The organism is Humibacter sp. (assembly GCF_051954055.1).
Lineage (GTDB): Bacteria > Actinomycetota > Actinomycetes > Actinomycetales > Microbacteriaceae > Humibacter.
The window spans coordinates 1-57671 of the sequence record NZ_JBQCIE010000023.1 but is presented as its reverse complement, the minus strand read 5'-3'; the positions used below and the strand labels follow the sequence as shown (position 1 = coordinate 57671).

General features: G+C 65.6%; 51 protein-coding genes (1 of these 51 running past the window's edge). 25 read left to right on the top strand and 26 right to left on the bottom strand.

The window, feature by feature from the left end; translation table 11 throughout:
• Nucleotides 1–613, top strand: the 3' end of a protein-coding gene (locus ACTHNC_RS02895; protein WP_440293091.1) for an O-antigen ligase family protein. The gene continues 722 nt to the left of window position 1, outside the view; only the last 613 of its 1335 coding nucleotides appear in the window; the start codon falls outside the window, past its left edge; its stop codon occupies nucleotides 611–613.
• 77 nt (nucleotides 614–690) lie between these two features.
• Nucleotides 691–2019, top strand: a complete 1329-nt coding sequence (locus ACTHNC_RS02890) for an O-antigen ligase family protein (protein WP_440293090.1) — start codon at nucleotides 691–693, stop codon at nucleotides 2017–2019.
• A 31-nt stretch (nucleotides 2020–2050) separates the two neighbouring features.
• Here the strand turns inward: ACTHNC_RS02890 and ACTHNC_RS02885 are convergent, their stop codons facing one another.
• Nucleotides 2051–2197, bottom strand: a complete 147-nt coding sequence (locus ACTHNC_RS02885; RefSeq protein WP_440293089.1) for a hypothetical protein — start codon at nucleotides 2195–2197, stop codon at nucleotides 2051–2053.
• A 290-nt stretch (nucleotides 2198–2487) separates the two neighbouring features.
• Between ACTHNC_RS02885 and ACTHNC_RS02880 the strand changes: the two genes are divergently transcribed.
• Nucleotides 2488–4038, top strand: a complete 1551-nt coding sequence (locus ACTHNC_RS02880; RefSeq protein WP_440293088.1) for a glycosyltransferase family 39 protein — start codon at nucleotides 2488–2490, stop codon at nucleotides 4036–4038.
• A 6-nt stretch (nucleotides 4039–4044) separates the two neighbouring features.
• On the opposite strand, the gene ACTHNC_RS02875 is transcribed toward ACTHNC_RS02880, so the two are convergent.
• On the bottom strand, nucleotides 4045–4857 hold the full coding sequence (locus tag ACTHNC_RS02875) for a polyprenol monophosphomannose synthase (RefSeq protein WP_440293087.1): 813 nt from the start codon (nucleotides 4855–4857) through the stop codon (nucleotides 4045–4047).
• A 161-nt stretch (nucleotides 4858–5018) separates the two neighbouring features.
• Between ACTHNC_RS02875 and ACTHNC_RS02870 the strand changes: the two genes are divergently transcribed.
• The 7 genes from ACTHNC_RS02870 to ACTHNC_RS02840 all read left to right on the top strand — a co-directional run bounded on the left by ACTHNC_RS02870 (nucleotide 5019) and on the right by ACTHNC_RS02840 (nucleotide 12421).
• The gene (locus ACTHNC_RS02870; RefSeq protein ID WP_440293086.1) at nucleotides 5019–5948 is read left to right on the top strand and encodes a glycosyltransferase family 2 protein; all 930 of its coding nucleotides are present in this window, start codon (nucleotides 5019–5021) and stop codon (nucleotides 5946–5948) included.
• Entirely contained in the window at nucleotides 5941–6795 is an 855-nt protein-coding gene (locus ACTHNC_RS02865; RefSeq protein WP_440293085.1) for a glycosyltransferase, read from the top strand. The genes ACTHNC_RS02870 and ACTHNC_RS02865 overlap by 8 nt, the downstream gene beginning before the upstream one ends.
• A gap of 150 nt (nucleotides 6796–6945) precedes the next feature.
• The gene (gene glf / locus ACTHNC_RS02860) at nucleotides 6946–8109 is read left to right on the top strand and encodes a UDP-galactopyranose mutase (protein WP_440293084.1); all 1164 of its coding nucleotides are present in this window, start codon (nucleotides 6946–6948) and stop codon (nucleotides 8107–8109) included.
• Between the two features lie 5 nt (nucleotides 8110–8114).
• A complete protein-coding gene (locus ACTHNC_RS02855) occupies nucleotides 8115–8987 on the top strand; it encodes an ABC transporter permease (protein ID WP_440293083.1) in 873 nt (290 codons plus the stop codon).
• Complete coding sequence (locus ACTHNC_RS02850) at nucleotides 8971–9723, top strand: ABC transporter ATP-binding protein (protein ID WP_440293082.1); 753 nt, start codon at nucleotides 8971–8973, stop codon at nucleotides 9721–9723. Before ACTHNC_RS02855 ends, ACTHNC_RS02850 begins: the two co-directional genes overlap by 17 nt.
• A gap of 43 nt (nucleotides 9724–9766) precedes the next feature.
• Nucleotides 9767–11821 carry a glycosyltransferase gene (locus tag ACTHNC_RS02845; RefSeq protein WP_440293081.1) on the top strand — a complete coding sequence of 685 codons (2055 nt, stop codon included), beginning with the start codon at nucleotides 9767–9769 and terminating at the stop codon, nucleotides 11819–11821.
• Between the two features lie 15 nt (nucleotides 11822–11836).
• The gene (locus ACTHNC_RS02840; RefSeq protein WP_440293080.1) at nucleotides 11837–12421 is read left to right on the top strand and encodes an acyltransferase; all 585 of its coding nucleotides are present in this window, start codon (nucleotides 11837–11839) and stop codon (nucleotides 12419–12421) included.
• Nucleotides 12422–12451: 30 nt separating this feature from the next.
• Here the strand turns inward: ACTHNC_RS02840 and ACTHNC_RS02835 are convergent, their stop codons facing one another.
• From ACTHNC_RS02835 to ACTHNC_RS02825, 3 genes are all read right to left on the bottom strand, one after another.
• Nucleotides 12452–14665, bottom strand: coding sequence for a hypothetical protein (locus tag ACTHNC_RS02835; protein ID WP_440293079.1), 2214 nt, complete (start codon nucleotides 14663–14665; stop codon nucleotides 12452–12454).
• A complete protein-coding gene (lhgO, locus tag ACTHNC_RS02830) occupies nucleotides 14662–15849 on the bottom strand; it encodes an L-2-hydroxyglutarate oxidase (RefSeq protein ID WP_440293078.1) in 1188 nt (395 codons plus the stop codon). The genes ACTHNC_RS02835 and lhgO overlap by 4 nt, the downstream gene beginning before the upstream one ends.
• Nucleotides 15850–15912: 63 nt before the next feature.
• Nucleotides 15913–16920 (bottom strand): lysylphosphatidylglycerol synthase domain-containing protein, encoded by a 1008-nt coding sequence (locus ACTHNC_RS02825; protein WP_440293077.1) that lies wholly within the window; start codon nucleotides 16918–16920, stop codon nucleotides 15913–15915.
• Between the two features lie 299 nt (nucleotides 16921–17219).
• On the opposite strand from ACTHNC_RS02825, the gene ACTHNC_RS02820 reads away from it, so the two are divergent.
• Complete coding sequence (locus ACTHNC_RS02820; protein WP_440293076.1) at nucleotides 17220–18314, top strand: DegT/DnrJ/EryC1/StrS family aminotransferase; 1095 nt, start codon at nucleotides 17220–17222, stop codon at nucleotides 18312–18314.
• Nucleotides 18311–19279 (top strand): Gfo/Idh/MocA family protein, encoded by a 969-nt coding sequence (locus tag ACTHNC_RS02815; protein ID WP_440293075.1) that lies wholly within the window; start codon nucleotides 18311–18313, stop codon nucleotides 19277–19279. Before ACTHNC_RS02820 ends, ACTHNC_RS02815 begins: the two co-directional genes overlap by 4 nt.
• Before the next feature lie 73 nt (nucleotides 19280–19352).
• Here the strand turns inward: ACTHNC_RS02815 and ACTHNC_RS02810 are convergent, their stop codons facing one another.
• The 6 genes from ACTHNC_RS02810 to ACTHNC_RS02785 form a co-directional block, all read right to left on the bottom strand.
• On the bottom strand, nucleotides 19353–19793 hold the full coding sequence (locus ACTHNC_RS02810; RefSeq protein ID WP_440293074.1) for an acyltransferase: 441 nt from the start codon (nucleotides 19791–19793) through the stop codon (nucleotides 19353–19355).
• A 2-nt stretch (nucleotides 19794–19795) separates the two neighbouring features.
• A complete protein-coding gene (locus ACTHNC_RS02805) occupies nucleotides 19796–20743 on the bottom strand; it encodes an NAD-dependent epimerase/dehydratase family protein (RefSeq protein WP_440293073.1) in 948 nt (315 codons plus the stop codon).
• A 47-nt stretch (nucleotides 20744–20790) separates the two neighbouring features.
• A complete protein-coding gene (locus ACTHNC_RS02800; protein ID WP_440293072.1) occupies nucleotides 20791–21915 on the bottom strand; it encodes a DegT/DnrJ/EryC1/StrS family aminotransferase in 1125 nt (374 codons plus the stop codon).
• 32 nt (nucleotides 21916–21947) lie between these two features.
• Nucleotides 21948–22898, bottom strand: coding sequence for a glycosyltransferase family 2 protein (locus ACTHNC_RS02795; protein WP_440293071.1), 951 nt, complete (start codon nucleotides 22896–22898; stop codon nucleotides 21948–21950).
• 111 nt (nucleotides 22899–23009) lie between these two features.
• The gene (gene rfbA, locus ACTHNC_RS02790; RefSeq protein ID WP_440293070.1) at nucleotides 23010–23873 is read right to left on the bottom strand and encodes a glucose-1-phosphate thymidylyltransferase RfbA; all 864 of its coding nucleotides are present in this window, start codon (nucleotides 23871–23873) and stop codon (nucleotides 23010–23012) included.
• 1 nt (nucleotide 23874) lies between these two features.
• Nucleotides 23875–24483, bottom strand: a complete 609-nt coding sequence (locus ACTHNC_RS02785) for a dTDP-4-dehydrorhamnose 3,5-epimerase family protein (RefSeq protein WP_440293069.1) — start codon at nucleotides 24481–24483, stop codon at nucleotides 23875–23877.
• A 72-nt stretch (nucleotides 24484–24555) separates the two neighbouring features.
• On the opposite strand from ACTHNC_RS02785, the gene rfbB reads away from it, so the two are divergent.
• The 4 genes from rfbB to ACTHNC_RS02765 are packed head-to-tail and all read left to right on the top strand — an operon-like array spanning nucleotide 24556 to nucleotide 28358.
• Nucleotides 24556–25551, top strand: a complete 996-nt coding sequence (gene rfbB / locus ACTHNC_RS02780) for a dTDP-glucose 4,6-dehydratase (RefSeq protein WP_440293068.1) — start codon at nucleotides 24556–24558, stop codon at nucleotides 25549–25551.
• A gap of 2 nt (nucleotides 25552–25553) precedes the next feature.
• The gene (gene rfbD, locus ACTHNC_RS02775) at nucleotides 25554–26420 is read left to right on the top strand and encodes a dTDP-4-dehydrorhamnose reductase (protein WP_440293067.1); all 867 of its coding nucleotides are present in this window, start codon (nucleotides 25554–25556) and stop codon (nucleotides 26418–26420) included.
• Nucleotides 26395–27531 (top strand): glycosyltransferase family 4 protein, encoded by a 1137-nt coding sequence (locus ACTHNC_RS02770; RefSeq protein WP_440293066.1) that lies wholly within the window; start codon nucleotides 26395–26397, stop codon nucleotides 27529–27531. Before rfbD ends, ACTHNC_RS02770 begins: the two co-directional genes overlap by 26 nt.
• Nucleotides 27532–27575: 44 nt before the next feature.
• Nucleotides 27576–28358, top strand: coding sequence for an HAD-IIB family hydrolase (locus ACTHNC_RS02765; RefSeq protein WP_440293065.1), 783 nt, complete (start codon nucleotides 27576–27578; stop codon nucleotides 28356–28358).
• Here the strand turns inward: ACTHNC_RS02765 and ACTHNC_RS02760 are convergent.
• The 7 genes from ACTHNC_RS02760 to ACTHNC_RS02730 form a co-directional block, all read right to left on the bottom strand.
• Nucleotides 28327–29628 (bottom strand): acyltransferase family protein, encoded by a 1302-nt coding sequence (locus ACTHNC_RS02760; protein ID WP_440293107.1) that lies wholly within the window; start codon nucleotides 29626–29628, stop codon nucleotides 28327–28329. The two genes, ACTHNC_RS02765 and ACTHNC_RS02760, sit on opposite strands and share 32 nt — an antisense overlap.
• A gap of 155 nt (nucleotides 29629–29783) precedes the next feature.
• On the bottom strand, nucleotides 29784–30452 hold the full coding sequence (locus ACTHNC_RS02755; RefSeq protein WP_440293064.1) for a response regulator: 669 nt from the start codon (nucleotides 30450–30452) through the stop codon (nucleotides 29784–29786).
• A gap of 11 nt (nucleotides 30453–30463) precedes the next feature.
• Nucleotides 30464–31714, bottom strand: a complete 1251-nt coding sequence (locus ACTHNC_RS02750; RefSeq protein WP_440293063.1) for a sensor histidine kinase — start codon at nucleotides 31712–31714, stop codon at nucleotides 30464–30466.
• Nucleotides 31711–32376, bottom strand: a complete 666-nt coding sequence (locus ACTHNC_RS02745) for a DedA family protein (protein WP_440293062.1) — start codon at nucleotides 32374–32376, stop codon at nucleotides 31711–31713. The genes ACTHNC_RS02750 and ACTHNC_RS02745 overlap by 4 nt, the downstream gene beginning before the upstream one ends.
• A gap of 220 nt (nucleotides 32377–32596) precedes the next feature.
• Entirely contained in the window at nucleotides 32597–33952 is a 1356-nt protein-coding gene (locus ACTHNC_RS02740; RefSeq protein WP_440293061.1) for an LCP family glycopolymer transferase, read from the bottom strand.
• On the bottom strand, nucleotides 33949–34461 hold the full coding sequence (purE, locus tag ACTHNC_RS02735; RefSeq protein ID WP_440293060.1) for a 5-(carboxyamino)imidazole ribonucleotide mutase: 513 nt from the start codon (nucleotides 34459–34461) through the stop codon (nucleotides 33949–33951). The genes ACTHNC_RS02740 and purE overlap by 4 nt, the downstream gene beginning before the upstream one ends.
• 17 nt (nucleotides 34462–34478) lie before the next feature.
• A complete protein-coding gene (locus tag ACTHNC_RS02730) occupies nucleotides 34479–35615 on the bottom strand; it encodes a 5-(carboxyamino)imidazole ribonucleotide synthase (RefSeq protein ID WP_440293059.1) in 1137 nt (378 codons plus the stop codon).
• Between the two features lie 207 nt (nucleotides 35616–35822).
• Here ACTHNC_RS02730 and ACTHNC_RS02725 point away from each other — a divergent pair, with 207 nt between their 5' ends.
• Complete coding sequence (locus ACTHNC_RS02725) at nucleotides 35823–36410, top strand: GtrA family protein (RefSeq protein ID WP_440293058.1); 588 nt, start codon at nucleotides 35823–35825, stop codon at nucleotides 36408–36410.
• A gap of 44 nt (nucleotides 36411–36454) precedes the next feature.
• Here ACTHNC_RS02725 and ACTHNC_RS02720 read toward each other — a convergent pair whose 3' ends face one another.
• Together ACTHNC_RS02720 and ACTHNC_RS02715 are read right to left on the bottom strand one after the other, a co-directional pair.
• Nucleotides 36455–36994: a PH domain-containing protein gene (locus tag ACTHNC_RS02720; RefSeq protein WP_440293057.1), complete on the bottom strand. Its 540-nt coding sequence runs from the start codon at nucleotides 36992–36994 to the stop codon at nucleotides 36455–36457.
• 6 nt (nucleotides 36995–37000) lie between these two features.
• Nucleotides 37001–37777 (bottom strand): biotin--[acetyl-CoA-carboxylase] ligase, encoded by a 777-nt coding sequence (locus ACTHNC_RS02715; protein ID WP_440293056.1) that lies wholly within the window; start codon nucleotides 37775–37777, stop codon nucleotides 37001–37003.
• A gap of 98 nt (nucleotides 37778–37875) precedes the next feature.
• Between ACTHNC_RS02715 and ACTHNC_RS02710 the strand changes: the two genes are divergently transcribed.
• The 3 genes from ACTHNC_RS02710 (at nucleotide 37876) to ACTHNC_RS02700 (ending at nucleotide 42472) form a co-directional block, all read left to right on the top strand.
• Nucleotides 37876–40473 (top strand): FG-GAP-like repeat-containing protein, encoded by a 2598-nt coding sequence (locus tag ACTHNC_RS02710; RefSeq protein WP_440293055.1) that lies wholly within the window; start codon nucleotides 37876–37878, stop codon nucleotides 40471–40473.
• Between the two features lie 173 nt (nucleotides 40474–40646).
• Nucleotides 40647–42197: an acyl-CoA carboxylase subunit beta gene (locus ACTHNC_RS02705; RefSeq protein WP_440293106.1), complete on the top strand. Its 1551-nt coding sequence runs from the start codon at nucleotides 40647–40649 to the stop codon at nucleotides 42195–42197.
• A 38-nt stretch (nucleotides 42198–42235) separates the two neighbouring features.
• A complete protein-coding gene (locus ACTHNC_RS02700) occupies nucleotides 42236–42472 on the top strand; it encodes an acyl-CoA carboxylase subunit epsilon (RefSeq protein WP_440293054.1) in 237 nt (78 codons plus the stop codon).
• A gap of 291 nt (nucleotides 42473–42763) precedes the next feature.
• On the opposite strand, the gene ACTHNC_RS02695 is transcribed toward ACTHNC_RS02700, so the two are convergent.
• From ACTHNC_RS02695 to ACTHNC_RS02680, 4 genes are read right to left on the bottom strand one after another with little or no spacing between them, the layout of a single operon-like run.
• Nucleotides 42764–43858: a hypothetical protein gene (locus tag ACTHNC_RS02695; RefSeq protein WP_440293053.1), complete on the bottom strand. Its 1095-nt coding sequence runs from the start codon at nucleotides 43856–43858 to the stop codon at nucleotides 42764–42766.
• A complete protein-coding gene (locus ACTHNC_RS02690) occupies nucleotides 43855–45108 on the bottom strand; it encodes a sensor histidine kinase (RefSeq protein WP_440293052.1) in 1254 nt (417 codons plus the stop codon). Before ACTHNC_RS02690 ends, ACTHNC_RS02695 begins: the two co-directional genes overlap by 4 nt.
• Complete coding sequence (locus ACTHNC_RS02685) at nucleotides 45095–45772, bottom strand: response regulator transcription factor (RefSeq protein ID WP_440293051.1); 678 nt, start codon at nucleotides 45770–45772, stop codon at nucleotides 45095–45097. The genes ACTHNC_RS02690 and ACTHNC_RS02685 overlap by 14 nt, the downstream gene beginning before the upstream one ends.
• Nucleotides 45773–45817: 45 nt before the next feature.
• Nucleotides 45818–47083, bottom strand: coding sequence for a class I SAM-dependent RNA methyltransferase (locus ACTHNC_RS02680; RefSeq protein WP_440293050.1), 1266 nt, complete (start codon nucleotides 47081–47083; stop codon nucleotides 45818–45820).
• A 257-nt stretch (nucleotides 47084–47340) separates the two neighbouring features.
• Here ACTHNC_RS02680 and ACTHNC_RS02675 point away from each other — a divergent pair, with 257 nt between their 5' ends.
• From ACTHNC_RS02675 to ACTHNC_RS02665, 3 genes are all read left to right on the top strand, one after another.
• Entirely contained in the window at nucleotides 47341–48876 is a 1536-nt protein-coding gene (locus tag ACTHNC_RS02675) for an LCP family protein (protein ID WP_440293049.1), read from the top strand.
• 20 nt (nucleotides 48877–48896) lie between these two features.
• On the top strand, nucleotides 48897–49541 hold the full coding sequence (locus ACTHNC_RS02670; protein ID WP_440293048.1) for a Maf family protein: 645 nt from the start codon (nucleotides 48897–48899) through the stop codon (nucleotides 49539–49541).
• Between the two features lie 115 nt (nucleotides 49542–49656).
• Nucleotides 49657–51420 (top strand): acetyl/propionyl/methylcrotonyl-CoA carboxylase subunit alpha, encoded by a 1764-nt coding sequence (locus tag ACTHNC_RS02665; protein WP_440293047.1) that lies wholly within the window; start codon nucleotides 49657–49659, stop codon nucleotides 51418–51420.
• Nucleotides 51421–51481: 61 nt separating this feature from the next.
• Here ACTHNC_RS02665 and ACTHNC_RS02660 read toward each other — a convergent pair whose 3' ends face one another.
• Nucleotides 51482–53179 carry an APC family permease gene (locus tag ACTHNC_RS02660; protein WP_440293046.1) on the bottom strand — a complete coding sequence of 566 codons (1698 nt, stop codon included), beginning with the start codon at nucleotides 53177–53179 and terminating at the stop codon, nucleotides 51482–51484.
• A gap of 126 nt (nucleotides 53180–53305) precedes the next feature.
• Entirely contained in the window at nucleotides 53306–54739 is a 1434-nt protein-coding gene (locus tag ACTHNC_RS02655) for an NAD(P)H-quinone dehydrogenase (RefSeq protein WP_440293045.1), read from the bottom strand.
• Nucleotides 54740–54972: 233 nt separating this feature from the next.
• On the opposite strand from ACTHNC_RS02655, the gene ACTHNC_RS02650 reads away from it, so the two are divergent.
• The gene (locus tag ACTHNC_RS02650; RefSeq protein ID WP_440293044.1) at nucleotides 54973–55809 is read left to right on the top strand and encodes a purine-nucleoside phosphorylase; all 837 of its coding nucleotides are present in this window, start codon (nucleotides 54973–54975) and stop codon (nucleotides 55807–55809) included.
• A complete protein-coding gene (locus ACTHNC_RS02645) occupies nucleotides 55806–57548 on the top strand; it encodes a phospho-sugar mutase (RefSeq protein WP_440293043.1) in 1743 nt (580 codons plus the stop codon). Before ACTHNC_RS02650 ends, ACTHNC_RS02645 begins: the two co-directional genes overlap by 4 nt.
• The last annotated feature ends 123 nt before the right edge of the window (nucleotides 57549–57671 follow it).

The window sequence follows — 57671 nt, the reverse complement described above, 5'->3', positions numbered from 1 at the left end:
GCTCGCTGTGGTCGTCGTGGTGCTGCTGTTCGCCTGGTGGGGACGCAGCGTTCCGCAGAGCAGACGGGTGCCCGTCTACGTGACGGCGGCCGCTGTGATCGTGGTGGGTGCCGCGTTCGTGATCCTGTTCTGGGGAACGATCACGAAGCTGCTCGGCAAGAGCGCCGACCTCACCGGACGCACCGACATCTGGGACAAGGTCATCCACCTTGCGCAGCAGAAGCCGTACTTCGGCTGGGGCTGGATCAGCTACTGGGCGCCATGGGTCGAGCCGTTCAAGGGGCTCGCGATCCGGAACAAAGTGGAGTACCTGCAGGCGCACAACGCGTATCTGGATGTCTGGCTGCAGCTGGGCATCCTCGGTCTCGTCATCTTCGCACTGCTGGTGCTCACCGTCTTCGGGCGCGCCTGGTTCAAGGCGGTCGACCGCGCTCCGTTCGACGAGCAGGGCGTCGTGCGGGCGGATGTTCCCTACACGGCGATCACGCTGCTCCCGCTGCTCTTCATGGCCGCGCTCATCGCGCAGTCGTTCACCGAGAGCAGGCTGCTCATCGAGGCCGGCTTCGCGCTGCTGGCGATGTTCAGCATCAAGACGAAGCTGGAGCGTCCGTAGGGCCGGCGACCCTCAACGTTAAGATGAAGTATGCCCGCCTCGCCCGCCGCCGCACCTGACCTCGGGTCCGCCCGGTAGTGACCTCCACAGCACGACGCGTGCCGCGGTGGTTCGCCCTCACGAGGGCGCTTTTCGAGTCAGCGAGGTTCTCGCGGGCGCTGTCGTTGTGCGTCGTCGGGTCGGCATTCCTCACCACCGCCATCAAGGACGTCATCGGCTGGCCCGGCCTCATCGGGGTGCTGGCCGCGGTCACCGCGGTCGCGATCTGCTCGTTCATCGCCCACTGGGACGTCATCGAGTGGCATGGCCTTCTGCCGGTGTCGCTCCTCGTGTTCGTCGGGTGGTGCGCTGTCTCGGTCGTGTGGAGCACGTATCAGTGGGCGACGCTCGCCGCGGTGATCTACCAATGGATCTTCACGTTCCTCGCGCTCTATCTGGCGCTCGTGCGGGATGCCATCCAGATCGTGCGGGTCATCGGCGACGTGCTGCGCGTGCTGCTTGCGGCATCCCTCGCGCTCGAGGTACTCAGCGGCTTGCTCATCGACGCACCGATCAAGTTCCTCGGCATCGCCGGCAACCTGGCGCAGGGCGGGCCGATCTCCGGCCTGTTCGGCAGTCGCAATCAGCTCGGTCTCGTCGCACTGATCGCGGTCGTGACGTTCATCATCGAGTGGCGCACGAAGTCCGTGACGCTCGGTCTGGCGGTCTTCTCCGTCGCGGTAGCGCTGCTCTGCCTGCTGTTCGCGAACTCTCCCGTGATCGCGATCATGATCGTGATCATCCTGCTGGCGGCGGCCGCGCTGTTCGGCATCCGGCACATCAGGCGTGAGCGTTGGAAGTTCGCCGTTCAGGTCTCGCTCGGCGGCGTCACCCTCGCCCTGGCGGTGCTGGCGTTCATCTTCCGGGCGCCGATCATCGAGCTGCTGCACGGTCGATCGGTCATCACGGTGCGCTACGAGGTGTGGCTGCAGATGTGGCACCTGATCCCCGTGAACGAGCTGCTCGGCTGGGGCTGGATCGGCTTCTGGCGCGGCTCACTTCCGCCGTACTCGCTGATCAACGCGATGACCGGGGCGCCTCACGCCAACGGGCTGAACGCGTTTCTGGATGTCTGGCTGCAGGTCGGCCTCGTCGGCTTCCTGCTCTTCCTGCTCCTGCTCGGTCTCGCAATGGGCCGTTCCTGGTTGCTCGGCTCCAACAAGCGCAGCGTCATCTACGCGTGGCCGCCGCTCATCCTGATCGCCCTCATCGGCACGGCGATGGCCGAGAGCACGATGCTCTACGAGAGCGGCTGGATGCTCACCGTCATCTGCACCGTCAAGGCGTCGCAGGGCATGTCGTGGCGGCAGGCACTGCCTGTGGCACCTGAGCGGACGGGCGAGCAGGGCCGCGGACCAGCTCACTGAGTGAGCTTGGGAGCGGATGTACGCGGCGCGTTCAACGTTCCGTCGAGTCGGTTCGCACTCGCTCCACGACAACGTCGTACAACTCCGCGACATAGCGCCCCTCGCGACGTAGCTCGTCGATCTCGTCGCGAAGTCGTCGGTTCTCCTCGATCAACTCCGTGATCCGTGCCGCTGACACCTTGAGGTCCTCCACAGTTTCCGAGTCACTTCCGTGACGCTTTCGAACGTCAGCGGTGTCTCGCAACCGAGGAAGCCAACAGAACTCCTGAGACGGCTCACAGTTACGAGTCTCGGCCACGACCGTTCCCAGTTCAATTTGGGGCCAGTGATCTTCCCATCCGAGAATGATCGATACCGCACCGTCGAATCGCCTACGACGATTCTTAGGACCGACCTTGGTCGACTCCAGGGACTGCGTCCGCGCATGCTCGGCCCGCTCCGATCGGGGCGCGCCTAAGATCTCACCCGATGAGCACTTGGATTGGCGTACCAGCAGCCGCGGCCCAAGACCGCGCCGGAGAACCGACCAGAACCTTTGTCCGGATGGATTCTGTTGCCCTCGGCGTCGCCGGATGGCTCATCTCCTTCATCGGCTCATGGATCCCGTCGTACTCGTTCGACGAGACCGTGTCGATGTCGATGATCCATCGAACCCCGGGACAGCTCTGGCACGTCCTTGGCAGCATCGATGCCGTCCACGGCCTCTATTACTTCATCCTTCAGAATTGGGCAGCCGCGTTCGGAGACACGAGGATCGTCACTAGGCTCCTCAGTTCCATCGCCATCGGCCTGGCCGTTTCCGTTACCTACCTCGTCGCACGAAGGCTCTCGAATCGGGTCGTCGCCGTCTCCTCGGCGATCGCTCTGATCCTGCTACCTCGGTCGGAGTGGGCAGCTACTGAGGCGCGGTCGTACGCGATGACGGCCCTCGCATGCGCGCTCATGCTGTGGCTGTTGGTGCGGGCGGCGGACCGCTCGACGCCCGGAAGATGGTGCGCATATGGAGCGGCCGTCGCGCTGAGTTGCGCGATCTTCGCGTACATGGTCTTCATTCCGGTAGCCCTGTGGTTCGCAGTCCTCCTGGTGCCAAGATACCGACGCCGGTGGCTGCTCACCGCTCTGTCTGGCATTGCCGGAATTCTCGTAGCGATGCCCCTTCTGCTTCTCGTCGCGAACCAGCGAGGGCAGGTCTCTTGGATTCCCCCCATCTCGCGCACGACGATCGTCGACATCATTTCGCAACAGTGGTTCCTCGGTGACGTCGCCGCCCTGGGCGTTTACGTGATCCTAGTTGTCGCTGGAGTCGTCATAGCGCTCGTCCGCCGCCGCGCAAAGAGCACGGACTTGGCCATGCTGCCATTCGCTATCGTCCCCATGGTGCTTGTGACCTTTGCGCTGGTGATCTTGAGCCTCGTCGTGACTCCGTTGTACACGCCCCGGTACCTGACCCTGACCGCCCCCGCGGCCGCATTACTCGCGGGCTGGTCGGCAGGCGTGGTCCACGAGGCGGCGGCGTCATGGACTGCACGGCGCAAGCTCGCCGCGAAACCGCTGCTCGCAACGGCTGCAGCAGTCAGCCTGGTCATCGCCATCGTTGCTGCAATACCTGGCTACCTCGACTCACGAACGCCTTACGCAAACCAGTCCGACTACTCACAGGCGGCCGACTGGATCGGGGCCGAGGGGCGGGCCGGGGACGCTGTCCTCTTCGCAATGCCCGGCTACCCATTCGATATGCACGTTGTGCAATTCGCGTCATTCCAAGATCTGCGCGCGCTCGATGACATCATGCTCAAAGTCTCACCGGCCGACAACAACAGCTATTGGGGCCAGCAGTTCCCGTTCTCTGCGTTGTCGTCGCGGCTTGGAGATCACGACCGGCTCTTTGTAGTCACGAATCGCGATGTCCCATATCCGGGCTCGGATATCGACCGGGCGTTGACAAAACTGGGCTTTACGACGCAGCGCACATGGAGTGGCCCGTACAGCGAAGTCATCCTCGCCGCACGAAAGGCATGACGTGTTTCACGCACAATCCTCGAGGGCGTATCCAGTGGGCCGACCGGGGATGCGGTGGCGCACCTGTGTGTGCCACCGTCGGTGCCTCAACCGCTGCGGAAGAGACTCGATCGCCCACCAGGTGACGAGGGCCATAGCTTCCAAGACAATTGACGCGGTCATCTTCGAGGCCCCGTGCGTGCGTTCGACAAAGGTGATGGGAACCTCGACGATGGAATACCCCTTGAGCGCGGTGTTACGAAGCATGTCGAGCTGAAACGCGTAACCTTGGCTCACCCTGGCGTCATCCAGAACATCTGCCAGAGTTGAGGCGCGGTAGGCCCGGAAGCCTCCGGTGGCGTCCTTCACATACAATCCAAGTGCTAGACGCGCGTACCAGCTCCCCAGGCGAGAGATTACGAGTCTCCTGCGTGGCCAGTTGACTACAGCACCCCCCGCCACCCAACGCGAACCGATCACCAGGTCGGCCTGCTCGGTAGCGCTGATCATCGGCTCTATCTGGTCGGATGGATGCGATCCGTCAGCATCCATCTCGAAGACGATGTCATACCCGCGTTCCAAGGCCCAGCTCATCCCTGCGCGGTACGCGTTACCCAGTCCCGACTTGCCCGCCCGATGAAGCACGTTCACCATGCCGTCGGAAGCGGATAGCGCGTCCGCGATGGCCCCTGTTCCGTCGGGCGAATTGTCGTCGACGATCAGGATCGAGCATGACGGTGCGGAGGAACGAACACCACCGATGATGCGTTCGAGGTTCTCTCGTTCGTTATAGGTGGGAACGACAACGATCGCTCGTGAAGCCGCGCGTGGAACAGACACCACAACATGTTAGAGGGGTGAATCACCATCGATGCTCAGGAGCGTGCGGGTATGCTTGACCGGCCCTGCTCGCACCCTGATGATTGCCGTCATCGAGGTGCGAGGAGCGGGATCGCCGAGACCGTGACGGAACGAAGGGATCGTGGGTGCGAGTAGTCGCCGTGGTCGTCGCATACAACCGTCGTGATCTGCTCATCGAATGTCTCAGAGCTCTCGCCCAGCAGACCCTGCCGGCGGATGCCATCGTCGTCATCGACAACGCGTCGACCGACGGCACTTCGGCCGTGGTATCGCAGCACTTCCCTGAGGTCGATCTCAAGATCCTTGCCGTGAACTCGGGTGGCGCCGGTGGGTTCGCCGTAGGAATTGACCGCGCCGTTTCGCGGCATAGTGCCGATCTTGTCTGGATCATGGACGACGACACGATTCCGACGCCGAATGCGCTGGAGGCGTTGCTCGACGCCCACGCTCGCTCTGCATACCGGCCGGCCATTCTGGCGTCGCGGGTGGTATGGACGGACCACCGGGACCATCCGATGAACACCCCGCGGCGAAAACCCTTCGCGTCCCCTTCCGAGTCCCGCGACGCCAAGTCGGCGGGCTCCGTTCCCATACGGTCGTCGTCGTTCGTCTCGTCGCTGGTCGATGCTGCGGCAGTACGTGCTTACGGCTTGCCAATTGCGGAATACTTCATCTGGAACGACGACTTCGAGTTCACGGCGCGGATCCTCCGACATCGTCGGGGACTGTTCGTGCCAAACAGCGTCGTCGTGCACAAGACGAAGGCAAGGGCCGACACCGATGCCGATCCCGGTGAGCGGTTCTATTACGAAGTCCGCAACAAGCTCTGGCTGTTCCGCCGTTCCAAGTCGCTCGCCTGGTACGAGAAACCGCTCTACATCGCGGCGGCGGCTCGGCGTTGGACCCACACTCTTAAGCACTCCCCAGATCCGACCACGATTCGACGCACGTTTTGCGCTGGTTGGCGCGACGGAACTCGGACATCACCACGGCCCAACGCGGAGTATCTCTTGTCGCTCGGCCTGGACGGCGTCATCGCAGAGAGCGGAGCTGGTGACCCGCGTGAGTGACGCCGTTCCGTTCTCCCTTCTTCTCCCGGTATATCAGGGCGACTCAGCGGACTATCTTCTTCGAGCCTTTCGCAGCTCGGTGACAGATCAGACGCTGCCGCCTTCTGAAGTGGTGCTCGTTCAGGACGGACCGGTCTCGGCAGCCATCGTCTCCGCGATCGCTGAGCTCGATCGAACGAGTCCGGTTCCGGTGAAGATCGTCAACTTGCCAGAGAACCGTGGACTGACCGAGGCCCTTACCGCCGGCCTCCGCGAGTGCACATACGACGTGGTAGCGCGGATGGATGCCGACGACATCTCGGAACCGCACCGGTTCGAGGTGCAACTGGAACTCGTCGCCCAAGGGCACGAACTAGTGGGAAGCGGGTTGCGTGAGTTCTATGAGACTTCCGACGGCGAACATCTGGGCATTCGCCGCACCCCCCCGGTAACGGCGGCAGATATCGACAGATACGCGCGATTTCACGATCCGTTCAACCACCCAACTGTCGTGTACACCAAGAACGCCGTCGAACGCGCCGGCGGGTACCAGCCGATGGGCATGATGGAGGATTACTGGTTGTTCGCGCGCATGCTCGCGGCCGGAATCAATGCGACCAACTCCTCTGAGGCCCTCGTGCGTTACCGGATCTCCTCAGGTGCGTACAAGCGGCGGGGCGGGCTGCGGCTCCTCCGAAGCGAGTGGATGCTCCAGCTTGCCTTCCTAAGATCGGGCTTTATCGGCAAGCTGCAGTTCGTGAGAAATGTTGTCGTCCGAGGCGGATATCGTCTTGTACCGGAACCGATCAGGCGGCGCGCCTACCGCAGGCTCATCATCGCAGACCCAAGCGAGGCGCACGCGAGTTGACGGGTGCCGCGTTGCCCTGTTCGGCCAGACGACCGCGGCTCGGTGCCGATTCCCGGCCGGGCTCCCGTAGACTCGTTGGCTGGTCGGCAGACTCGTAGGTCGGCGCGCTTACCCACACTGACGGCCTCGCCCAACAACAAAGGAACCCGCGTGAACCCAGATCTCATCGTCGTAGGCTCAGGCTTCTTCGGCCTCACGGTCGCTGAACGCGTGGCCGACGACCTCGGGCTGAAGGTGCTGATCATCGACCGGCGACCGCACATCGGGGGCAACGCATACAGCCAGGCCGAACCCGAGACGGGTATCGAGGTCCACACCTACGGCGCTCACCTCTTCCATACCTCGAACGTTCCGGTGTGGGAATACGTCAACCGGTTCACGAAGTTCACGTCGTACGTGCACCGCGTCTACACGAACTATCGCGGCGAGGTGTACCCGCTTCCGATCAACCTCGGAACGATCAACCAGTTCTTCCGCTCCGCGTACTCGCCCGGCGAAGCCCGTTCGCTGGTGGCGGAGCAGGCATCCGAATTCTCCACCCGCGATGCGGCGAACCTCGAGGAGAAGGGCATCTCTCTGATCGGACGCCCGCTCTACGAGGCGTTCATCCGCGATTACACGGCGAAGCAATGGCAGACGTCCGCAGAGGAGCTGCCGGCAGAGGTGATCAGCCGCCTTCCTGTGCGGTACACGTACGACAACCGCTACTTCAACGACACATTCGAGGGCCTGCCAGTCGACGGCTACACCGCGTGGCTCGAGCGCATGGCGGATCACCCGAACATCGAGATTCGGCTGAACACCGACTTCTTCGACGAATCCCAGCCGGTGAACAAGAATGCCGTGGTGGGCAGTGTCCCAGTGGTGTACACCGGGCCGGTGGACCGCTACTTCGACTACACAGGCGGAACGCTTTCTTGGCGCACCCTGGACTTCGAGCAAGAGGTCCTTCCGATCGGCGACTTCCAGGGCACGCCGGTGATGAACTACGCGGATGCCACGGTGCCCTACACGCGCATCCACGAGTTCCGGCACTTCCACCCCGAGCGTGAATACCCGGCCGACAAGACGGTCATCATGCGGGAGTACTCCCGGTTCGCCGAACGGGGAGACGAGCCCTACTACCCCGTCAACACGCCTGCGGACCGCGAGAGCCTTCTCGCATACCGCGAACTGCAGGCCGGTGAACCGAACGTCTTCTTCGGCGGCCGCCTCGGCACGTACCAGTATCTGGACATGCACATGGCAATCGGCTCGGCGCTTTCGATGTACTCGAACAAGCTCCAGCCGCTGCTGGCAGGCGGCGAAGGCTGAGCGTCGTGAGCCGCACACTCGCAGAAACCGCGCGCGGCGAGTTCGTACAGCCCGGACACGGTGCCGGACTCTTCGACGTCGTCAAGCGCCGGTACCTCCTCGGTCTCCTCGTGCGCAAAGAGGTCCGCGTGCGCTACAGGGGATCCGTGCTCGGCTGGCTGTGGTCGTATGTCAAGCCGCTGACGCAGTTCGCCGTCTTCTTCATCGCGCTCGGCATCTTCCTACAGCAGAACAAGAGCATCGCCAACTACCCGATCTACATGTTCAGCGGTCTCGTGGTGGTGAACCTCTTCAGCGAGGCCTTCAGCAACGGCACACGGTCTCTCGTCGACAACGCTCCGCTGATCAAGAAGATCTATCTCCCGCGGGAGATGTTTCCTGTCGCGTCCACTCTCGTCGCATTCGTGAACTTCCTTCCGCAGATCGTGGTGCTCTTCGGCGTGTGCCTCGTTGTGGGATGGCATCCGGATCTCATCCAGGCTCTCGCGTTCATTCTCGGCACCGTCATCATCCTGCTGTTCGCCACAGGGCTCGGCATGCTGTTCGGCTCCGTGAACGTGCTTTTCCGCGATGCGCAGAACTTCGTCGAGCTGATCGTGCTCGTCGCGACCTGGGCCTCCCCGGTGCTCTACCAGTGGCAGATGGTGGCGAAGGTGCTGCCGCCCTGGCTGATGTTCATCTACCAGATCAATCCTCTGACCGCGGCCGTCGAGATGTTCCACGCGTCGTTCTGGTTCCCCACCACGAGTGGTTCCTCCCCCATGCCGTCCAGCATCACCATGCACGCACTGATCGCGCTCCTGATCTCCGCCATCGTGATCGTTGCCGGTCAGTTCCTCTTCCGCCGGTTGGAGGGTCGTTTTGCCCAGGACCTCTGAGCCCGCGGCCGATGCCAGGATCGTCGTCGACGAGGTGCGGAAGACATTCAAGCTCCGACACACCCACTCACTGAAAGAGACCTTCATCGCTGCGATCCGGCGCAAGCAGATCTCCTCGACGTTCAACGCGCTCGACCAGGTGTCCTTCTCCATCGGCGAGGGCGAGTCGGTGGCGCTCTTGGGGTTCAACGGCTCCGGCAAGTCAACGATGCTCAAGCTCGTCTCCGGCGTGTTCCAGCCAGATGGTGGTCAGGTACTCACGCGTGGTCGGGTTGCGGGTCTGATCGAGGTCGGAGCCGGATTCCATCCCGACCTCTCGGGTCGGGAGAACGTGTTCCTCAACGCTGCCATCCTCGGCATGTCCCGCAAGGAGATCGAGGCGCGCTTCGACGAGATCGTCGAGTTCTCAGAGATTGAGGCCTTCATCGACACCGAGGTCAAGCACTACTCATCGGGCATGTTCCTGCGCCTGGCGTTCTCCGTGGCCATTCACACCGAGGTGGACATCCTCTTGGTCGACGAGATCCTCTCCGTCGGCGACGAGCCGTTCCAGCGCAAGTGCCTGGCCAAGATCCGCGAGTTGCACGCGAATGGCAAGACCCTGGTCGTCGTGAGCCACGACCTTGACATGGTCGCCGACCTGTGCGAGCGCGGCATCCTTTTGCGGAAGGGCCGCATGGTGTTCGACGGGCCCTCCCATGAGGCGGTGGAGATCATGCGCTCCAACGAGGGCTGACGAACTGACGATGACGGGGATGAATGAGCGAATGGATGACAATGTGAGCAATACGGACTCCGGTACGGTACTTCAGCGGGTGATATTCCCGGAGCACGGTGATCCCAAGGCACTTCCCCTCTATCTCGATCCCGAAACGTGGGGCTGGTCATACATTCCAGACAGCGAGAAGGACACGCTGGCCAAGATGCGCGGTGTCTTCGACCCAGGAGGCAACCTCCTGGCCTCTCGACTGACCGACAGGGGCGGACTCGCCTGGCTGCGCGGCCGCAGGGGCTTGGCACTGCCCCCCTTCGAGAAAGTGTCCCTCGCAACGTACTTCAACGCCTTCCCCGCCAGCTACTGGAAGGCGTGGACCGGACTCCGCGAAGTCGTGCTGAGAGTGACAACTCGCGGTCCCGGCGAGATTGTGCTGTTCCGATCCAATGCTCGAGCGGTCGTGCAGCGTGTCGACGCCACCGAGGTGCTCAAGGGTTCCGAGGTCACTTCGACCTTCCGTATTCCCCTCGTGTCCTTCCTCGATGGCGGATGGCTGTGGTTCGACCTGTACTCGCTCGACGATGAACTCGAGCTCCTGCAGGCTGACTGGCTGGCGCCCGCGGATCTCGAGCCGGTCACCGCCGGAACAGCAACGGTCTCAATCACCACCCTCAACCGGAGAGAATATTGCACGACACTTCTCACCGAGATCGGCAGTGACGACGAGACACGGGAAGTACTCGACCGTGTCATCGTCGTCGACCAGGGATCAGAGAAGATCGTTGAGGCCCAGGGGTTCGCTGCCGCGGAGGAGAGCCTGCAGGGCAAGCTCACCGTCATCGAGCAGGCGAACATCGGCGGCTCGGGCGGCTTTTCGCGCGGGATGCTCGAGGTAGTGGACCGCGGTGAATCCGACTATGTGATTCTGCTCGACGACGATGTCGAGGTGGAGCCGGAAAGCATCAGACGCCTCGTTGTGTTCGCCAATCACTGCACGAAACCGGCCATTGTCGGAGGGCACTTCTTCGATATGTACGACAAGGCGAGGTTGCACGCCTATGCGGAGGGCATCCACTGGCGTCCGTTCATGTGGGGCCCCTTCACCCCGGGAGGGCACGACCTGGGCGGGTCCAACCTCCGACAGACCACCTGGCTGCATCGCCGATACGACGTCGACTACAACGGCTGGTGGATGTCACTCATCCCCGTCTCCACGATCAAACAGGTCGGGCTCGCGCTGCCCGCGTTCATCAAGTGGGACGACGCCGAGTATTCGCTCCGGGCACGACAGCACGGAGTCCCGACCGTCAGCTTCCCCGGCGCAGCCATCTGGCACGTGTCCTGGGTCGATAAGGACGATTCGCACGATTGGCAGGCGTTCTTCCATGCCCGCAACCGTCTCGTCACCGCACTCCTCCACTCTCCGGAGAAGCGCGGCGGCAAGCTTTGGCGATCCAACCTCGCCGGCGACGTGAAGAACCTCCTGACCATGGACTACTACACGGTGGCCATGCGTATGGAGGCGATCCGCAACGTGTTCAAAGGACCCGACCAGCTTCAGCACGACATGCTCGATCGGCTTCCACGCGTGCGCGACCTGGGCAAGCACTTCCAGGAATCGACCATCATCAAAGATGCGGAGAAGATCCCGCACTTTCCCGCTCGGGAGATCATGTCGGTCACGACCGGCAAGTCGGATCCGGGTCCGCACGGCGTCGGCTTCGGCGTTTGGCTGCTGCGTCAGATCGCACGACACAGCCGGAAAGTGACGACCGACGTCGGAGCGCCACATGGCCATCTCATGTTCCAGGACGCACGCTGGTTCGAGGTACCGAACTGGGACAGCGTTCTCATCAGCCGGGCCGAGGGCTCCGGTGCCACGTGGCATGTGCGCGATCCCCGGAAGTTCCGCAAGCTCCTGCGCGATGCGATCCGCCTCAATCTGCGGTACCGCCGAGAGTGGGATCGCCTGGCGAGTGAGTACCGCGCCGCGCTACCGCGCATCACCTCGATCGAGCGGTGGAGGGCCACCATCGAGAGCACCTCGTCCGACTCGAATTCGTCGGCCGCGACCAGTGGAAAGGCTTCGGCGCAGTCGCCACAGCCCTCTCGCAGCTGAGGAAGGATGCAAAGCATGGTATTCATCGCACCCGGAGCCGACGTTTCGCCGGACGCCGCCATCGGCGAAGGGACGAAAGTGTGGCACCTGGCGCAGGTGCGTGAGCACGCGCAGATAGGCGTCGACTGCATCATCGGACGAGGCGCCTATGTGGGGACCGGAGTGCAGCTCGGCGACAACTGCAAGCTGCAGAACTATGCGCTCGTGTACGAGCCGGCCTTGCTCGGCGACGGCGTGTTCATCGGCCCCGCCGTCGTGCTCACGAACGACACCTATCCGCGTGCCGTCACGCCAAACGGGTCATTGAAAGACGCGCATGACTGGACACCCGTCGGCGTGACCATCCAGGAGGGCGCTTCCGTGGGAGCTAGAGCGGTCTGCATCGCGCCGGTGACGATCGGCCGTTGGGCGACCGTCGCGGCGGGCGCGGTCGTCACCAAAGACGTTCCGGATTTTGCGCTCGTCGCCGGCGTGCCCGCTCGCCGGATTCGGTGGGTCGGCAAAGCGGGCGTGCCGCTCGAGCTCACCGATGATCGCTGGAAGTGTCCGGTGACCGGCGACCTCTACGTCGAGGTCGACGGCGTTCTGACGGAAGCCTGACCCGCCAGCGCAGCCGCGTCCCGGTGGGGACTACAGGGCCTGCGCCTTCTCACGTCTGCGGGTCCGCAGGACGGTGATCACGACGATCAACACGATTCCCGCTCCGGCGGCGACCAGACCGGCATACAGGCCAGGCGGTGTGAATGTCAGGGCAAGCTTGCCCGATTCGCCCGGGGGAAGATCGACGACGACGAGGCCGGCCGGTCCCGTCTTCACCGGCACGGACTTGCCGTTCAAGTTGGCGGAATAGCCCGGCCACGCCAGTCGCGCGAACGTGAGCGTTCCGCCATTCGAGGAGGCCCGCACCCCCACTGACTCGTGCATATTGCCACTGTCGACGTCCGACGTGACGGTAACGCCATCCGCTGCGCTCACCCTCCCATTCGGATGGGCAAGCGGCGCGTTCCGGTGATAGACGGTGACCCATTTGTTGCGACTTTGCACGCTCCAGCCCGCTGGCACCTTGTGGTCGTTGGTGAAGTTGCGCTCCACGACCACCGTTTGGGCGTTCATGAGGTCAGCCAGCGTGTGACCATCTGGTTCTTTGTGCCAGAGGGCATCCCACGCTTTGGAACACGTGCCACCGTTGTACGACATGCACAGCGTGTTGTCCATCTTGTTGTAGCCGATTCCGGTATAGGCGTTCGTGGATTCCACGCCCGCCACCGAGTACAGGCTGCCGCCGAGCATGCTGGTCCACGCTTTGTCAGGCGTCAGGTTCTTCGGCATTGCCATGAAATCGGCGATCTGTACGGTGAGGCCCTTGTACTTTGCGAAGTCCTCCACCATCGCCGACCGAGAGCGAGGGAAGTCGTAATCTGCAACGTTCCCGTTGCCTGGCGTAATGATGACCTGGGCGCCAAGCATGGCCAAGCTGGTCAGAGCCAGGATGACGTACCCGCGCGCTTGGAGGTTGCCCCACCGCAGGTATAACCACAGGAACACAGCGATGAGCACAGCGGTTAGCGCGTGCCACTTCCACAGATACGGCATGTCCGAGTACGCCAGCCAGGCGCCCAGCAAGATGATCGCGCCTGAGATGGCACCACGCAACCTGGGCCTGTCACGACGCAACCCTGACGACATGAGCATGACCAGAATGATCATGAGTCCCAAGTAGAGGAACGGAATGAGTCGTGCGGGCCACCTGAACATGCCGAGTTGCGAAGGACCGAGCACGAGAAGGAGGTAGACGCCGGTGAAGACCAGGATGCCCGCGAACGGTCTCCAGCCACCAATTGGTCGCCATCGCAGCCAGGGGAGGATCGGCAAGACGAACCAGGCAAGGTAAAGCCCGGGGAAGGTCAGATTGGGCAGCCCGAACGCGTGAATATATGGCTTGAAGGTGGGTGCACTGAGCCCGAACAGGTCGCTGAGGTTCGGACTGAGGAACTCATCGTTCCAGATCCCGGAATCGACGCGGACCCCAACGGAGGCCGTGAAAACGAAAGGCAGGAACACCACAACGGCTAGTAGCACCATGCCTACGCCCAGCGACAAGAGCCACCATAGATCGCGATAGCTGCGGCGGATGAGGACCTCGATGCCAACGGCGGCGAAGACGAACGCGAGAGCGAGCAGGCCGTACGGATCGCCGACAGAGAAGGTCAGATATCCCATAACCGCCGCCAACGGGATGCTCCAGCCGCGACCCCGTTTCCTGACGGCCCAGCGCAGCGCCCACCACGCCCACGGAAGAAAGGCGTTGATCGCAGTCTCGTTGATCCACGCCGTGCCGTTCATGAACAGGGCCCAGCCACTCAGCGGAATGACCGCGCCGGCGATCGCCGCCAGCCATGGCTTGGCCCGGTAGGAACGCGCCAGCAGGTATACGCCGCCGGCCATGATCAGGAACAGCGCGATCTTCGCGATACCGATGGCCAGTCCGACGTCGTCGATGGGATGGGTGATGACCATGAGTGCGACCATGACGGGGTTCCACATGCCCGTCGCAGCTTCGGCTATCAGATTGCCGCCGCGCCACATGTCGAGATAGAGGAACGGTGCCTGCCCTGAGAGGACTGCACTGCCGATGCGCTGCCACACCGGCATCGCCACGGCAGCGGAGTCATCCCAGTAATAGAAGTTCGCAACTCGCAGCAGGGGCAGCAATGCACCGATCAGAACGGTGACGAGCGCCGACAGCACGGGAAGCGCTCGGAGCCACCCACGCCGCGGCGCCGTCCGATCGGACTCGTTGCGAGTTTCGGGCTGAGGAGGAACGACGGTGGCTGGTGCGGTCATCGGCTCATCTCATCGATCTCAGAACGGATGTGCTTCGCGATCTCCAGGGAGGCTGTCGCGGCAGGGGACGGCGCATTGAGCACGTGGATCTGCCTGCTGCCGCGGAGGATGGCGAAGTCGTCCACGAGGACGCCGTTGCTGCGCATGGCCTGGGCACGCACTCCGGCCGGCGCGCGTTGAAGATCCCGGGCATCGATGCCAGGCACCATCACGTCGAGGCTCTTGGCGAACTTGCTCTTCATGACGCTGCGCCCGAATTCCGACATTCCCGCCTTCGCGTTCTTCGCGCCGAGGACCCAGAGTCCCGGCCAGGTGGCGGAGTCCCAGACATCCCTGACGTTCACATCACGCCAGCGGTAGCCCTCACGCGCCATCGCGAACACCGCGTTCGGTCCGACGTGAACACCTCCCCCGATCATCTTCGTGAGGTGTACGCCCAGGAATGGAAAGTTCGGATCAGGAACCGGGTAGATCAGCCCGTTCACCATGGACGCCTTGGCCCCCGCGAGTTCGAAGTACTCGCCACGGAATGGGATGATCCTCAGGTCCGGCTTGAGGCCGCACGCGCGCGCGACCTTGTCGCTCTGCAGGCCGGCGCAGTTCACGAGGAAGTCGGCCTCGAACTCGTCACGCGAGGTTCGCACCCTCAGTCGGGCACCACTCTGCTCGGCGCCGATGAACCTCTCGGAGAATCGGAGCTCACCTCCGGCCGCCACTATCTCTGCGGCCATGGCGCGACAGATGCCCACGTAGTCGACGATTCCGGTCGACTCGACGCGCAGGGCGGCGAGGCATCTCACGTTCGGTTCGTACTCACGTGCCTCGGCGGCAGTGACTCGCCGGACAGGCACCCCGTTTCCCTTGCCTCGTTCCTCGAGAACGGCCAGTTGCGGAATCTCGGCAGCGGTCGTGGCGATGATGAGCTTGCCTGGGGTCTCGCACGCGACATCGTGTTCGGCCGCGTACTCCTTCATCGACAGCGCGCCCGCCGTGCACATGGTGGCCTTGTAGCTTCCAGGCTTGTAGTAGATGCCGGAATGGATGACACCGGAGTTGCGACCTGTCTGGTGGCGCGCCAGGTCCGCCTCTTTCTCGATGACCATGATGGAGTCGCCCTTCATCGACAGTTCTCGGGCCACAGCCAATCCGACGATCCCGGAACCCACGACGACCACACGTGCCACGCGCGCTCTACTCCTTCACTAGTGATTCGACGCGCTTGCCCAGCGCATCCGAGGGTGCTCGGCCTACGGGATGAGGTCGACGTCGCCGTGGTACGCCCCTTTGCGGCGGCGCGCGATGACGGCGATCCCTGCAGCACCACCCGCGGAAAGCAGGTCTGATGCGATGAACATGAGCCGTGACACGGCTGCGTAGGCCGTCGCCTGGCCGATCCCCACCAGCGGGCTGAGCGCCGCGATGATCACGAGCTCACGAGCACCGACGCCTGCCGGAAGGAGGAAGCCCACGATGCCTGCAAGCATCCCGAGCGCCATCGTTCCGATGCAGAGTCCGAGCGGCCCCAAGGTCAACCCGTGATGCGTGTCGCCCAGAAGCCAGAGGTGCGCACCGTATGAGATATAGGACCCGAGCGCCCATAGCACGGACTGCACGACCACCCAGAACGTGACCGGATGGTCGGGCCGCGGGCGACGCAGGATCTTGAAACCGAAGCGGACGAGCGCGGTCAGCGCCGGCGGGTACAGCAGGATCAGCGCGAACGGGAGAACCAGGTAGAGCCAGGGCAGCCACGACAGTCCGGAGTCATCCGCCGTCAGCTGCGGTACGGCGAGGGACCCTGCAAGCAGGGCTGCGACGACTGCGACGACGACAGAAAAGAGCGTCGCCGCGAAGACGCGCGCTCGGGCCAGCCCGGCTTTCCGGCCCAACTCGATCTGCAGCACATAGGCCCACACGGAACCCGGGAGGTACTTGCCGAGCTGACCGACGAGGAAGATCTGGGCCCCGCGGCCGATACCGATGGGCACGCCGAGCCCGTCGACGAGCACTTGCCAGCTCATCGTTCCGCATGCCACACCCGCCAGCACGAAGAGGAATGAGAGCAGCGTCCGGTGCCATTGCAGGGAGCCGACCGTGTGGATGACAGTCGTCCAGTTGACGGCGAGCTGCCACACGGCGGCGGCGATCACGAGGGCAAGGAGGACCCAGCGAAGCACATTGACGACGGCCGCGCGGCGCGACGATGAGCTTGGAGCCGAAGAGTCCAGCGATGGCGGTCGGGTGTCGTCAGTCATCGCCTCATCCATGCAGCATCCTCTGCTTGCTCACCGATTCCGCCGGCCCGGCCGCGAGCAAGGCACGCGCACCACATCGAGCGGGCCGGACTCGCGTAAGGAAGGAGGCAGAGTGGTCGTTCATCAAAGTCTTTGGGGGACGCACGCGAGCCCGAGTGGCCGTGCACGACCGGTCCCACTTTACCGGCAACTTTGGACGGCACCTGATAGACACCTCGGACACGATCCTCGCGACCATTAGCATTGGACATCGGTGCGCCTGAAGTTCGGCGCCGAAGTCTTCGCAGAAAGGACCGGACTTGATTCCCATCTCCACCGTTCGTCTGGGTCAAGAGGTCGAGGAGAGCGTGCTCTCGGTGATCCGCTCCGGCATCATCGCACAGGGACCCGTCGTCGCACGGTTCGAGGAGGAATTCGCGTCGCTCACGGGGGCGCGGCACGCGGTGGCGGTGAACAACGGAACGACAGCCCTCGTCGCCGCCTTGCAGACCCAGAACCTCGAGCCCGGCGACGAGGTGGTCACCAGCCCGTTCACGTTCATTGCGACGATCAATGCAGCGCTCGAGGCCGGAGCCACCGTTCGATTCGCCGATGTTCTCGAGGCGGACTTCGGCCTTGACCCGCAGGCCGTCGACGCGCAGATCACGGATCGCACGAAGGTGCTGATGCCCGTGCACCTCTACGGCCAATCGGCGGACATGGCTCCGCTCGCCGCGACGGCGTCCCTGCACGGCGTCGCGATCATCGAGGACGCGGCTCAGGCCCACGGTGCGACGTATTCGGGTCAGTGCGTCGGCACCTTCGGCGCTGCCGGATGTTTCTCGTTCTATGCCACGAAGAACCTCACCACCGGCGAGGGCGGGATCATCACGACCAACGATGACGAGATCGCCACCACTCTCCGGTTGCTGCGTAACCAGGGCATGCGGGAGCGCTACAACTACGTGCTGCCCGGGCACAACTACCGACTCACGGACCTTCAGGCCGCCGTCGTGCTGCCGCAGCTGGCCGAATACGACCAGCAGCTCGCCTGTCGGCGTCGGAACGCGGAAGGACTGAGCAAGCGGCTGAAAGGACTCGAAGGCGTCACGCTCCCGACCCAGCTTCCCGGCAGGAAGCACGTGTGGCACCAATACACGATTCTTCTGCCTGATGGTGTCGACCGTGACTCCTTCATCGCTTCCCTCACCCAGTCCGACGTGGGAAGCGGAATCTACTACCCGAAGCCGGTCTACGACTATGCGGCGTATCGGGAGCACCCACGCGTGCTCGTCGGATCGAACCCGGTGGCCGAGTCGATCGCGAAGCGGTGTGTCTCGCTGCCCGTGCACCAGTACCTGGAAGAGCACGACCTCGACATCATCGCGGAGGCAGTTCGCGGAGCTCTGCGATGACCGGACGAGTGAAGGTCGCGCTCATCGGTGCCGGCTCGATGGGCCGTAATCACGCCCGCATCATCTCGGAGAGCGATGCGGCCGACCTGGTCACGATCATCGACCCGGTTCGGGAGGCGGCCGAACCCGTCGCCGAGGCGACCGGAGCGACCTGGTCGCCCGAGCTGGATGCGGTGGCCGGCGCGGACGCCGTCGTCGTCGCCGCGTCCACCGAGCACCACTTCAGCATTGCGAGCAACGTCATCGCGATGGGGAAGCCTCTGCTGATCGAGAAGCCGATCTGTCCGTCGCTTGAGCAGACACTCGAGATCACGGACGCCGCCGCGCGCGCCGGCCTTCCCCTGATGTGCGGGTTCCTCGAGCGATACAACCCGGCGATCATGGTCGCACACAGAATGGTCACCGACCCGGTCTACGTGCGGGCCGATCGGCACTCCCCCTATGTGCCGCGCATCAAGACCGGCGTGGCGTGGGACCTGCTCGTGCACGATGTGGATCTGATCGCGCAGCTCTTCGGCGGTGCATCCCCTGACACCGTGCGAATGGAGACCGGCCGATTCCACCCGAGTTCAGTCCCTGGCGCAGAGGATGTCATCGAGGTGTCGCTCGGCTTCTCGAGTGGCGCACTGGGATCGGCGTCGGCGAGCAGGCTGAGCCAGCGCAAGGTGCGCACCATGGTGATCCAGACACTCGATCGGATGGTCGAGATCGATCTGCTTCGTCGCGGCGTGACCGCTTACCGCCACACCGTCATCGAGTCCGACGAGGTCGGTGGCGCGGGATTCCGGCAGGCGACAGAGATGGAGGTTCCGGAGATCACCGGACGCGAACCGCTGGCAACGCAGTTCGCACGGTTTGTCTCTTTGCTCCGCGGGGAGATCGATGCGGACGCCGAGCGCGAGTCATACCTTCCCGCGCATCGCATCGTCGAAAGAGCGTTGAGGGCGCGCCCAGAGGCCGCCTGACAGAATGAATGGACGAGGGCCCGAGCATTGGCTCGGACCCTCGTCATTTCGAGGTCGCTGAGTACGGCCGGAATCAGAGCGGCGGGAATTCCGGCCGCGTCCCGTTCTCGAGGTCGACGGTCGCAACCCGCCGTGCGGGAACGCCCGCCACGACCGTGCGCGCCGGCACGTCCTTCGTGACAACCGCGCCGGCACCGATCACCGCTTCGTCCCCGATCGTGACACCCATCATCACGACCGCGTTGGCACCGATAAAGACCCGGTCGCCAATGCTGACGCTCTGGCGCTCCACCTCGTTAAACCCGCGACCGGAAACGCAGCGCCGCGCCGAGGAGTGCGTGTAGATGTGGACGCCTGAGGAGATATCGCAGCCGCTCCCGATCGTCAGCCCGCCGGAGGCATCGATGACGGTGAAGGCACCGATCCAGGTGCCCTCACCAACCTCCGGCTCGCCGACGATCCACGCGTGCTCATTGTACGGATTCGCCGGAAGCCGGCCAGGTTCTGCCGGCATCGTCAGGCTGCGGCTACCGCTGCTTCGTAGCGGATGAGGTCGGACATGCCCTGCTCCACCGGAATCGAATACTCGAAACCGAGCACCTCCTTGGCCCGCGTGATGTCGGCCGCCCGACGGCTCACCAGCACATCGCGAGGGTTGAAGATGGGCTCGACGTCAGCACCGATCGCGTCGATGAGGATGTGCGCGAGTTGCGCAACGCTCGTCGAGATGCCGGTTCCGACATTGATGGCCATGTTCGCCTGCTCCGCCTCGACCGCGAGTGTCACCGCGCGTGCGATGTCGTGTACGTGGATGAAGTCCATGGACTGCTCGCCCTTGCCGTCGATGACAGGCGGCTGCCCCGTGCGCAGGCGGTTGACGAAGTGGTTGATCACCGACGTGTAGTACGCGGTGGTCTTCTGACCCGGTCCGTACACGTTGAAGAAGCGCAGGGCGATCCAGGACAACCCCGACTTGCGCTGATAGTAACCCAACAGGTCCTCCCCCGTGCGCTTGCCGATGCAGTACGGCGTGAGGGGATTGAGCTCGTCGTCTTCGTTCATCGGCAGCTTCTGCGGGTCGCCGTAGACCGACGCGCTGGAAGCGTACACCACGCGCTCGATGCCTTGCTCGGCGGCGCTGGCGAAGACGTTGTGCGATCCGACCATGTTGATGTCGATCGAGCTGTACGTGTCTGCAACAGACTTGTTGATCGAGTCAGCTGCGAGGTGCACAACTCGTGACGAGCCCTTCATCGCCGCGGCGACGGCAGCGCCCGAACGCACGTCCTGGTCCACGACATCCACGTCGAACTCGTTAGCGAGTTCGTTCGCCTTGTCGCGGTCACCGCGCACCATGTTGTCGAAGATGCGCACCTTCCAGTCGCGCTCCAGGAGCATCGGCACGACGTGCAGGCCGATGAAGCCGGCACCTCCGGTGACGAATACGGTCTTCTTCTCGGTCATCTGATTGATTCTTCTTTCGTTGTTGCGTGAATGAGCTGCATCGTGCGTCAGGCGGCCTGCGTCTCACGGGCAGACACGACATCGCGCACCGTGGTTGCGACGTACTCGATGTCGTCGTCGGCCAGGTTGGCGTGCATCGGAATCGCTAGGTGCCGGTCGAAGAGCCGACGCGAAACGGGCAGGTCCGGCTGGTCGCCGTACAGCGGCTGCACGTGGCTGGCGTAGGTTCCGAAGTTGCACCCCACGCCGCGCTCACGAAGCAGATGTGCGACAGCGCCGCGATCCAGGGACGGGTCGAGTCCGATCACGTAGGACTGCCACGGGTGGGTGCGATCGTCGAGGGCGATCGGAAGAGTCAGCAGCTCGACATCGCCCAGCAGCTCTGCGTAACGGTCCGCCGCACGGCTCCTCGCCTCGAGCAGCTGCGGCATGCGCTTCAGCTGCTCGCGCATGATCGCCGCCTGCACGTCGGACATGCGGTAGTTGTAGCCCAGCTCGTCGAACGACGGCACAGGCAGGTCCGTCGAGTTCGCACGGGTGATCGCGGGTGAGATGCCGTAGGTGTGCAGCTTGCGAGCGTGGGCGACGAGCGAGGCATCCGCGCTGACGAGAGCGCCGCCTTCGCCCGCGGTGATGCCCTTGCGGCCGTGGAAGCTGAACGCGGCGACGTCGGCCAGGCTTCCCGCCGGTCGCCCGTGATACGTGGCGCCGGATGCGCAGGCCGCGTCCTCGATCAGCCATAGCTTGTGCCGGTCCGCGATCGCACGGAGCTCATCGTAGTCGGCAGGCTGGCCGAAGGAGTCGACGGCGATGATCCCGACCGCCTTCGAGGTGATCTTGTCTTCGACAGATGCCGGGTCGATGGTCCAGATGTCCGGTCGCACGTCTGCGAAGACCGGAGTGGCTCCCGCCCACATCACGGAGTGACCGGTCGCCGGGAACGTGTAGTCGGCGACGATGACCTCGTCGCCCGCACCCGCTCCGAGAACAAGCTGCGCGAGGTGGAGTGCCGAGCCACAGTTCGAGGTGGCCACCGCACCGGTAGCCCCGACTGCGGCGGCGAATTCGGCCTCGAACGCCTGGCATGCCGGCCCAGCTCCCGACAGCCACCCGGATTCGAAAACCGCTTTGACAGCGGCCAGTTCTTCATCGCCGACTGTGGGTTGCCCCAACGGAACGTTCTTCATATTTCCCTTCATTCGTTTCAGTCCAGCGAGTCGTAGACACGACTGACGATGAAGACCGGACGACGACGCGCGTCGTCACCCGCTCGCCACACGTACTCGCCCACCACTCCAAGGCCTACGAGGTTCGCACCGCCCATCCCGACCACGAGACCGGCAATCAACGCAACCCCAGATCCGCTCGATGCCGGTATGAACAGCAGGATCAGCGCAACGATCAGCAGAAGCACACCGATCAGCGCACACACAACGCCGCATACGGCCACCCACTGCAAGGGTGCGTGCGAGAACTCCACGAACGAGTCGACAACCAGCTTGATCTTCTTCTTCGAAGTCCATTTGCTCACACCATGCGGCCTCGGCAATTGCTCGAAGTAGATCCGGCGCTGCTCGAACCCGGTCCAAGCGGCCATAGCGAGGACGTTGCGGTTCGCCTCGGGCATCAAGTTCAGTGCGTCAAGTGCGCCGCGAGCGACGAGTATCTGTGACGGACCCTCACTGGGGTAGCTCGGGACATCGGAGAACCTCTGGTACATCTTCGAGAACGTCGTTGCAAAGGTCTCTTGCGCCCCCGCTTTTGTCGCCCGAACGGACCGAAGACCCCAAACGATCTCGGCTCCGGATTCCCACTCTGCGAGGAACTGGTCGATCGCCTCGATCGGCTCCTGCCTGTCAGCGCTGAGCGTCAGCGCTGCGTCTCCTGATGCAAGGGAGAATCCTGCCGAGATGGCGGCATGGGAGCCGAAGTTGCGAGAAAGTCGGACGATCCTGGCATTGTCGTCGGGTGTCACCAGCTGTTCCAGCGCATCGGCAGTCCCGTCGCTCGAACCGTCGTCTACGACGACGAGTTGGAAATCATACTCGGGGTGGCGAGCACGGATCTGTCGCGCGAAGTCGACGATTTCTCCGACGGATTCAATCTCGTTGAAGGCTGGAAACACCAGGCTGACAGTTTGCCTATCAGGGGACATGCAGATTCCTCATTCTGGCGCGCTCGACATGAAGCGCCCCAGCAGCGGGTGACGTGGCTGACTCTCGACTTTATCAGCCGGATTCTGCCGCTCCCGTGAGATCGGGTGACGTCAGCCGGAGATCAGGCCCTCGAGGTAGGCGCCATATCCGCTCTTGACGAGCGGCTCGGCCAGCGCCCGGAGCTGCGCGGAGTCGATCCAACCGGCTCGCCATGCGACCTCTTCGATGCAACCGATCTTGGTTCCCTGGCGGTCTTCGATGACGCGAACGTATTCCGATGCCTGCATCATCGACTCGACGGTTCCGGTATCGAGCCACGCGGTTCCTCTGTCGAGCACCCTGACCCGCAGCTCGCCCGCCTCCAGATACCGTTCGTTCACGGTAGAGATCTCAAGCTCGCCCCGAGCGCTGGGCGTGATCGATTTCGCAATATCGACAACGTCGTTGTCGTAGAAGTAGAGGCCCGGCACCGCGTAGTTGCTCTTCGGTTGCGCGGGCTTCTCCTCGATCGATACGGCGTTGAAGTCGCGGTCGAACTCGACGACCCCGTATGCGTGCGGGTTGCTCACGTGGTACGCGAAGATCGTGGCTCCCCGATCATCCGTCACCCGTTGCAGCGCGGTGCCGAGCCCAGTGCCGTGAAAGATGTTGTCGCCGAGCACGAGCGCGACGGACTCGTCACCGATGAAGTCTTCGCCGATGATGAAGGCCTGGGCGAGACCGTCGGGTGAGGCCTGCACGGCGTACTCGAGATGGAGGCCATACGGCGATCCGTCACCGAGCAGCGCTTCGAACTGCCCGTTGTACTCAGGTGTGGTGATGACGAGGATCTCACGAATACCGGCCATCATGAGCGTCGACAACGGGTAGTAGATCATCGGCTTGTCGTAGATGGGCATGAGCTGCTTGGAGATCGCCTTGGTGATCGGCCAAAGCCGCGTTCCCGATCCGCCAGCGAGAATGATCCCACGCACGTCACTCGGCTCCGTTCGGTGCCGCCGAGAACGACTGGGCGGCGGCATAGTCCGGCAGCAGACCTCGCTCGCGCGCCTCGTCGAGCGTTGGTGCATCCGTGTCCTTCGGCGAAAGCAGCAGTTCCGCGGCGTCGAGGGGGAATCCCAGTGCGAGCTCGGGGTCGAGCGGGTTGATGCCGTGCTCACGTGCCGGGTCGTACACATCCGTCACCAAGTAACTGACGGTCGCCTTGTCGGTTAGGGCGACGAAGCAATGCCCGAGTCCCTCCGCGAGATATATGGCCCGACGGTCGACATCGTCGAGGAGCACCGTGTCCCAAGCACCGAACACCGGCGACCCAGTTCGGATGTCCACGGCGAAATCGAGCACAGCGCCGCGGGTACACGTGACGTACTTCGCCTGCCCCGGGGGGATGTCGGCGAAGTGGATGCCTCGCACCGACCCCCTGCGGGACACGGACGTATTCGCCTGCTTCAAGTCGAGTGCGTGGCCGACTGTCTCCTCGAGCCTGTCGAATCGGTACCACTCCAGAAAGGCGCCGCGATCGTCGCGGTGCTGCACTGGTGTGATCTCGTACGCGTCGGGCACATTGAGCTCGCGAATGAGCATGCGGCGAGTCTATCGATCGCGCATCGCTAGACTGATCCGCGCTCTTGACGACAAGAAGGCAATCGCGCACCCATGAAGATCCTCGTCACCGGCGGCGCCGGTTTCATCGGCTCGAACTTCGTCCACTATCTGCTCGACAACACCGATCACGACGTCACGGTGCTCGACAAGCTCACCTATGCCGGCAACCTCGCATCCCTGGACGGGCTCCCGGAGAACCGTTTCACGTTCGTCAAGGGCGACATCGCGGACGCAGAACTGGTCGATCATCTCCTTGCCAAACACGATGCCGTCGTGCACTACGCGGCGGAGAGCCACAACGACAACTCGCTCGCCGAGCCGGGGCCTTTCGTTCACACCAACCTGGTCGGCACGTTCACGCTGCTCGAGGCTGCTCGCCGTCACGGCACGCGGTTCCACCACATCTCCACCGACGAGGTCTACGGAGACCTCGAACTCGACGATCCGGCCCGGTTCACCGAGTCGACGCCGTACAACCCGTCGAGCCCGTATTCCTCGACGAAGGCGGGCAGCGACCTGCTGGTACACGCCTGGGTGCGCTCGTTCGGCGTGAAGGCGACGATCTCGAACTGCTCCAACAACTACGGGCCATATCAGCACGTGGAGAAGTTCATCCCGCGCCAGATCACCAATGTGCTGCGCGGCGAGCGCCCCAAGCTGTACGGCACGGGCGAGAACGTGCGCGACTGGATCCACGCCGACGACCACTCCTCCGCCGTCCTCACCATCCTCGAGAAGGGCCGCATCGGTGAGACGTACCTCATCGGGGCCGACGGTGAGAAGAACAACAAGCAGGTCGTCGAGTTGATCCTCACTGAGCTGGGGCACCCGACGGATGCCTACGACCTCGTCGCCGACCGGCCCGGCCACGACCTGCGCTACGCGATCGACTCCACGAAGCTCCGTTCGGAACTCGGCTGGACGCCTCGATACGGCGACTTCGCGGCCGGGCTCGCCGCGACGATCCAGTGGTACAAAGACCATGAGGACTGGTGGGGCCCGCAGAAGCAGGCGACCGAGGACCGATACGCGGCGCAGGGACAGTAATCATGCGTTACCTGATCACCGGGGCATCCGGAATGCTCGGCCGCGACCTGCAGGCCGTGCTCGCCGGACGTGAGGTCACCGCGCTGTCCCGAGCGGAGCTCGACGTCACGGATCGCGACGCCGTGCGCAACGCGGTGAGCGGGCACGACATCGTGTTCAACGCCTCGGCCTACACGAAGGTGGATGACGCGGAATCGCACGAAGATGCCGCGTACGCCGTGAACGCGCTGGGCACGGAGAATCTCGCCGTCGCGGCCCGGGCAGCCGGCGCGAAGCTCGTCACCATCTCGACGGACTACGTCTTCAAGGGCGACGCGAGTGCACCCTACGCCGAGGACGCGGCACGCGATCCCCTCAACGCATACGGACGCACGAAGGCCGCCGGCGAGGAACTCGCGATTTCGGCGCATCCGGAGGGCACGTACATCGTGCGCACGGCCTGGCTCTACGGGGAGCACGGGCCGAACTTCGCCAAGACGATGCTGCGCCTGGCCGCTACGCACGAGACGGTGACCGTGGTGGACGACCAGCGCGGTCAGCCGACGTGGACCGCCGACCTCGCCGAACAGCTCCTGCGCCTTGCCGATTCGAGCGCCGCCTCCGGCGTCTACCACGGCACCGCCAGCGGTGAGACGACGTGGTTCGGCTTCGCACGCGAAGTCTTCGAACGAGCCGGCCTCGATCCGGCGCGAGTGCAGCCCACCACCAGTGCGGAGTTCGTACGGCCCGCCGCGCGCCCTGCGTACTCCGTGCTCGGCCATGAGGCCTGGCGTGCAGCCGGACTCCCCATGATGCGAGACTGGCGAGAAGCGTTGGCGGAGGCGTTCGACCGAAAGGCATTCGATGACAACCCTGCGGGTGATCGTTGACGATGTGCTCACGGACGTGCCAGACGGCATCTCCCGGTACAGCCTCGAACTAACGCGCCAGCTGATCGCCACGGCCCCGCGTGGCTGCGTCGTCGAGGGGATCGTCGCCGCGCGAGGCGAGACGGACCGCCGCCTCTTGCAACAACTCCTGCCGGGCCTGGTAGGCGTCCACGCGCTGCCGGTCGGATCGCGCGAACTCGCGCTGGCCTGGCAGATGGGTGTGAAGCTCCCTCTCGGCGGCGGACTCATCCATGCCCCGAGCCTGCTCGCCCCGCTCTTCAAGCACGACGCGACGGAGTCGCTGGATCAAACGACCGTAACCGTGCACGACGTCTCCGCGTGGACGTCGCCGGAATCGGTCGGTGTGGTCGAAGCGGCATGGCAGAAGGCGATGGTGAAGCGGGCCCGCAAGTTCGCCGAGGCCGTCGTGGTGCCGACGCATGCCGTCGCGGAGCAGCTGGACGATGTGGCGAAGCTCGGCGACCGCATCCGGGTGATCGGCGGCGCCCCCTCCGAAACACTTCGCGTTCCCTCGGACGCGGATGCCCGTGCCGAAGCTCTTCGTCTGCCCGAAAGCTACATCGCCACGGTCTCCAGCCTTGATCCGCGAAAGGGTCTCCGCCCGTTGATCTCGGCAATGGCGCATCCGTCCGTTGCCGGTCTGCCTCTCGTGGTCGTCGGGCCCGAGGAGTTCCATGGCGAGCACGTGTCGACCGTGGCCATGGAGGCCGGGCTGCCCGAAGGACGCGTGCGTGCCCTCGGCACCCTTGGCGATCCGGACCTCGCCGTCGTGCTCAGCCGCGCGGCGGTCTTCGTGTACCCGAATCTGTCGTCCGGCTTCGGCCTGCCGGTCATCGAGGCGATGCGTTTCGGCACCCCCGTGGTGCACTCCGACGATCCCGCCGTGAGCGAGGTCGCGTTCGGCGCCGGAGTCACGGTCCCGAAGGACGACGCCGCAGGCTATCCGGCACGGCTCGCTGAGGCGATCGATTCGGTGTTGGCCGACGACACCCTCCGGGAACGACTACATTTCGCCGGCACAGACCGAGCCGCGGCGTTCAGCTGGCGGGCTTCGGCCGAACAGGTGTGGCGCTTGCACGCCGAACTGTGACCATCCATCCGTCCCGGCACGACGTGCCCGACCGTTCAGGACCCATGCCTTCGATCAGCAATCAGCCCCACCTTGTCGCCTTCGACCTCGACGACACGCTCGCGCCATCCAAGTCGCCGCTCGACCCGTCGATGGCCGAGCGCCTCACCGCGCTGCTCGACGTCGTGCCGGTGTGCGTCATCTCCGGCGGACAGTTCGGACAGTTCTCGAAGCAGGTGATCGACAGGCTGACGGATGCCTCCCCCTCCGCTCTCGAGCGGCTGCACCTGATGCCGACGTGCGGCACCCAGTACTACCGGTTCGTCGACGGTGCCTGGACGAAGGTCTACGCGCAGGACCTCAGCGACGACGAGAAGGCGCAGGCGCTGGCCGCCGTCGAGTCGGAGGCCCGTCGCCTCGGCTACTGGGAGGAGAACACGTGGGGTGCGATCCTCGAGGACCGGGGTTCGCAGATCACGTTCTCGGCTCTGGGCCAGTCCGCTCCCATCGATCGGAAGGCCGCCTGGGACCCGACAGGTGAGAAGAAGAACACCCTGCGGGCCGCAGTGCAGGAACTGCTGCCTGGCCTCGAGGTGCGCTCGGGTGGATCCACATCGGTCGACATCACCCGGCGCGGCATAGACAAGGCGTACGGCATCGGACGGCTCTCCGAGCTGACCGGCATCCGCCTCACCGAGATGCTTTTCATCGGGGACCGCCTCGATCCGGACGGCAACGACTACCCCGTGCTCGCCTTGGGGGTGCCGACGCTCGCCGTCACAGGCTGGGAACACACGGTCGACGTGCTCGACGAGCTCATTCCGCAGCTGACGCCGCAACGGAGCTGAGCCTCGGGACAGGTATGCCGTTGGCGTCCGGTCGTCGTGTAACCATGGCGAGCGCGGCGGCGATGCTGGCGAGACCCACGACTCCTCCGACCACGGTGATGCCCGTCGCGAGAAGGATCACTACGCCGCTGGTCGTGAGCACGGTCGACATGTATGCCGCCAGGGGACCCGTGCTCCGCTCCGCGTTTAACGCCGGCGTCTGCTTCACTTCCCAGCGCCCCACGGCTCGCGTCACCAGCGCGACAGCAGCGGTCACGCAGGCGAGCCAGATCGGTCGCGTCGTCCACCATGCGGCATCGAGCGGAACCGGCAGGCCATCGCCGGTGAGGAGAAGCGTGCCGGCCAGGAGCACGAGCACGAGCATGTGCCAGAGGTAGATCGTCATCGCGCGGGCGTTGATCCAGGTGCTGACCCTATTCACGATGCGCACGGCGTGCAGGCTGCGCAGAGTCGGACGTGCAAGGTCGAACAGGGCCAGCTGGCCCACGCCGAGCAACACGAGGGCACCGCATGGCGGGTTGAGATCTGCCAGCAGGTCGAACGAGTACGCCCCAGTGCTGCAGAGGATCGCGAGTGATCCGAAGGCACCGGCGGCGAGCATCCAGAGACGCATTCTGGAACGCGGCATCCGGCCGTCGGCAAGCCAGAACCCGAGCTGCTGCACCAGCAGCCACACGAACCCGAGGTTGAGATAGCCGACGGCCGCTACGCCCGTTGATGCCCTCGCAATGTCGACCCCGACCGCGGCGAGCCCGATTGCACACACCGTGGCGATAGGCGCGCGTCGATGCGCTGAGACCATCAGAGGCACGAGCGACGTGGTGAGGGCGTACATGCCGAGGAACCACAGCGGTTGGCTGAGCCGGAAGCCGGCGACGGCCACGATGTCGGCCGGAACGTGCAGGATGCTCAGAACGGCTAGCACGACCACCATCGCTCCGATGGCCGCGACGGCCGGACGGAGCAGTCTGCGCATGCGCATCCCGACGTACTCGGACGCCGTCGTGCCGCGGTCGCGCAGCGCAGTCCATTGCGTGAAGGCCGAGAAGCCGCCGAGCACGAAGAACAGCGGCATGATCTGCACCAGCCAGGTGAACGGCGCGAAGCCCGCCCAGCCCTCGAGCGCGTTCTGCAGCACAGGGCCGTCCGTGCCGATCCACACGCCGACCATGAGTGCATGCAACACCACGACGAGCGTGAGGCACCATGCACGCGCCAGGTCGACAGCGCCGTCCCGTGTGCGAGATAGGGCGGTTTGTTCTGATCGCACCGATGGCTGTAAGTCGACGGACACGGGCTTCTCCCCTCCTGAGCGGCCCGATCGGGCCGTCCAGGCGACGGTATGGAGAAGGTGCCGGCGCCCGCGTCACCGCCGAGAGCCATTCCGCTCCCCTACGCCGGTACCGTCCGGTGGAGGCGTTGCGCTCAGGAGGCGGGTTCGACCAACCCGCTGTCGAAGGCGAGGATGACCGCCTGCACTCGATCCCGCACGCCGAGCTTCGTGAAGATGCGGCTCACGTGCGTCTTCACGGTCTGTTCGGCGATGAACAGCTCGGACGCGATTTCGCTGTTCGAGAGGCCACGGCCGATCAGCACCAAGATCTCCCGCTCACGCTCGGTCAGCTCGGCCAATGCCTGCGCCCTGCGCGGCGCCGGTCGCTGCGTCGCGAAGCGTTCCAGAAGACGCCGCGTCACGCTCGGGGCGAGCAGCGCGTCACCAGCGGCGACAATGCGCACCGCCTGCACGAGTTCCTCTGGCAGGGCGTCTTTGAGCAGGAACCCGCTCGCTCCTGCGGCTAGCGCGTCGTAGACGTAGTCGTCGGCGTCGAAGGTCGTGAGCACGAGCACCCGGGGAATGTGCGGTTCTCCTCGGCTGGGTCGTACCAACTCCCTCGTGGCGTCGATGCCGTTCAGGTTCGGCATGCGGATGTCCATGAGCACGACGTCCGGTCGCAGGCTTCTGGCGAGGCGCACGGCTTCGGCGCCGTCGGCCGCCTGACCAATCACGTGGATGTCGTCGTGGGCATCCAGGATTGCCGAGAAGCCGGCGCGCACCATCGCCTGATCGTCGACGACGAGAACGCTCACGGTCACGGATTTGTCCTTCACGATCGGGGAACAGGAATGGCTGCCCGCACGACGAAGCCGCCGTCGTCGGTGTGCAACGCCTCCAGCGTGCCACCGTGCAGAGAGACGCGCTCTCGCATTCCGCGGATGCCGTGGCCACCGGCATCCGCGATCCCCCCGCTTCCCTGCGGCTCGGATGCCGCGGCCGCGTTGCGCACCTCGACGTGCACCGTGTCTCCACGACGTTCGAGGGTGATGAGCGTGTCCGCTCCGGTTGCGTGTCGTGCGACGTTGCTCAGGGACTCCTGCACGATCCGGTACACGGTGAGTGAGAGCACCGGGTCGAGTTCAGCGCCCTGCAGCCGGTCGTCCAGCTCGACCCTGGAGCCTGTCCTGGCAGCCCAGTCCACGAGTTGCGGAATGTCGGCCGCGGTCGGCTGCGGGGCCGACTCGCTCTCGGTGCCGTCGTTGCGCAGCACCGCGAGAAGTGCCCGCATCTCGCTCATCGAGGCGCGGGCCAGCGCCGCGATGCCGTCGAACTCGGCGACGGCCTCCGTCGGTAGCGACGAGATCCGGTATCGGGCGGAGGATGCCTGCACCTGGATGGCGCTCATGCCGTGAGCGACCACGTCGTGCAGCTCCCGCGCGAGCTGGGTGCGTTCCTCGGCCGCTTGGCGGCGGGCGAGTTCGGCTGCGGACACTTCGCGCTCGCGGACGAGCTGAGCGCGCACGGTCGTCCACCTGCCCAGGAGTAGACCGATCAGCCACGCAACGCCTGTGATCGAGACGAACACGATCAGGTCTGCCGTCGCGGCGCCCTGCATCGACGCGGGCACTGGGGTGGTGAAGGCGACGACCACCACGCCCAACGAGGCCATGACGGCTGCCGCGAGTCCGGTTATCCACTGCGTCCGCGAGACGAGGAGAACCACACTGGAGTTGGCGATCATCGAGGTGACCATGACGGGCCATGGCCCGGCGGGCGGTGTCACAAGGGCGAAGCCGAGGACGCCTATAACGCTGAGAGCGGCGGCGATCGGCGAGTTCACGAGGCTCAGAATCATCGCCGCGGCCTCGGTGGCCCCCAGGAGCAGCGCCACCACAACCGGAACCCCGAAGGCGGAAGACGACAGCGATGAACCGACCGTGAGAACGGTCGCCGCCCCGAGACCGACAAAGGTCCAGAGGGAGATCCGTCCCACTCGCCAGCGTCCGGCTGCGGTGCGCGAGCCCGTCGTGGGCGCAGACTTCGCTACCGGGTCCCTTGCGTGCTCCGTCGATTCCGTCATTCCGCCCCGATGCACTCGGATTCCCGTGGCTCCGTTTCCGCCGAGTCGTGATCCGGCCCGGCCGCGCGGTTCCTGGACTCGCGCCTGGTGATGAGCCGCATCACCTGGTCGACGATCACTCCGGATGCGAGCCCTCCCGCGATCCCGAAGAGCATACCGAGCAGCGCGTTCCCATGGAGAAGATGCCCGGCGAGGAGCCCGATGGCCACCGAGTACACCGCCCAGCTCACCCCGGCGAGCACCGAGAGCAGGAAGAACTTCCGCCGCGGAAATCCGGACGCCCCCGTCACGAGGTTGACGGCGACACGGCCGACCGGCACGTACCGGGCCGACATCAGAAAGACCGCAGGACGCTTGGCGATTCCGCGGCCCGCCGAGTCGAGCGCGGCGCGCATCCGCGGGCGGCGCATCCACGCGAAGCGCGTCAAACCGACCTTTCGACCGATGGCGAACGTCAGGTTATCCCCGGCGATCGCGCCAACGGCGGCACACGCGACGACGAGCGCGATGTTCGGTTGTCCGACCGAGACCGCCGCAGCTGCGGCGGCGATCACGATGGACTCGCTCGGCACCGGCGGGAAGAACGCGTCGATGAGCACGGCCAGCACGATCACGATCGGAATCCACGGCGTGGAAACCGCGGCGGCGATGAAGGCGTTCACGCTGTCGATGATTCTCTCCCCTCGTCTGCCGCCTCTCGACGGCATCACCAGCCTTCGGGATCGAAGCACCGAGCGCGTCACCCTGCGGTACCTGAAGACCCCTACCAGGGAGTGATTCACCACCTCGGCACAGCGGAGCCAGTGTGGATCACGATCGTCTCGCCGACCGGGCGGCGAGGAGAACCGTCACACGGTCATTCGCGGCAAGGCTCGACCGCCACTAAGGCTTCGGCGTCGCCGTCGGTGGCGTGATCGCCTTCTGCACGAGCGAGTGGATCTGGTCGTAGTTCGGGTCGGTCGGGTCAACCGTCGGCGGTACGAGCTCGAGGTTCTGCACCGGCAGCTGCCGTGTCTTCATACCCAAGTCCACGAAGTACCCGAGCATCGACTGCGGGATGTCGGTCTTCATCACCTGCTGCCCGGCCTTGGCGATGTCCTGGAACTTCGTCGCGACGTTGATCGGGGTGAACTGTTTGAGGATCGCGTCCTCGAGGATGCGCTGCCTGGCCATGCGGTCGTAGTCGCTCGTCGATTCACGCGAGCGCGCATACCACTGGGCGGTGTACCCGTTCATGTGCTGATCACCCGGATAGATCCACCCGGTCACGCCGTTGCCCTGCGCGTCGCCGCCGATCGGCAGCTTCTCCTTCACATCGATCTGCACGCCGCCGAGCGCATCAACGAGCTGCGCGAAGCCCTCCATATCGATGAGCACGTAGTACTGGATCTTGAGCCCGGTCACGCCCTCCAGCGCATCGCGCATCGCCTCGATGCCGGGCTGGCTGTTCTGCTTCGTCGCATTGGGATAGAGCTTCGCTTTGTACAGCTCGACCTCGGTGTAGATGGAGTTCAGCTGACAGACGTCGACGTCGCAGTTGTCGTTGTAGCCGTATCCGTCCGGGTAGATCTTCTGCATCGGCGATCCGTCGCTGAACGGCACGGGGTCGAGGTCGCGTGGCACGCCGATGGAGACCGCCTGTCCCGTGTTCGCGTCGATGCTGAGCACGGACATGCTGTCCGGCCGCATCCCGTCCCTACCCGGCCCGGCGTCGCCGCCGAGCAGCATGATGTTGTACCGGCCGTCGACCGGTGGCTCGGATGCCGCCGCGGAGAAGATCCCGGACAGCGCGCCTCGCGCAGATCCCGCGAGCACAGCGCCGTATGCCGCGGTTCCCGATACCACGACGAGGAGCAGTACCGCGAACGCCGCGATACCTGCCCGCGCCGGCGGGTGCGCTCTAACCAGACGCACGAGCCGCAACGTGTCGAGAGTGAGCAGTACCCAGAGGATCGCGTACAGGGCGAGCACGAACTGCAGAACCCAGAGCGCGAAGGTCTGCGTGAAGAACCCGACGACGGCCGTCGGCTTGACCAGGTAAATGATGAAGATCGTGAGCGCGCCGAGCCACAGGAGGAACGTCGTGACGAGCCCGAATCGTCCGAGCTTTCGGCTACCCGCCAGTACCTGGGCGCTGCCCGGCATGAGCAGATTGAGTGCGACGAGCCACCAGCCCCTGCGTGTCATCAGGTCGCGGGAGCCGGCGTTCGGATACCGGATGGGGTTCGCGATCGTCATAGCGTGCTGTGCAGGTCGGCGTTCTTCTGTTCGACGAGGTCGATGAGACCCGCGGCGTAATCGGCGAGCTGTTCGGCGAGAGCCGTGTCGCTGGTGGCCAGGATGCGAGCAGCAAGGATGCCGGCGTTCTTCGCTCCACCTATGGCGACCGTGGCGACCGGGATCCCTGCGGGCATCTGCACGATGGACAGCAGTGAGTCCAGGCCGTCCAGCTTGGCGAGCGGAACGGGAACACCGACGACGGGCAGAGTCGTCACCGAGGCCAGCATGCCCGGCAACGCAGCGGCGCCGCCCGCTCCGGCGACGATCACTTTGATGCCACGTGACGCGGCATCCTTTCCGAACCCGATCATCTTCTCCGGCGTGCGGTGAGCCGAGACGACCTCGACCTCGTAGGGCACACCGAATTCGGCGAGCACCTCCCCCGCCGCCTTCATGGTGGCCCAGTCCGAATCGGACCCCATCACGATCGAGACGACTGGAGGCTCAGTGGAGTTCACGCTGGGCATGAAATCCAGGCTAGGTGTCAGTCGTCGAAGAACGCCGCTGCGCCACGCGCCTGGTACGCGACCTCGTCGAGGTCGTCTCCGCACACCGTCACGTGCCCGACCTTGCGGCCGGGCCGTGACTCTTTCTGGTAACTGTGGAACTTGGCGGTGGGATGCTCGCGCATCGCTTCCGCATATCGGTCCGGCATGGTCGCGCCGTCCGGTCCCCCCAGCACGTTGATCATCATCGACCAGGGCCGCAGGGTGCCCGTAGCGCCCAGCGGCAGATCGAGCACGGCACGAAGATGCTGCTCGAACTGGCTCGTAGTGGATCCGTCGATCGTCCAGTGACCGCTGTTGTGGGGCCGCATGGCGAGCTCGTTGACGAGCACGCGACCGTCACGGGTTTCGAACAGCTCGACCGCGAGCGCGCCCGTGACGCCGAGACCCTCGGCAATACGGAACGCGATGTCCTCGCTGAGCTCGGCGACTCGTCCGGCAGCGCCAGGCGCTGGAGCGACCACCTCCGCGCAGATACCGTCGCGCTGCACCGTCTCCACGACAGGCCAGGGGACGATGTCGCCCGACGGCCGGCGCGCCACCTGCTGCGCGAGCTCACGGCGGAAGTCGACCAGCTCCTCGACCAGCAGCGAGCCGCCGTTCCCGTCTTCGGCGAGCGCGGCGAACCAGTCGTCGGCCTCTGTCGGGCCGCCGATCACCCGAACACCCTTGCCGTCGTATCCCCCGCGGGCTGTCTTGACGACCGCTCGGCCGCCGTGGTCTTTCAGGAACGCGTCGAGCTGCTCCGGACTCTCGACCGCTGCCCACTCGGGCACCGGGACCCCGAGTTCTGACAGTTTCTGCCGCATGAGCAGTTTGTCCTGGGCGTACTGGAGCGCGTCGGGACCCGGGTGAACGGGGATGCCCTCCTCGACGAGTGCTCGAAGCACCGGCTGCGGAACGTGCTCGTGGTCGAAGGTGACGACGTCGACCGTGCGCGCGAACTCCAACACGGCGTCGAGATCGCGGTAGTCACCGACGGCCGAAGCCGCGATGGACGCGGACATGCCCTCTGTTTCGGCGAGAACGCGGATGCTCACACCCAGCTCGAGCGCCGCCGGGATCATCATCCGTGCCAGCTGTCCGCCACCGATCACACCGACTGTCTTGGCCACCGTGAAAGCTTATCCGCGACGGAGTCTGGGCCGAGATTCGCGGCAGCTCGCTCCCGCGAATCTCCCTCTGAACGCTCCAGTCTGTACGCCCATTCACAGTGCCTCGCCAAGTGTTAGGTCGCTCACAAGTGCCTTGGTTACGCTCGTTCGAGTCAGGGCAGCACCTATGCTCAACACAGACAAGCAACGGAACCAGGAAGCCCTCACATGACCCAGGCTGAAGAAGTCGCTCTCCAGCGAACGACCGAGCCCGCACCCGGTTTGATGACACGGTGGCTTCCTCAGTTGCTTCAGTTGATCAAGTTCGGTGCGGTCGGCGGTGTTGGTGTCGTCGTGAACTTCGCCGTATTCAACGGGCTCTGGCTGACCGTCTTCAATCCATCGAAGTTGGCCCACGGTCCCCTTTTCGCCACAGTCGTCGCGACGCTTGCCGCCATTCTCGTGAACTGGCTAGGCAATCGCTACTGGGCGTTCGCTGCCGAGCGCCAGCGGAACACTGCCCGTGAGGGTCTCGAGTTCTTGGGTGCGAGTCTCATCGGCATGCTCGTGCCCTTGATTTGTATCGGTGTCTCGCGTTATGTGCTCGGCTTACACTCTTTACTCGCAGACAATATCGCGAGCAACGTCGTCGGCCTCGTGCTAGGCACTGTTGTCCGTTACGTGCTTTACAAGTTCTGGGTCTATTCGCCTAGGCGCGCAGCGGCGAGAGTTGCTGCTGCCGCCCGGGCGGATGACGTACCGATGGCAGCCATAGCCAATCAGTTCGGTCGTGCGGACGGATCCTCTGCTGAGTAGATTGCCTGGCATCCACTTGCGACGATCGAAGATCGGTTCGTAGATCAGCTTCGTTGCCCAGCCTGGTCGGGAAAGAGGGTTCCGCTCGGCCATCCTGACGCGTAATGTCGCTGGCTGTCGTCCATTAGGTCGTGAAGGGCTTCCGTGACGATATCCGCGTGGGGAACGTCTCGCAGTTGCGCGGCTGTCGTCTGATCCATTCCGCCGATGACGATCGTCCCGCTCCGGAAGATGCCCTGCACCCATGAGGTACGAAGGGTAACGGTGTATCCGCGGCTGTGCAGCAGCTCACGACGCTCTCGTACGAACAGACCTCTTCTGACGATAAGCCGCCGCGTGGTCACGGTGTAGCGGGTGGTGAGCCAGCTGCCCAATGGAAGCAGGAAGAGCAGGATCGCGAGAAGGAGCGCTGCCGCCCAGACCGCCAGAGCGATCCACCCGCCGAAGGCGGAGCCGAAGTACGCCGCCGCACCGCAGATAATGATGAGCGCGATCGAAGGCCAGAACATTCTGCGGGCATGCTGACGCAGCCTCGCCACCACACGCTCGGCTGGCGGCACTGTGTATCCGTCGGTCAGCGCCATACGCCATTAATACCGCAGGTGGGTCACATCTCCCGCGGCGACCGCCGTGCGCCGTCCACTCGCCTCGATGACGAGGCGTCCGGTGGAATCGAGCTCCGCTGCGATGCCCAGCAAGTCGTCGGCTGCGGGCAGCTGCACACGAACGGACCGCCCCAGCGTCGAGCACGCGCCGGCCACGTCCGATTGCATGCCAGATGACTCGGCGTCGCCTCCTGCGCCTGCAAAGCGACCATAGAGCGCACGCAACTCGACGAGGTACGCGGCGAGCACAGCATCGGGATCCGTCTCCGCTCCAGCGAGCAGCATGGAGGTTGCCGTCGGCACGGGCAGTTGCTCCTCGGTCAGCGTCAGATTCACGCCGGACCCAAGGATGACCGCATCACCCGGCAGTGCCTCGCTGAGGATTCCGCATACTTTGCGCCCTTCGACCAGCACATCGTTCGGCCATTTCAACTCGGCATGCGCACCGAGTCCTGTGAGTGCCCGTGTCATCGCCAGACCCGCGATGAGCGGCAACCAGCCTTTAGCCTCGGCGCCCAAGATGCCGGCTCTAGCGGGTCGCAAGAGGACCGAGATCGCCAGCATCGTTCCCGCCGGGGCTGACCAGACGCGACCTAACCGGCCCTTGCCTGACGTCTGGTCATCCGTGATCACCACGCTGAACTCTGGCCAATCCGAGAAGGAGCCGGTTCGGACGCGTTCTGCCAGTTCATCGTTCGTTGAACCAGCCCGTGGGAGAACTACGAGACGAGCGGCCGCCGCGGACGAAGCGAGAAAAGCCATGTCCATCTCCCGATTGTTCGTGGCGTTGGCAAGTCCAGCGCGTCTGCCACCGTACCCTGTAACACGTGCTGCAAAAGACCGCGCCGGGGGACGAATAGGTGGACACTGCACGCGGTGTACGTGGTTTTGCGCTCAGCGTCGCCGCATTGGCGACGGTGATCGCACTGAGCGTTCCGACATGGCAAACCGCCGCCGCCGATTCAACGCGCGCGCTATCGTTCGCGTCTGCTGCCTCGTCAGGTGTTGCGTCGGGGCCTACAAGTACAGCTGCCGAGCAGGACGGCAGTCCTCCAGGGGGGGCCGACCCTTCGCTCGCCGTGATGAACGCGACTCACAACCATTCGATGGGCTCCACGATCCCCAAGGATCAGACCATCTCTGGGCAACCCAAGATGAGATTGTTCGCTGCAGTGCCACTGGCGGCCGGGCAGCCATCAGGAACACCTGGTCTCGATGTCAGCGGCTGGCAGACCCTGACTCTCGCAGATTGGACGGCTGCGTACGCGAACGGAGCACGTTTCGCCTATGTGAAGGCTACGGAAGGCACCGACTACACCAGCAGTCAGTTCAGCGAACAGTACAACGATTCGAGCAGCGCGGGCCTTATTCGCGGCGCTTACCATTTCGCTACCCCGAACACTTCCTCCGGCGCAGCACAGGCAAACTTCTTCGTATCGAATGGTGGCGGCTGGAGCGCTGACGGCAAAACGCTTCCGCCGATGCTCGACATCGAATACAACCCCTACGGCGACACCTGTTATGGAATGGCCGGCGCAGCGATGGTCTCGTGGATCAAGGACTTTTCGGACACGGTGCTCGCTCGCACCGGCCGCCTTCCCGCGATCTACTCGACCACCGATTGGTGGACAAGGTGCACTGGGAATTCCCCTGCCTTCTCGGCGAACCCACTCTTCATCGCCCGCTACACGACTTCAGGATCTGTCGGGACGTTGCCCGCCGGTTGGCCCAACTACACGTTCTGGCAATGGGCCGACTCCGGCGTTTTTCCCGGGGACCAGGACGTCTTCAATGGCAATACCGCGCAACTGTCCACGCTCGCGGTCACGGGCAAGGCGCCGCTTGCATCCCCGATACTCGGTGTCGGAGACGTGACGGGCGATGGAAACCCGGACGTTATGGCACGGAAACCGGACGGAACGCTGTGGCTCTACAAAGGGAACGGGCGCGGCGGACTCTCTAGCCCTGTTCAGATAGGCGCCGGCTGGCAGATCTACGATGCCGTCATCGCAGCCGGTGATGTGAACGGCGACGGTAAGCCTGACCTGTTGGCCCGTAAGCCGGATGGAACGTTGTGGTTCTATGCGGGCACTGGGACAAGTGGGTCGACAGCCGATGGGGGCTTCGGCGGGGGCATTCAGATTAACTCGGGCTGGGCCGTCTTCGATACTGTCCTCGGTGTAGGAGACATGACAGGTGACGGAAGAGCCGATCTCATAGCGCGCAAGCCGGATGGGAGCCTGTGGCTGTACCCCGGAACGGGGAATATCGCGAACGGCGGGTTTTCAGCTCCTATTTCACTCGGCGGCGGATGGAACATCTTCGACACCATCATCGCGCCTGGCGACGTCACGGGCGACGGTAAACCCGACATCCTGGGTCGCAAGCCTGATGGAACGCTCTGGTTGTACGCGGGCAATGGCAAGGGCGGGGTTGCTCCCGGTGTTCAGATCGACTCTGGCTGGGGAATGTTCGATACCGTCACGAGCGCCGGCGATCTGAATCGCGACGGTCTAGGCGACCTGCTCGGTCGTAAGGCCGACGGAACCTTGTGGTACTACGCGACGAACAAGCCTGCCCCGTCACCGACAGGAATGTCCGCCGGGGTCATGATCAATTCGGGATGGAGCGCTTTCAACTCGGTACTCGGCGGCGACTTCACAGGCGACGGAAGGACGGACCTCGCGGCCCGTTCGTCGGACGGAAGCCTTTGGCTGTATCCGGGAACCGGCACAACCGGGCTTTACGGTGACAGTGGCTTGCAGCCTGGAACGGTGGTCGGCTCCGGCTGGTCCATGTTCTCGAGTCTGGTCTCGCCCGGCGACATGAACGGAGACAAGAAGCCCGACATTCTCGGAATCAAACCGGACGGCAGCCTCTGGTATTACGCGGGCACTGGAATCGGGTCGTCGCCCGTTCGGTCCGGAGTGAAGGTGAATTCGGGCTGGAATGTCTTCAGCACCGTTCTTGGCCCCGGTGACATGAACAGTGACGGCAAACGCGACCTCCTTGCGATCAAGCCGGACGGGAGCATGTGGTTCTACGCAGGAGATGGAACCATGGGAGCTTCGACGGCAGGCGGGCTTCAGAGCGGCGTATACGCGGGGAACGGATGGGACATGTTCTCCATGGTGATCGCCCCCGGTGATCTCAACGGAGATGGAAAGCCGGACATCGTCGGCGTCAAGCCGGACGGGAGCATGTGGTTCTATGCAGGAACGGGCGCAACCGGAACGGGAATGTTCCGCTCGGGCGTCCTGATCAACTCGGGCTGGTCAACGTACAGCAGCATCATCGGCCCTGGAGACATGAATAGCGACGGAAAGAACGACCTTCTCGGGATACGCCCCGACGGCACGCTCTGGTTCTATGCGGGCTCAGGTGTGGTCAATCCGGCCGCTAGCACGGCCTACTTCTCCGCCAGCCAGATAGGCACCGGATGGAACGTGTATGCATAGCGTCGACGCACCGGCCGGGTCTTTTTGTGCACTTCCGTCAACGAAGTGCGCCGAAGACCTGCTTGTAAAGTGAACAGGTGACCGACATCTCCACCCACGACACCCCGGCCAGCGATGAGCAGAGTGCCGAGGCGCAGAACGACAACGTCGTCGACACGACGACCGCCGGCCGCATCGCCGACCTCAAAGTCCGCTATCACGAGGCCGTGACGGCAAGCGGGCAGGCCGCGATCGAGAAGCAGCACGCCAAAGGCAAGCTGACCGCCAGGGAACGCATCAAGCTGTTGCTCGATCCCGGGTCTTTCGTCGAATTCGACGAATTCGTGCGTCACCGCACTCACGCGTTCGGCATGGAGAACAAGCGCCCCTACGGCGACTCGGTCATCACCGGCATCGGCACCATCCACGGCCGCAATGTCGCGGTGTTCAGCCAGGACTTCACCATCTTCGGCGGATCCCTCGGCGAGGTCGCGGGCGAGAAGATCATCAAGGTGATGGACCACGCCCTGAAGACCGGCGTGCCCATGATCGGCATCCTCGACTCGGGCGGAGCACGCATCCAGGAGGGTGTCGTCGCGCTGGGCAAGTATGGCGAGATCTTCCGGCGCAACACGCAGGCATCCGGTGTCATCCCACAGATCTCCATCGTGATGGGACCCGCGGCCGGCGGCGCCGTGTACTCCCCCGCGCTCACGGACTTCGTCATCATGGTCGACAAGTCCAGCCACATGTTCGTCACCGGACCGGATGTGATCAAGACGGTCACCGGCGAAGACGTCGGCTTCGAAGAGCTCGGCGGGGCACTCACGCACAACAAGATCTCGGGCGTCAGCCACTACCTGGCATCCGACGAGCAGGATGCCCTCGAGTTCGGCCGCGCCCTGATCAGCTTCCTGCCCGACAACAACCTCACCGACCCACCGGTCTACGAGGCGGAGGCGGAGCTGGAGATCACGGATGCCGACCGTCGGCTCAACGAGATCATCCCGGACTCCCCCAACCAGCCGTACGACGTCACCACGATCATCGAGCGCATCGTCGACGATGGCGACTTCCTCGAGATCCAGCCGCTGTTCGCGCCGAACATCGTGATCGGCTTCGCCCGGGTCGAGGGCCACTCGGTCGGCATCATCGCCAACCAGCCGAACGCCATGGCAGGCACGCTCAACATCGACGCCGGCGAGAAGGCCGCACGGTTCGTGCGGTTCTGCGACGCGTTCTCGATCCCGATCCTCACTCTCGTCGACGTGCCCGGCTACCTGCCTGGCACCGACCAGGAGTGGACGGGCGTCATCCGTCGTGGAGCGAAGCTCCTCTACGCATATGCGGAGGCGACGGTGCCGCTCGTCACCGTCATCACCCGCAAGGCGTATGGCGGTGCGTACATCGTCATGGGTTCCAAGCAGCTCGGCGCCGACATCAACCTCGCCTGGCCGACGGCCGAGATCGCCGTCATGGGTGGACAGGGAGCGGTGAACATCCTGTACCGCAGCGAGATCAAGAAGGCGGAGGAGTCCGGCGAAGATGTCGCGGCAGTCCGCACCAAGCTGGCCAACGAGTACCTGTACAACGTCGCCTCTCCGTTCCTCGCTGCAGAGCGCGGCGAGCTCGACGGCATCATCGAGCCGGCAGCTACGCGCATCGGCGTGATCAAGTCGCTCCGAGCATTGCGCGCCAAGCGCGCAACGCAGCCGCCGAAGAAGCACGGGAACATCCCGCTGTGATCGCCAGCGTCGTGCGTCGGGACTGAGAGGAGGCGCCCATGGCCAAGCACAGCACGCAGCCCGAGGTGGATGCCTCGCAGCTCGTGTTCCACACCAAGGGACTCTCCGAGGACGAGATCGCCGCGGTCACCGCGGTACTGACGTCCGCACTTCGTGAGCAGGCGGCGGCACAGCAGCCAACGGCGGATGCCGACTCGAACGCGTGGCAGCGCAGCCTCCGCGGCCTGCGTCAGCCGCTCGTACGCGGTCCCGGCGCCTGGCGAAGCTGGGGCTGAGACGACCGGACCCCACGGCTCGGCGCCGGCGAACCCCGATCTGTACCCCGAAAAGGGGCACAAAGATCGCGGGGTCCGCATACCCTCGCCGATTTTGTCCCCCGATTGTCCCCCTAAATGACGACTTTCCCTCTTGCGGGATGGGGCCCACTATTGATGTTGCTAGGTGTCTCTCATCTGAGATTCACCGCCATTCATTCGCCGACTAGGGTAAGCGGGCGAGTGTTTTGGGGGCGAGTCGGGGCGATATTCGGGTTGTCGCCCCGACTCGGGGTTTCCGAAGGGCGTCGGTCAAAGACCGGCGCCCTTCGATGTTTCAGCTTCGGCGTCCTCGTGACGCGGGATCTCCAGCCATAGCTCGACCTCATCGTCGGCGCCCTCCGACTCCGCGGATGTCGCGGCGAGAGCGTCGCGCGGCCCCACTCGGTCACCGGCGACGGCATCCGGAGCGCTGGAGCGCAGTCCCACGACCGTCACGGCGACCGTTGATCCCGTCTGAACGGTGCGGACCACGAGCTTGTCCGCCCGAGACCCCCGGAGGGCTTCGGCGAGACGCGCGTGGATGCGCCGCAGCTCCTGCTCGTCGAGACCGTCCAGTCCGCCGTCGTCGAGCAGTACAACGTTCGCACCCCGGCGCCGCGCTGCGAGCACTTGCTCGCGCACGCCGTCGTCGAGCAGCGCGCGACCCCTGATCTCATCGCGCATCCCCGCCTCGAGGAGGAGGCACTCCGCGCGTTCGTCCTCGGTGAGCATCCCGCCGCTCTCCACGATGCGGATCAGCATCGGTGCAGCACGCTGGTACGTCTCGTCAAGACGACGCTGGCGCTCCACGACGTGCGCCTCCTGCTCCGCATGCCACTCGACGACCTGGCGTTCCGCGCGGGCGAACCGTGAGGCATCCCGAGCCATGCTCCCGAGCGCCCTGGTCACGACAGCGGCGGCCGCCACCCACACCACGCTGCCGATGACGCCGAGGGCGCCGAGCGCGGCGAAGCCGGCGACGACAAGGGTGTGCACCACGAGGAACGCGATGCCGATCCACGCGAAGACGTTGCGCCTGCGCACCATCACGATCGTCATGAGCGTGCCGATCGCGGCGACGTACCACGTGGCGTAGCCGTTCTCGCGTGCGAGGTCCAACTGGCTGACGACCAGCACCGGGACGGCGATGCAGACCGCGAGGTCGAAGGCGGCGACCCACGCGGGCAGCACGATGCGCGACGGCCTCGCCAGCGAGAGCGCCGTCGCGGCCGCGTACAGGGCGATGGCGACGATCACGGGAGCCGGATGCCGGTATGCCGACATCGACGTGATGCCGAGCACCACGTGGTACGCGGAGAACAGCGCGGCCAGTGTCACGAGCACGCCACGGGAGACGGTGATCACGGATGCTCCCCCTCTGCGGCCTCGTCGGGTTCCGGATGCCACACCAGCCGGACGCTGGTGCCCTCCCCCGGCGCAGACTCCACCGATGCCACGCCGCCGGCGAGCGCCACGCGCTCCTTGATCGAGACCTCGAGGCCGAGCCGCTCGGGCGGGATGGACTCGAGCCGGAAGCCGTGGCCGTCATCCGTCACCACGATGAGCACTCCGCCGTCGTCGGTCGCCTCGACCTGCAGGCTGCGCCGCACCAGCACTCCCCCTGCATGCTGCGCGCTGTTCACCATCGCCTGCACGGTCGCCGAGTAGAGGGCCTCCGCGGCGCCTACAGGGATGAGCACATCGCCCGGGCGGCGCGGCACGATCGAGAACGGCACCGTGAACGACCGTGCCGCCGAGATGATGCGATCGCGGAGCCTGCTGCACGGGATCGCGTCGAGGGCGCGTCCCGTCCTCGCCAGCGGTGCCGACGTGTCGAGGTGGCCGAGGGCGTCCTGGGCCATGGACGCCGCGATGGCCATCGCCTCCGGTGTGCGGGCGCCGGCTGCTGAGAGCAGCGTCGTGAGCACGCTGTCGTGCACGATCGCGTCGACCTCGACCCGTTCCGCCTCGAGGGCATGCGCCCGCACGGCGATCTCGTAACGCTCCAGTGCGGTCGACTGACGGACATCCACCTGGCTCGCCGCCTGTCGCAGCATGGTCATGATCGCCAGCAGGATCGACGCGAAGAGCGCCGCATAGAGGCCGTCCAGCACGGCCGTCTCGATGGCGCCGACCCCGGCGGTGAGGGCCAGCACGACGCCGTAGAGCAGCGGCGCGAGGATCGTGTAGACGGCGGCGAGGAGGAACGGCATCGCCAGCGCCGCGCACGCGGTGGACACCGTGAGCAGATACCAGAGCCAGGGGCGCACGCCGTCGAAATAGGCGGCATCCGCGATGCCCTGCTCCCAGAACAGGAGGGCCAGCAGGTAGCCGATGCACAGCGTGATCGCCGCAGCGCGCACCGTGCGGCCGACGATCGAGGCGATGGCGAGCCAGGCCAGCGAGACCAGCAGGACGACGACGACCGCTGTGGTGTACCCGGGGCGCAGGTGGGATGACTGCGCCATCGCGACCGGGATGACCTGCAGCGCGAACACCCAGCTGAAACCCGCGACGGCACGCGCGGCAAGACGTTCGACGCGTGCCCTCGTCAGCGGGCTCGCCGTCGCCGCAGGCAGCAGCTCGGGCGTGGCCACAGGGTCAGCGCTGACCATCCGCATCTCCCGGCGCGCCCGGGGCGTCGGGTGCCAGCCCGGGGAGGATGCCGTCTTCGACAGCGCGGCGAAGCAGATCCACCTTCGTGGGCGCGGGCCGTCCGACCTCGACGTACTTCGTGCGCACCCGGTCGAGGTACTCGCGCGCGGTCGAATGGGCGACGCCGAGCTGCTCGGCCACCGCCTTCAGCGGCAGACCGGATGCGTACAGGTGCAGCACGTCGCGCTCACGTCGCCCGAGCTGTGCCTTGGCGAACTCGCTGTCCGCGTCGATCGCGCTGGCCCACTCGAGGTTGTTCAACACGTCGCCCGCAGCCACGGACTTGATCGCCGCGATCAGCGTGGTCGTGGGAGCGGACTTCGGGATGACTCCTGCCGCGCCCGCGGCGAGCGCCTCCCGCACGCTGGCGACCTGGTCGGCGATGCTGTGCACCAGCACGCCGGCGCCGGTGGCCTGAACCCGCTTCACGTTCTCGGTGATGCTCGAGCCGTCGCCGAGCGAGAGATCGAGCACGATCACGTCGGGATCGGCGTCCGCCATCGCCTCCAGAACGGCGCTCACGGTGGGACCCGTCGCGAGCACGTCGTACCCAGCGTCGCGACACGCGGCCTGCAGGCCGAGGCGCACGGACTCATGGTCGTCGACGATCCCCACGCGCACCATGGCACTCATGCTAGCGGCGTAGAGCGGCCATTCCACGACCCTCGTCTAGGTTGACCGCACGAGGGAGGCCACGACCTCGACGTGGTGCGTGTTGGGAAAGAGGTCGAATGCGCGTGCCGAGCGCAGCTGAAAACCGCGCTCCCTGAACCAGCCGAGGTCGCGCGCCAGGGCGACCGGATCGCACGCGACATACACCAGCTGGGCGGGCTCGAACGCAGCCAGCAGGTCGACGACCTCGCGACCCGCGCCGCTGCGCGGCGGGTCGAGCACGATCGTCCCGGCGCGTAGCCGGGCACGCTCTCCGGCGGACGCCCGGTCGGCGAGCCCGCGCAGGTACGTCTCGACCCGTGAAGTGACGGTCTGCGCCCCGATCCACTCGGCGAGATTGGATGCCGCGTGATCCGTGGTGCCCTCGTCGGACTCCACGCTCGTGATGCGGGTGGTCGGGCCGAAGCGGTCAGCGACGGCAGCGGCGAGCAGGCCGACTCCCCCGTAGAGATCCAGGTTGTACGCACGCGGGTCGAACACCGACTCGTCAACGGCGTCCTGCACGGCACGCGTCAGCACCTCCGGCGCCTTGCGGTGCACCTGCCAGAACCCGGTCGAGTCGAGAGCGAAGCGACGGTCTCCCACTCGCTCGTGCACGACCTGGGGGCGCCTGCCGGCGTCTCCCGAGGCATCCCGTCGGGTGACCGTCACGAAGCCCTCGCTCGTGACGGCGACGTCGATGGTTCCACCGCGGTTCTGCGGCTCACCGAGCGGCGCCGCACGCTCGACGGCCTCGATGGCCAGCGGGAGGTCGGTCACCGGCACGACGCGGTGCGAGCGGGCAGCGTACGGTCCGACATTGCCGTCGTCATCCACCTGCAGCCGCACTCTCGTTCGCCACCGAAGGCCCTCGCGGTCGTCGTCAGCGCGCTTGCCCGACTCGGGCGGCGCCTCGACCTCCGGCGCCTCATCGAACCCGGCCATCCGGGAGAACGCGTCAGCGATCACCTGCCGCTTCAGCTCGCGCTGGTGCGCCAACTCGATGTGGCCGAACTCGGCACCCCCAGCACGCTCGGCGGGATCCCGTTCGACCGATGCCGCCCGCCACACGTGCGGCCGTCTGTGCTCGGATGCCTGCAGCACCCGCACCGTCTCGGCCCGCCAGAACCGGTCGTGACGCGTGTCGGAGACCCTGGCGAGCACCCGCTCGCCGGGGAGCGCGTCGCTCACGAACACCACGCGTCCCTCGTGGCGGGCGACGAAGACGCCGCCGTGCGCCACGGCCGTGACGTCCAGTTCCAGCTCCACCGGATCGCTCGCCACCCGACGTACGGCGGACGTAGACCGCGAGGGTCGCCTGGGCTGCGGGGGGCGGCCGGCGGAGGGTCGGGACCCGGAGCTGCGAGGAGGGCGAGGCATCCTCCGATCGTCGCACACGCCGCTCACGCATGGTCTGGGCAAGGACCCGCGACGGCGTGGCGCTGAGAAGCCGCTGCGAGTTCGCTCACCCCGGCACACCGGGCGTCCAGAACAGCCCTCTAACGTCGGAGTCTGCGTTTGCGTCGAACGAGAGGAGGCGCGTGACCTACTACAAGAACGGCCGACCGATCGACCCGCGCAAGATCGCGCGGATCTCGGGGTCGAAGCAATCCGGGGACGGGCGTCCGTCGGACTCCGACGCGGATCGGGCGTCGTCGCAGGCTCCCGGCGGACAGCGACCGCAACAGGCACCAGGCAACGTGCAACGGGCCCCTGAGCCGCACACGCTCGACCCCTACGAGTACCTCGAACCCTTTCATGAAGGCCGCCGTCGCTCTGGTGCACGCGCATCCTCGCCCGATGGTGCGCCTTCGGCGGAGCCAGGACGTGCGGCTGAACCGCCCGGCGATCGTCGGAAGCGCAAGTTCCGACGGCGCCGGATCATCGCCGGCATCGCCGCAGCGGTCGTGCTCGTGCTCGTGGCGGGCGGCATCTTCGTGTTCGCGCAGTACCAGCAGCTGTCGAACGGCATCCACCGCACCAGCCTCGGACCCGCACAGAACACTGCGGAGACGAACATCCTCGTCATGGGGCTGGACAGCCGGCTCGACGAGAACGGCAATCCGCTGCCCGCCGACGTGTACAACGCGCTGCACGCCGGCACGGCGGACGACGGCGGCTACAACTCGAATGTTCTGATGCTGCTGCACATCCCGGCGGGCGGCGGGCATCCTGTCGGCATCTCCATCCCGCGCGACGACTGGGTGAGCTTGCCCGGCGCGCCGGACGGCACGTCGATGGGCAAGATCAAGCAGGCGTACGGCCTCCAACTCGATCAGACACTGACCCACCTGACGCAGACGCAGCCGAACCTTTCGCGAGCGGATGCCTACCAGCAGGCCCGCTCCGCCGCCCGCGTCGAGGAGGTGAAGACGGTCGAGCAGTTCCTCAACGTGAAGATCAACCACTTCGTCGAGGTGACGATGGGTGCCTTCTATCAGCTGGCCGAAGCGGTGCAGCCCATCCAGGTGTGCCTGAACGAGGCGACGGCCGACAGCTATTCAGGGGCGAACTTCGTGAAGGGCGTGCAGGAGATCAACGCGCAGCAGGCCGTCGCGTTCGTGCGTCAGCGACGCGACACGACGAACTCCCCGGTCAACCTCACCGACCTCGACCGGGAGCGGCGGCAGCAGGCGTTCATCATCTCGCTGGCCAACAAGCTGGAGCACCAGAACGTGTTCGACGACTTCAACGTGATGGAGAAGATGCTCGGCACCGTCAAGAACGACATCGCGGTGGACTCGAACCTCGACCTGCTCAGTCTCGCCTCGGACGCCAAGAAGTTCGCCGGCGGCGGGGTGAGCTTCGAGACTCTGCCGATTTCGTCGTTCGGCGTCGAAGACGGCCAGGACGTCAACCTCGTCGACCTGAACCAGGTGCGCACAACGACCGCGCAGCTGATCGCGGCATCGGATGCCTCGGCGTCGACGAGTCCGAAGCCGTCGTCGAGCTCGTCCGGCTCCTCCAAGGCGTCGTCGGGCTCATCGGGTTCTTCGCCTTCGTCGTCCCCCACGCCCTCGAACACGTTCGGGACGAACGGCGTGATGTCGTCCGCCGGCATCCCCTGCGTGAACTGAGCGCCCGGCAGAATGGTCGGGTGCGCCTCTACCTCGCCTCCACCTCACCGGCTCGCCTGACCCTGCTGCGCTCAGCCGGCGTCGAACCGCTCACGATCGCTCCCGGTGTGGACGAGCCGGCGACTGTTGCAGAGGCGGAGGCCGAGCGCGGTCCGCGTGCCGCCGCCGACATGGTGCAGCTCCTCGCCCGAGCCAAGGCGGAGGCTGTCACGGGAGCGCTGGTCGACGGCGAGCCGATCGATGGGCTGATCCTCGGCGGTGACTCCGCGTTCGAGGTCGACGGTGTGATCTACGGCAAGCCGCACGAGCCGTCCGTCGCGCGGGAGCGCTGGCACGCACAGCGCGGGCGCACAGGCGTGCTACACTCCGGGCACTGGCTGATCGACCACAGCGGCGGTCGGGCGCGCGGGGCCGCGGGTGCTGTCGCCGAGGCGTCCGTCACGTTCGCCGGCGACATCGACGACACGGAGATCGATGCGTACGTCGCCACGGGCGAGCCGTTGAAGGTCGCCGGCGCGTTCACCATCGACAGCCTCGGCGGACCGTTCATCACGAGGGTGGACGGCGATCCGAGCACCGTGGTCGGCCTCTCCCTTTCGACGCTGCGGTCGCTGGTGAAGCGCCTCGGCTATGAGTGGACCGATCTCTGGAACACCGCGGGCTGAGCCGAGGAACACCGTGCGCTGAGGCCGCATGTTGTAGGCATCCGAAAGCGCTGAGGGCGAGGTTTGTGGACGGCATTCAAAACCGCGCGAGGGGCCGTCAATAGGCTTGAAGACTGTGCCACACATCTCGAAGGTCCTGATTGCCAACCGCGGTGAGATCGCCGTGCGAGTCATCCGAGCGGCCAGAGACAGCGGAATCGCCTCCGTCGCGGTGTATGCGGACCAGGACCGCGACGCCGTGCACGTGCGCCTCGCCGACGAGGCATACGCGCTCGACGGGTCCACCAGCGCCGAGACCTATCTGTCCATCGAGAAGCTGCTCTCGGTCTGCCGCCGCTCCGGCGCCGACGCCGTTCACCCCGGCTACGGCTTCCTCTCTGAGAACGCCGACTTCGCTCGTGCGGTCATCGATGCCGGCCTGATCTGGATCGGCCCTGGTCCCGAGGCGATCGAGCGCCTCGGCGACAAGGTCTCCGCCCGGCACGTCGCCGAGAAGGTGGGCGCACCGCTCGCCCCCGGCACGCTGAACCCGGTCAGCGGTGCCGACGAGGTGCTCGAGTTCGTCGACCAGTACGGCCTCCCGGTCGCGATCAAGGCCGCGTTCGGCGGCGGTGGACGCGGCCTCAAGGTGGCCCGCGAACGCGATGAGGTCGCCGAGCTCTTCGAGTCCGCGACGCGCGAGGCGATCGCCGCGTTCGGTCGCGGCGAATGCTTCGTGGAGAAGTACCTCGACAAGCCCCGGCACGTCGAGACGCAGTGCCTCGCGGATGCCCACGGCAACGTCGTCGTCGTCTCCACGCGCGACTGCTCCCTGCAGCGTCGTCACCAGAAGCTCGTGGAGGAGGCACCGGCGCCGTTCCTCACCGACGAGCAGCGCGAGCGGCTGTACAGCTCGTCGAAGGCGATCCTCAAGGAGGTCGGATACCTCGGTGCGGGCACCTGCGAGTTCCTGATCGGGCAGGACGGTACCGTCTCGTTCCTCGAGGTGAACACCCGGCTGCAGGTCGAGCATCCGGTCTCCGAAGAGGTCACCGGCATCGATCTGGTGCGGGAACAGTTCCGCATCGCGGAGGGCGGCGTTCTCGATTACGACGACCCGCAGCCGCGGGCTCACTCCTTCGAGTTCCGCATCAACGGCGAGGACCCTGGCCGGGGCTTCCTGCCGGCGCCAGGGCCGGTGCACGTGTTCAAGCCGGCCGCTGGACCCGGCGTGCGCGTCGACTCCGGCGTGCAGTCCGGAGACGTGATCTCCGGCGCGTTCGACTCGCTGCTCGCCAAGCTCATCGTCACGGGCGCGACGCGCGAGGAGGCGCTGGAGCGGTCGCGTCGTGCGCTTGACGAGTTCGAGGTCGCCGGCCTCGCTACCGTGCTTCCGTTCCACCGTGCCATCGTGCGCGACCCGGCGTTCGCACCGGAGGACGGGCATCCGTTCGGCGTCTTCACGCGCTGGATCGAAACGGAGTTCGTGAACGAGCTGGAGCCGTGGAGCGGCGAGTCCGCCGAGCTGCCCGAGGCGGAGCCGCGGCACAGCGTTGTCGTCGAGGTGGGCGGCAAGCGCGTCGAGGTGAGCCTGCCGACGAAGCTGCTCATCGCAGGCGGCGGCACAGCGACGGTGGGCCACGCGCCCAAGCGCAAGGGCGCATCGCACTCGATCGCGACCGCCACCGGTGACTCGGTGACCGCGCCGATGCAGGCGACGGTGGTCAAGCTCGCGGTCGGCGAGGGCGACCAGGTGGTGAAGGGCGACCTGATCCTGGTGCTCGAGGCGATGAAGATGGAGCAGCCGCTCACCGCCCACAAGGATGGCACGATCGCGGATGTCAACGCGCAAGTCGGTGCGACGGTCTCCAGCGGCCACCTGCTGTTGAACATCGTCTGATAGGCGGAAAGTAGAGCGCCGCCGGTCGAGGAGACCGGCGGCGCTCTCTTTCGTGTGTACGTCAGCCGATGGCACCGCCGGCGAGGGTCTTCTCCTCGATCTCCGACTCGTCCGCGGCCTGCTCGATGTACTCCTCGATCTGCTTGGTCGGCAACGTGATCATGACCGCGACCACGTAGATCACGGCGGCGATCACCGCGTTGATCAAGAACACCCAGAAGAACGCACCCTTGATGACCGGAGTCGTCGGGTCGAACAGCCAGCTGACCAGGAACATCAGCACGAGCCACGGGATCACCCAGAACACGCTCGCCCGGAAGTCGAACTTCGGACGGTTCGGCCGCCTCCACGCGATCAGCTCGTAGATGATCAGGAACACGTAGCCGATCGCGATCGAGATCGCCAGCTTGGAGTTCGTCGCCCAACCGGCCCAGAACACGATCATGTTCGTGCAGTAGAAGGCCAGGAACGGGATGATGTGCCCGCCGGGCAGCTTGAACGGCCGTTCGTGGTTAGGCAGCTTGCGCCGCATCACGGCGAGCACCAGCGGGCCGGTTCCGAACGAGAGCACGGTGGCGCTGGTGATGAAGCCCACCAGCTGCTGCCAGCTCGGGAACGGCAGCAGCAGCACGATGCTCACCAGGAACGAGAGCAGCAGGCTCCAGTACGGGACGCCGTGCTTGTTGTTCGTCGACAGCCAGCGCGGACCATTGCCGTTGCGGCCCACCGCGTACGACACACGAGAGGTCACGGTGGTGTAGATGAGACCGGTGTCCAGCGGCGAGACGATCGCGTCGAAGTACAGGATGTACGCCAGCCATCCGAGTCCCGCGATCGTCGCCAGTGCGGCCAGCGGACCGAAGTCGTTCGTGAACGAGAGGCCCATCCATCCGCCCGAGTGCGACAGCGCAGAGGCCGGAACCATCATGGTGAACGCCACCTGCAGCAGCGCGTACAGGATCGCAGTGATGCCGACGGAGCCGATCACGGCGAACGGGATGTTCCGCCTCGGGTTGGTCGTCTCACCGGCCAGCTCGATGCCCTGCCGGAAGCCGAGGAACGAGAACGTGATGCCCGCCGTGGCGATGCACACGAAGATGGCGGCGAACCCCTTGGGAGCGAACCCGTGCGAGCCGAAGTTGCCGAACGCCTGCGAGGATGCGGTCGCCAGCGCCGTGACGATGAACACCACGATGACCAGGCAGATCACGAACACCTTCCACCACACCACGACCGTGTTGACCTGTGCGAACAGGCGGACGCCGAAGTAGTTGATCACGGCGAACACGGCCAGCAGGATGATGGCCACCACCATGCCGAGCGGGGTCAGCACGTGAGCGGATGCTCCGCTGTCTTTCGCCAGCACCGTGAACGGCGCGTACTTGGTGCCGTAGGTCAGCGCGCCCTCTACCTCGATGGCCGGGACGGCGGCGGACGCGATCCAGGTGATCCACCCCATCGTGTAGCTGCCGAACGAGCCCCACACCATGTGCGGATACCTGACGACACCACCTGAGATCGGGAACATCGGCCCGAGTTCCGCATAGCAGAGCGCGATCAGCATGATCATCACGCCGGCGATGAGCCAGGAGAAGATCGCCGCGGGGCCGGCGATCGCCGACGCGTTGAATGCGCCGAACAACCACCCCGACCCGATGATGGAGCCGATCGCCGCGAACAGCAGACCGATCGGGCCGACATGTCGCTTGAGCTTCACCTCCTGCGTCGGCGGTTTCGGCTGATTCAGTGTGCTCGACATCGTCGTCTCCTCACGTACGGATCCTCACGGATTGCGCATGCCGGACTGACCGCGTCGTGTGCGGTTCGTCCCTCCCTGCGCACGTTACTCCGCAGGCACCGAGGATTTCAGGTTCCTGTGCGACCTCTAAAGCACGATGTGCATGGCGCGTGCGGCGTCGGTGATCGAGTTCGACAGCGACGGATACACCGAGAACGCCCTCGCCACCTGGTCGACCGTGAGCCTGTGCTCGACGGCAAGAGCGACCGGGAGGATGAGCTCGCTCGCTCGCGGAGCGACGATGACACCGCCGATCACGGTGCCGCTTCCGGTGCGGGCGAACAGCTTGACGAAGCCGTCCTTGATGCCCTGCATCTTCGCCCGAGGGTTGGACTTGAGCGCCAGCTTGTAGATGTCACCCTGCGCGATGCCCTCCTCGATCTCGCGCTGGTTCCAGCCGACGGTGGCGATCTCGGGCGTGGTGAAGATGTTGGATGCCACGTTCCGCAGCTCGATCGGCGTGACCGAGTCGCCCAGCGCGTGGAAGATCGCGGTACGCCCCTGCATCGAGGCGACGGATGCCAGCGGCAGCACGTTCGAGCAGTCGCCCGCCGCGTAGATGCTCGGCATTGAGGTGCGGGCGACACGGTTGACGCGGATGTGGCCGCTCGGGGTGAGCTGCACGCCGGCCCCCTCGAGTCCGATACCCGCCGTGTTGGGGATCGAGCCGACGGCGAGCAGGCAGTGCGAGCCCTCGACGGTGCGGCCGTCGGTGAGCGTGGCGACCACGCCGTTCTCGGTGCGCTCGACGGACTCCGCGCGTGACTTGGAGAGCACGGTCATGCCGTTGCGGCGGAACACCTTCTCGAGCACGGTGGCGGCATCCGCGTCTTCTCCGGGGAGCACGCGGTCACGGCTGGAGATGAGCGTGACCTTCGCACCGAGGTAGGTGTATGCGCTGGCGAACTCGGCGCCGGTGACTCCTGAGCCGACGACGATCAGGTGCTCGGGGACGGAGTTCAGCGAGTACAGCTGCGTCCAGGTGAGGATGCGCTCCCCGTCGGGCATCGCGGACGGAAGCAGCCGAGGGCTGGCACCGACCGCGATCACCATCGTGTCCGCCTCGATGCGGTCGAAGTCCGTGCCGTTCTCCTTCGAGGTGGAGACGATCACGGCGTCCGGCCCGTCCAGGCGCCCCTCACCGGTGACGATGCGCACGCCGGCGTGCACCAGTTCGCTGCGCATGTCTTCGGACTGCTGCCTGGCGAGGCCCAGCAGACGCTTGTTCACGGCGGAGAGGTTCACGGCGACCTCGGGGCGGATCGGCCGTCCGCTCTCGGTGCGGCCGAAGAACTGCACGCCCAGGTCGGCTGCGTCGCCGATCGCGCGCGTCGCGTCAGCGGTGGCGATCAGGGTCTTCGACGGGACGACATCCGTCATCACGGCTGCACCACCGACGCCGCCGCGCTCGACCAGAGTGACCTCGGCGCCCAGTTGTGCGCCGGCGAGCGCCGCCTCGTACCCACCGGGGCCGCCCCCGAGAACGGCGATACTCTGCTTGCGCTCGAACTCGAAGGCCATGGCATCCATTCTCTCAGACGCCCCGCCGCGGGCCTGACGCACCCGGCACGGACAGGAGCGCCACCTCCAACGCCGAACATCGCTACACGTCGGGCCGGGGACAAGCCGATCGCCGCGAACGCAACACGCTCCACGAGGCGGCGGCCTCGACGGCGCCGAACTCAACCACGCAGCCTGCCAACCGCGACGCGCCCGGCGGGGACGGGTGCGCAGACCAACATAGAGTGGTCGGCATGGCATCCGAGGACGCAGCACATCCCTTCGACGACCCGGCGGCCGATCCGTTCGAGATCGCGCGCATCGCGGCCGAGCAGATCGCGGAACGCACCGGCGTCGAACACCACGACATCGCTCTGACGCTGGGCAGCGGCTGGGGCAAGGCCGCCGACCTGATCGGCGAGACCGTCGCCACGGTGCCGGCCACGGACATCCTCGGTTTCCGTCCGCCGGCGGTGCCGGGTCACGTCGGCACGCTACGCTCCGTGCGGCTGCCGAACGGCAAGCACGCTCTCGTGCTGGGCGCACGCACGCACTTCTACGAGGACCACGGCGTTCGGTCGGTGGTGCACGGCGTGCGCACCGCGGCAGCCACCGGTGCGAAGACCATGATCCTCACGAATGGCGCTGGCGGCATAAGGGAGACCTGGGGACCCGGGACTCCTGTGCTGATCAGCGACCACATCAACCTCACGGCCGCGTCGCCGCTGGAGGGGGCGACGTTCGTCGACCTGACCGATCTCTACTCGAAGCGGCTGCGCGACCTCGCCCGGGAGGTGGATGCCTCGCTCGACGAAGGCGTGTATGTGCAGTTCCGTGGTCCGCACTACGAGACGCCGGCGGAGGTGCAGATGGCGAAGACGATCGGCGGCCACATCGTGGGCATGTCGACGGCTCTGGAGGCGATCGCGGCGCGGCAGTCGGGCATGGAGGTGCTCGGCATGTCGCTGATCACGAACCTCGCGGCGGGCATCTCGAACGAGCCGCTCAGCCACACCGAGGTGATCGAGGCCGGCCGCGCAGCGGAGCCGGTGATCAGCGCCCTGCTGGCGCGCATCGTGGAGCGGCTATGAGCGCGGCGGAACAGGGCGCGGTGACGACGGACGACATCGTCGATGCCGCCCGCGCGTGGATCGCCGACGACCCGGATGCCGAGACCCGCGCCGAGCTCCAGGCCATCGTCGACGAGGCGGCCGCGGGGTCGCCCGACGCGCTCGACGACCTGCACTCGCGGTTCGACACGCGACTCGCGTTCGGCACGGCCGGCCTGCGCGGCGAGATCGCTGCGGGGCCGAACCGCATGAACCGGGTGCTCGTCGCCCAGGCGGCCGCCGGGCTGGCGGCGTACCTGAACGAGCAGGCATCCGCTGGCCGCGCTGACGAGCAGCCATCGGTCGTGATCGGTTACGACGGGCGCAAGAACTCCGACGTCTTCGCGCGCGACACCGCCGAGCTGATGGCAGGCGCGGGCGTTCGCGCCGTGCTGCTCCCCCGCCTGCTGCCCACACCGGTGCTCGCTTTCGCGGTGCGGTACCTCGGAGCATCCGCCGGTGTGATGGTCACGGCCAGCCACAACCCGGCGAGGGACAACGGCTACAAGGTGTATCTCGGGGGCGCCGACGAGGGCTCGCAGATCGTGCCACCGGCGGATGCCGAGATCGCCGCGCACATCGACCGGGCGGCGCAGGGTCGCGTCTCGGACCTGCCGCGATCGGATGCCTACGAACTCGCCGACGAGTCGCTGATCGACGCGTACGTCGCCGCCACCGCCGCGGTCGCCGGTCCCCTGACGACCGCCGGAACCGGCGCAGCTCCGCTCCGCGTCGTGTACACGGCCATGCACGGGGTGGGATGGCCCACCGCTCGGGCGGTGTTCGAGGCGGCGGGACTTCCGGCACCCGTCACCGTCGCCGAGCAGGCGGAGCCCGACCCGGACTTCCCCACCGTGTCGTTCCCGAACCCGGAGGAGCCGGGAGCGCTCGACCTGGCGTTCGCTCTCGCGCGCGAGACCGGGGCCGACCTCGTGGTCGCCAACGACCCCGACGCTGATCGCCTGGCGATCGGCATCCCGGATGCCTCCGAGCAGGGGTACCGCCGGTTGAGCGGCAACGAGGTGGGGACGCTGCTCGGGTGGACCGCCGCGGAGCAGGCGCGCGAAGCGGGCGTCGAGGGCGTGCTGGCGGCATCCATCGTCTCCTCCCCCGCCCTTCGCGCCGTGGCGGATGCCTACGGGCTGCGGTTCGCGGAGACGCTCACCGGATTCAAGTGGGTGAGCCGCGTTCCCGGGCTGGTCTTCGGCTACGAGGAGGCACTGGGCTACCTGGTGAACCCGCTCACGGTGCGGGACAAGGACGGCATCTCCGCGGCCACTGCGGCGATCGCGCTCGCACAGCGGCTGCACGCCGACGGCCGGACCATCGCCGACCGTCTGGACGACTTCATCCGGCAGTTCGGGGCGTACGCGTCGGACCAGATCTCGATCCGGGTCACCGATCTCGAGCGGATCGGCCGCATCATGGCCGCACTGCGTGCACAACCGCCCGTAACGCTGGGCGACGTCGCGGTGTCACGCATCGACGACCTCCGCGACGGGTCGCCGGAGCTGCCGCCCAGCGACGTGCTGCGCATCGTGCTTCAGGACGGATCGCGGGTCATGGTGCGCCCCAGTGGCACCGAGCCGAAGCTGAAGATCTACATCGACGCGTTCGACGATGCGGCCCCCGACGTGGCGGGTCGTCGCGCGGCGGCCGAGGCACGCGTGGCCGCACTGGGCGAAGCGATGCGCGCCCTCACGGACGTCACCGCCGGTTGAGTAGCCAGCGCAGCCGGCGTATCGAAACCCAGCCGCTAAGCGGCAAACCGGGTTTCGATACGCGCCCTTCGGCCGCTACTCAACCGGCGGAAATGGCATGAGCGGCGGACAGCGGGAACGACT

What these genes read in the sequence shown, in the direction of transcription:
- ACTHNC_RS02785 (WP_440293069.1), bottom strand. Translation starts at nt 24,483, where the DNA reads ATGCTCATTCGCGAGCTCAATGTGCCCGACGCGTACGAGATCACACCA.
- ACTHNC_RS02750 (WP_440293063.1), bottom strand. Translation starts at nt 31,714, where the DNA reads ATGACGGAATCGACGGAGCACGCAAGGGACCCGGTAGCGAAGTCTGCG.
- ACTHNC_RS02725 (WP_440293058.1), top strand. Translation starts at nt 35,823, where the DNA reads ATGACCCAGGCTGAAGAAGTCGCTCTCCAGCGAACGACCGAGCCCGCA.
- ACTHNC_RS02880 (WP_440293088.1), top strand. Translation starts at nt 2,488, where the DNA reads ATGAGCACTTGGATTGGCGTACCAGCAGCCGCGGCCCAAGACCGCGCC.
- ACTHNC_RS02795 (WP_440293071.1), bottom strand. Translation starts at nt 22,898, where the DNA reads ATGTCCCCTGATAGGCAAACTGTCAGCCTGGTGTTTCCAGCCTTCAAC.
- ACTHNC_RS02700 (WP_440293054.1), top strand. Translation starts at nt 42,236, where the DNA reads ATGGCCAAGCACAGCACGCAGCCCGAGGTGGATGCCTCGCAGCTCGTG.
- ACTHNC_RS02805 (WP_440293073.1), bottom strand. Translation starts at nt 20,743, where the DNA reads ATGACCGAGAAGAAGACCGTATTCGTCACCGGAGGTGCCGGCTTCATC.
- ACTHNC_RS02765 (WP_440293065.1), top strand. Translation starts at nt 27,576, where the DNA reads ATGCCTTCGATCAGCAATCAGCCCCACCTTGTCGCCTTCGACCTCGAC.
- ACTHNC_RS02645 (WP_440293043.1), top strand. Translation starts at nt 55,806, where the DNA reads ATGAGCGCGGCGGAACAGGGCGCGGTGACGACGGACGACATCGTCGAT.
- rfbD (WP_440293067.1), top strand. Translation starts at nt 25,554, where the DNA reads ATGCGTTACCTGATCACCGGGGCATCCGGAATGCTCGGCCGCGACCTG.
- purE (WP_440293060.1), bottom strand. Translation starts at nt 34,461, where the DNA reads ATGCCCAGCGTGAACTCCACTGAGCCTCCAGTCGTCTCGATCGTGATG.
- ACTHNC_RS02835 (WP_440293079.1), bottom strand. Translation starts at nt 14,665, where the DNA reads ATGACCGCACCAGCCACCGTCGTTCCTCCTCAGCCCGAAACTCGCAAC.
- rfbB (WP_440293068.1), top strand. Translation starts at nt 24,556, where the DNA reads ATGAAGATCCTCGTCACCGGCGGCGCCGGTTTCATCGGCTCGAACTTC.
- ACTHNC_RS02825 (WP_440293077.1), bottom strand. Translation starts at nt 16,920, where the DNA reads ATGACTGACGACACCCGACCGCCATCGCTGGACTCTTCGGCTCCAAGC.
- ACTHNC_RS02655 (WP_440293045.1), bottom strand. Translation starts at nt 54,739, where the DNA reads ATGGCCTTCGAGTTCGAGCGCAAGCAGAGTATCGCCGTTCTCGGGGGC.
- ACTHNC_RS02685 (WP_440293051.1), bottom strand. Translation starts at nt 45,772, where the DNA reads ATGGTGCGCGTGGGGATCGTCGACGACCATGAGTCCGTGCGCCTCGGC.
- ACTHNC_RS02720 (WP_440293057.1), bottom strand. Translation starts at nt 36,994, where the DNA reads ATGGCGCTGACCGACGGATACACAGTGCCGCCAGCCGAGCGTGTGGTG.
- ACTHNC_RS02840 (WP_440293080.1), top strand. Translation starts at nt 11,837, where the DNA reads ATGGTATTCATCGCACCCGGAGCCGACGTTTCGCCGGACGCCGCCATC.
- ACTHNC_RS02690 (WP_440293052.1), bottom strand. Translation starts at nt 45,108, where the DNA reads ATGGTCAGCGCTGACCCTGTGGCCACGCCCGAGCTGCTGCCTGCGGCG.
- ACTHNC_RS02815 (WP_440293075.1), top strand. Translation starts at nt 18,311, where the DNA reads ATGACCGGACGAGTGAAGGTCGCGCTCATCGGTGCCGGCTCGATGGGC.
- ACTHNC_RS02740 (WP_440293061.1), bottom strand. Translation starts at nt 33,952, where the DNA reads ATGACGATCGCGAACCCCATCCGGTATCCGAACGCCGGCTCCCGCGAC.
- ACTHNC_RS02715 (WP_440293056.1), bottom strand. Translation starts at nt 37,777, where the DNA reads ATGGCTTTTCTCGCTTCGTCCGCGGCGGCCGCTCGTCTCGTAGTTCTC.
- ACTHNC_RS02650 (WP_440293044.1), top strand. Translation starts at nt 54,973, where the DNA reads ATGGCATCCGAGGACGCAGCACATCCCTTCGACGACCCGGCGGCCGAT.
- ACTHNC_RS02810 (WP_440293074.1), bottom strand. Translation starts at nt 19,793, where the DNA reads ATGCCGGCAGAACCTGGCCGGCTTCCGGCGAATCCGTACAATGAGCAC.
- ACTHNC_RS02770 (WP_440293066.1), top strand. Translation starts at nt 26,395, where the DNA reads ATGACAACCCTGCGGGTGATCGTTGACGATGTGCTCACGGACGTGCCA.
- ACTHNC_RS02660 (WP_440293046.1), bottom strand. Translation starts at nt 53,179, where the DNA reads ATGTCGAGCACACTGAATCAGCCGAAACCGCCGACGCAGGAGGTGAAG.